The following is a 56,400-nucleotide window of genomic DNA, read 5'->3' on the forward strand; positions in this document are numbered from 1 at the left end:
AAGATCAAAGTTGAATTAGAAGTAAACCCTGCAGCTTAAAACCTTTGGACATTATGCTGGATGACATGAAAATCCAGCATAATGTAAAGGAGTTGGAAAAATGGAAAAGCCAAGAGAAGAGTTAAAAGCAGTAACCGTTATTATTCGTGCGGCGCAGGCTATTCACGATGTGATCAGGAAAGACGCAGCGCAGCATGGATTGAATCCTACGGAATTTTCCGTGATGGAGCTGCTTTATCACCGAGGAGAGCAGCCTACCCAAATGATTGGAAAAAAGGTGCTGATTTCGAGCGGCAGCATTACCTATGTCATTGACAAGCTCGTGGAGAAAAAATATGTGAGACGACGGGGATGCCCCGAAGATCGCCGCGTCACTTATGCGGTTTTGACTGATGAAGGAAAAGAGCTGATGGATAATATTTTCCCTCAGCATGAAATGGAAATGAGCAGGATTTTTGCTGATTTGGATGCCGATGAAGTCAATCAGACGATCTGTTTATTAAAGCGAATCGGCTATCGGGCAAAAGACTTATAGATGAATTTTTTTACTCATATATCTCGAATTCAAGATAATAATCTAGGAGGAGTATAATAATGATGGATTTAGGTTTGTTAATCATACGATTGGTAATTGGCATTTTATTTATTGGCCATGGTGCACAAAAGCTGTTTGGCTGGTTTGGGGGCTATGGTTTGAAGGGAACGGGCGGCTGGTTTGAATCGATCGGCATGAAGCCTGGAGTGACGATGGCACTTTTCGCAGGGTTAGCAGAGCTTGTCGGGGGAATATTATTGGCAGCAGGGCTTTTGACGCCACTCGCAGCTTTAATGATTGCTGGTACCATGCTGATGGCCATTGTAAAAGTGCATGGCGCAAATGGCTTGTGGTCCACTTCAAATGGCTATGAATATAACTTGACGTTGGTTGCTGTCACGATTGGATTAGCACTGATTGGCCCTGGCCGATACGCTATAGATGCTATTTTATTCTAAATTATATTAGATTATAAATGGGAGTGTTATTAATGACCAAAAAAACAATGGGCATTCACCATATTACCGCAATCGTGGGCCATCCGCAGGAAAACGTTGATTTTTACAGTGGCGTATTGGGGCTGCGATTGGTAAAGAAAACCGTCAATTTCGATGACCCGGAAACGTATCATCTTTATTTTGGGGATGAAGGCGGCAAGACGGGAACGATCATCACTTTCTTTCCATGGGCAGGCGCTCGCCAGGGAGTCATTGGCGACGGACAGGTAGGAGTGACTTCCTATGTGGTACCGAAGGGCTCAATGGATTTTTGGAAAAACCGTCTTGAAAAATTCAAGGTTCCATATACAATCATGGAGCGCTTCGGTGAACAATATTTAGAGTTTGATGACCCTCATGGTCTTCACCTGGAGATTGTGGAAAGAGAAGAAGGGGAAATCAATGAATGGAGCTTCGGAGAGGTAACGCCTGATGTTGCGGTCAAAGGATTTGGCGGAGCGACACTGTTATCGACCCAGCCGGAAAAAACAGCAGATCTTTTGGAAAAAGTGATGGGGCTTGAGCTTGTCGGTAAAGAGGGAGACTTCATCCGCTTCCGTTCTTCTGCAGACATCGGAAATGTGATCGACCTGAAATTGACACCTATTGGCCGCGGGGAAATGGGTGTAGGAACGGTTCACCACATTGCGTGGAGGGCTGTCGATGATGAGGACCAGCTGGATTGGCAGCAGTACGTGTCAGCTAATGGCTATGGTGTAACCCCTGTTAGGGACAGAAACTACTTCAATGCGATCTATTTTAGGGAGCATGGAGAAATTCTGTTCGAAATTGCGACTGACCCACCGGGATTCGCACATGATGAATCACAGGAAACAATGGGTGAAAAGTTGATGCTGCCGGAGCAATATGAACAGTATCGCGGGCAGCTTGAGAGAAGGCTCATCCCGATTGAAGTGAGAGAGTTGGATTGATGGCAGTAAGCAGGCTAGTCGGAGGAATTTTTGAAATCGAAAGGCACAAGTAGTTTCCGATGGGAGAAAGGGTGAAAAGGAATGCAAAAGACAACAGGTATCCACCATATTACCGCCATGGTCAATGATGCGCAGCGGAATATTGACTTTTACGCAGGCGTGTTAGGGCTCAGGCTTGTGAAAAAGACGATTAACTTTGACCGGCCAGAAGTGTATCATCTTTATTTTGGCAACGAAGCCGGGGATCCTGGAACCGTCATCACCTTCTTCCCATGGGAAAACCAGATGAAAGGGCGGATTGGCACCGGACAGGTCGGTGTGACCAGCTATGTCATTCCCGCCGGATCCATGCCTTTTTGGAAGGATCGATTGAAGCGGTTTGGAGTCAGGTTCATTCAGAATGTCCGTTATGGCGAAACCTATTTGCAGTTCCAGGATCCTGACGGGCTTGAAATTGAACTGGTCGAACGACATGATGGGGCAATGAATCCCTGGAGCTATGGAGGCGTTTCATCTGATGTGGCAATCAAAGGGTTTGGCGGAGCGACCTTGATTTCAGCTCAGCCGCATAAAACCGCAGAGGTACTTGAAGATATTCTTGGTCTTGAGCCTGTTGGCCAGGAGGAAAGCTTCCTCAGGTTCAAATCAGAGGTTGGCAACACGATTGACATCAAGCTCACTCCTTCAGTGCGCGGATTGATGGGAGCAGGGACTGTCCATCATATCGCCTGGAGAGCAAGAGATGAAGAGGACCATAAAAGGTGGAGAGAGCAACTGGAAGAGAAGGGATTTTACCCAACAGAGATTCTCGACCGCAACTACTTTAAGGCCTTGTATTTTCACGAGGGCGGGGGCATTCTTTTTGAGATTGCGACCGATGCACCAGGCTTCGCGGTGGATGAACCAGCGGATGCACTTGGAAAAAAACTGATGCTGCCGTCATGGCTCGAGTCAAAAAGGGAAGAATTAGAGCACAAGCTTCCACAGGTGGAGGCACGTGTTTTGGAGGGAGATAAATAATGAAACATATATTCAACAAGGGTAAGGTATCAACAAAACCAACATTATTAATGCTTCACGGCACAGGAGGCAATGAATTGGACCTGCTGCCTCTGGCCGGAATGATCGATGATGAAGCCTCTGTCTTAAGTGTCCGCGGAAACGTATTGGAAAACGGAATGCCAAGATTTTTCAAAAGGCTGGCAGAAGGCGTGTTTGACGAAGAGGATCTCATTTTCCGAACAAAGGAATTGAATGAATTCCTTGCTGAAGCAGCTGAAAAATATGGCTTTGACCGTAACAATGTGGTTGCAGTCGGTTATTCAAACGGAGCGAATATCGCAGCAAGCCTGATGTTCCACTATCAAAATGCCTTGAAGGGAGCAATCCTCCACCATCCAATGGTACCGAGAAAAGGCATTGAATTGCCTGACCTGACAGGAACGCCGGTATTCATTGCGGCAGGAACGAATGATCCAATCTGCCCGCCGAGTGAATCTGAAGAACTGCAATCCCTGCTGGAGAAAGCTGGTGCTGATGTGGAACTTCATTGGGAGAATAGAGGCCATCAGTTGACCCGTGAGGAAGTCGAAGCGGCGGCACAGTGGTACGGGGGACGCGAGAAATAAGATTAAAAAGTAACTTTGGGGACGGGAGAACCGTCCCCATTTTGCATTCTTTAACTGATCAGTCCAGATATCTTCCTCAAATCCACGTTCCCACCGGAAATGACGGTCACCACTTTTTTATCCATAAAAGGCAATTTGTTATGCATGGCAGCTGCGACTGTTGTTGCGCTGGATGGTTCGATCAGCTGTTTCATTCGTTCCAAAACAAAGCTGAAGGCATGGCGGATTTCTTCTTCACTGACCAGGACAAGGTCATCGAGGTATTTCATCAGGACAGGGAAGGTCAGGTCCCCGGGCTGGCTGCTCCTCAGGCCATCAGCGATCGTTGAGGTGGCTGGGATCGAGGTGATTTCCTTGTTTTTAAGGGACAGATAAGTATCATTGGCAATCTCGGGTTCTACACCGATTACCTTGATCTTTGGGTTGGTCTCTTTTATGGCAGTGAGTATTCCCGATAGAAGGCCGCCACCGCCGACAGGGACAATCACCGCATCAACATCCAGGATCTGATCAAGAATCTCCAATCCCACCGTTCCTTGACCAGCTATGATATATGGGTCATCATACGGGGGAATGAATACGCCATTTTCTTGCTCAGCGATTTCTTTGGCTCTTGGTAGCCGCTCCGCAGAAGTCGTGCCGCACATTTCAATCTTGCCATTATATGCTTGAATGGCGTTCATTTTACATTGGCTGATATCCTCCGGAACGACGATGGTTGCGGGCACTCCATATTTATTCGCCACATAGGACACTGCCTGGCCATGATTACCCGAGGAGGCTGCCGTTACATACTTTGCACCATTTTCGACAGCTTGTTTGACTTTATTGCTGGCGCCGCGGATTTTGAATGAGCCAGTCTTTTGCAAGTGCTCTGATTTGAAAAAAAACTGGTTGCCGCATATCCTCGATAGTTGCTCAGATTTTAGGATAGGTGTTACATGAATGATGTCGCTAATTCGTTCCCGTGCTTCCTTCACTTCATTTAATGAGATCATATGTAATTCCCCCTTTATTTTCACAACCATAAAACTGCCGACGAGTCTTATTCTTTCTATCTCTATTCAATACCAACTTTGATTATCCTTCTAAACGGGGTACGTGAGTTAGAATTAGTAGTGAATCGTAACTTGATCACGCCAATTCCATAAAATATCCATTAAAAAACGCCCGGAGCAATTAGCTCTGAGCATCGGTTAGTATGATTTATTATCTCATCGGAAATGTTGGATTACTGTGCCTGTTCCATCTTTTGTTTCTATTTCTGCATATGCACCGTTTATAAAAGTAATTTGAGGTGGAACGTGGCCGCAATCGATGTCGTAGATGATTGGGATTTGCAGCTCTTCTGAAATTTCCTTATATACATCTTCAGCTGTATATTCATTGACAGGCGTGTTAGCTGGGCTTCTGCCGAACATAATCCCTGAGCAATGATCGAACCAACCAGCCAATTTCATCTGAATTAGAGACCGGCGTAAATCGGTTGTGGATAACTCGCAATTTTCAAGAAACCAAATGACTGGTTCCTCTTGAATATACTTTTTCCTGAAGGTAGCTACATCTCCATATGGTGTTCCGATTACATGCCTGATCACATCAATACACCCACCAAGTAAACGTCCTTGAATCTTTACTTCAGTGTTTGATATGGTCTTCCAATAGGTTTGTTCGGTTAAATTGAAAACATAGGGAGTAGGCTGGTCATGCTGCCATTCTTTTTGGTATTTTTCTGATGAATGTTGTTGGGTTGACTCGCCTTTTTTAGTGGATAAAACAGACTGCCACATCGCTGTTGTGTCGTCTGAGTAGTCTCCCCTTAAGTCTACTAAGTTTGTTCCGTGTGCAGTAGCAATTCCTGTTTTTAAAGTAATAGCAAATAATAATAAACTGATATCAGAATAGCCTAATATCCACTTGTTTTGTATTTTTCCGAAGTCAATATATTCAAGCATCTCAACCAGGAGTTCGCCGCCCCATGGAGGGATAATAAGGTGAATGTCTTCATCCTGCATCATTTTATTAAACTCCTCGGCCCGAAGTTTAGCTGGCGCAGATCTTACTTTGTTTTGAGTCCAGACTGTATTGCCGCAAACAACATCAAAACCCTTTGATTTCAAACGGTTAGAGGCAGCTTCCACAAGTCCGTGCAATTCTTTTGGCACACCTGATGAGGGTGCGGTCACGCCTATTGTTGCCCCTTCTTCTAAAAACGGATATTTGATCATAAAAAGTCCCCCTTATGGCTTTGCACTATTTTACCATTTTTGAAGAATACTTTGTCTGACACATCGAAGGTTTTATTTTAAAAAATTTCATTCTATATGAGATGATAGTTTAAGATTTTGTTAAATAAACTGAGAGGTGAATGAATTGGATAGGAAAGAGCTGAAAATTTTCACGAACATGGCATTCTTTATCGCTATAGCTGTGATTATTGTGATCCCTCTATCCATTTTCACCTCTATACCAAGAGAGCTAGGAGCATTGGCATTTATCCTTACCTTGGTTGGCATTCCTTTCAGCATCATTTCAATGTTCAGCAAAGAGAGTTTATTGAAAAGGATTTTTGTATTGATTGTCAATCTTGTGCCTATTAGTCTTTTCAGCTATGCCATCATCATGGATTTTATAGATGAATTTTTACGATCAGCACCCTAGCAGGTACTTATGTGCTTCTGGCAACGAAGGCTGGTGCCTTAATGTATCAACGCTTCCTGAACAGTCCGAATAAAATCGTCATTAGAATAATGGCAGATAATACATAGGAAGTGGTGCTTATCACCGGATGGTCTGCAGCGTTTTTAACACCGATTCCGATAAACGCCCAGATAAAAACCAGGGGATAGATGCGATCCTCATTTTTATATTGAAAATAAATCGCCAGAAGTGTTGCGATCACAAGCATGATCAGTGTCCAGACAACATCGGATAGACCAAAGCCGTTCCAGTCGATATATTTCAAGTAGTAGCTGATATTCGCGATAGTGGCGACGCTGATCCAGCCGAGGTAGACAGAAAAAGGGAGCAGGTCCCAAAAAGAATGGTCTTCATTTCTGATAAGCTGATAAAGCCTGATGAGAGTCAGCAGCAAACCAATCATCACAAACACCGTCAATAGGAAAAACTCGTAATGCCATAAAAGAATCCAGGCGATATTGAGGACAGAGCTTAGCACATAAAGCGGGGTGGACTTTTGGTAGACTGGCAAATTCCTTCGTGAAGCAGGAAACTGCCTGATTGTCCAAATAAACAATAAAACATAAATCAATCCCCAGATGCCAAAAACATATCCTGCCGGAGTAAACAATACATCCAGTCTATTTGATATTTCCCCGGTGGTCTGCCCGTTGATCGGCAGGATATTCGCAAACGCATTGACCGCAACCACGAGTAACGTGGCAATCAGATTCAAGAAAAACCGTCCCATCCTCATCCCAGCTTTCAGTTTAGTTTTTTTCATACTATTCCACTTTGATTAGGTGCATAACTACTTTTAGCCTCCAGGGGAGGGAATAAAACTTATTCTTTTCGCTAGGCGAAACGACGTACCAATACCATTTTTACAAGACGATGTTTGGCTTGATTGGCAAACGGCTTGATGACCAATCGATCACCTTGGTTGTACAGGGAACGGAACATCCAGGTTTGGATGCGGAAGGAATTCTTGGTATGGACAGGGCTGAATGGGTGACGGAAAGCACGATCCGTTTTCCTGCCTGGAAGGGAATGAAGGAAGTTCATCTTGGACAGTCCAAGCCGGGGCATAGTGTAGCTGATATCACTGGTGATATCGAGTCTTTCATGAAGAAAGCCGAGATGAAAGAGAATGGCCATACCATTGTCGTCAATGGAACCCGGCTGACGTCGCGTTATGACGAAGCAACCGGTGAGAGTTGGATTGATGTAACAAGCGAAGGCGAAACGGGGCCCATTCCAAGACAGCAGTGCACCCGCATTGTGCCGAATGAAGAGCGAGGCTATTATATGCTGGAAGAGTGTACGCATCAGTGGGAATATCCTTTATTGCCTTTGAATGGTGAATGATTGATTATGTTATAATGGGATAGCTTGGATGAATAATTTATGGGTCTTTTTTATCATTAACTATATTACAATATGATAACATTTCCCTTAAAACCTCCTATTCATTTGAGAAATATGATAGTATGACGGACATGTTGGGTGAAAGGGGAGTTTGTTTATGATGAAGCGAATTTTTACTGGCGTTCTTTTGTTGAGCATCGCCGTCCTTGTTCTTGGCGCATGCAGCAAAGATAGCTCAAAAGGGAATGCTGAGAAAGAAAATAAAGAAGATGTGGTTGCAACAGTTGATGGAAAAGATATTTCAAAAAAAGAATATAACAAAGAACTGGATGCCATGAAAGCAACTTACGAACAGCAGGGCATGCCGGCGGACCAGATGGATAAAAAGATGAAGGAACAGCTTGAAAAGTCTGTTCTGGACCAAATGATCAATGCGGAGCTGCTTCTCCAGACAGCTGAGAAAGACGGCATCTCCATTGAACAAAAAGAAATTGATGCAGAGTTGGAAAAAATCAAAACCAATTTCGAAGATGAAAAACAGTATGAAGAAGCATTGAAAAAGAACAAATTGACCGAGAAAGAACTGAAGGCCCAGCTGAAAAAGCAAATGACCGTCACACAATATCTGGACAGCAAGATCGGTAAGGTAGAAGCATCCGATGAAGAAATCCAGGCATTGTATGATCAATACAAGCAACAAGCTGAAGGCCAAAAGCAAAAGCCGGAAGAACTGGATAAAATCAAACCACAGCTTGAGCAGCAAGTTCTTGCACAAAAGAAAGATGAAAAAGTCACCAAGATTGTGGAAAAGATCCGCAAAGACAATGAAGATAAAGTGAAAATCCGTAAGGCGTAAGACGGTTCCCGCCTCGGATTTTTAAATGGGGGATAGACATTTGTCTATCCTCTTTTTAATGGATATAGGGACGGTTCTGCAGCCTTAGTCGAACTGAGCAACTAAAGCATTGGGACGCCTGAGGTAAAAGCAAGAGAACTCCCCTTTGCTGGATAATGGGTTCTCTTTAGGAGTGCAAAACGTGAAAAAACAACACAAAAGGCATGCTAATAAGGATAAAATTAAAGTAAAAAAAAGTATAATTTTGGTTTTATCCAGTCTAATTGCCCTTTAGTAAAAAAAGAAAGAAGGTTTTTTTATGAAATCTATATTATTAATTGGACAATCAAATATGGCAGGCAGAGGATTTATTGAGGAGGTATCTCCGATTTATAATGAGCACATATATATGTTGCGAAACGGTAGATGGCAAATGATGGCGGAGCCGCTTAATTTTGATCGTCACATATCTGGTGTTGGACCTGCAGCATCTTTTGCTCATGCTTGGACAGAGGATCATCCGGGTGAGTCCATTGGGGTCATACCATGTGCCGAGGGAGGGAGCTCTATTGATGATTGGGCAATTGATGGACTTTTAACAAGACATGCGATTTCTGAAGCGAAATTTGCGATGGAATCAAGTGAACTAATAGGAATTCTGTGGCATCAAGGTGAAAGTGACAGTTACGGAGAACGTTATAAGATGTATGAAGATAAATTACTTTCATTATTGAAACACTTGAGAATAGAATTGAATGCACCAGATATCCCGATTATTATCGGTGAGTTGGGACATTACCTTGGTGAGGTTGGATTTGGAAAAAGCGCTGTAGAATATAAACATATAAACAAGATTTTATCTAAAGTTGCTCACACCGAAAAAGATACCTATTTTGCAACATCAAAAGGCTTAACTGCAAATCCAGATGGCATACATATTGATGCTATGTCCCAGAGAAAATTTGGATTAAGATACTATGAAGCTTTTTCAAAACAAAGGCATGTTTTAGATGTTTTAGATTTAGAGCATGAGTGGATTGAAAAGGCAGCAAAACGTGAACTAACTAAAAATGAACGTATATTTGTCCAAAGTACAAAGTTTGCTTTAGGGCAATTGAGTTTTGAGGAGTTTTCTATTAATATCTCCACTATTAATGAAAGTAAGTAATACTTAATTGTTAAACAACCGGGATGCGTTTGTGGAACAAGGAGTTGTCGATGCGGCAGCTCCTGTTGTGTAAAAGAGCAGGTTTGTGAAACAAAGACTTATACAGTCACGCTTAACTTGCTTTAAATACAAAAGGTCGATACCTTAGATTAAGGAATCGACTAAATAGCTGTTCAAAACTGGCTGCAATTGTTGCGTAATCCTTACTGATTGTTCAAAGGAAAGTAAAGAACCGCATTAATTTGTTGATCTGCAGAATAAAGACCTAATATATAATTCATTCTATCTTGAGGTGTTACTGAATGTCTTCTCTGTTCCACAGTTCTGTCTCCTTCTTTAGACTATTTTTAGTTATAACCACGTTCTCCAAATGGTTGTAACTTTTCTAGCCATTTTTCTTCAAGAGCGAGTAGTGCCTCTTTTTCGTTAAAATATGGGTCATCCTTCTTTTCCATTTTTTCTAGTATGTCAATCATAAAAGCGGCTTTTCCGTACTGGTTCCATTCCTTTTGCAGTTCTTTGTTAGTTGTATATCCATTCGTTTCGAGCATGAACTTTATTCCGTTTAGAGTTTTAAAGTTTTTGGTGCTTCCAACCAGTATTTTATTGTTAATCGTATTTTTAATCTGATAAACGCCTGCTTCAACAGATGTTTCCTTATATTGTTGTTTCAACTCTTTTTTGCGATCCATGTTTTTTCACCTACTGTTATCCATTTATTTTTTTAACCAATAACTGCTCCCGTCAGATGTCCGTTGTAAAAATCCGTAATCCACTAAATATCTTCTGACTAAAACATAATCCTCATATAACTCTTTTAAAATCTGATTTAATTCTTTTTCATCATAATGGTAATCCGTTTTTAAATGTTTCGAAATTTCCCTCAGGACAACGAGTCTTTGTTTTTCTTTATTGGGAAACTTAGTCAATACTCCTTGAGAGAAGTATTTATGAATCAATAGCTCCTGTTCCTCTTGAGTAATGTTGTATCTTTCATCTACCATTGTGGCTGTTTTATGCACGGGTACGAAAGCTGGTGCATGTTCATCTTTTTCTTTCAGTAATTCCATAATTGCTAAAAAAGTCTTTGCCTGACGTTCCTTTTCTTTTAATGCAAAACGATGATGACGAATAGTAGAGGCGCTTCCAATGCCAAGTTCTTTTTGAATTTCTTTATCATTTTTCCCCTGATAAAAAAGAGATAATAGTTTCTTTTGATGTTCAGTAAGGCCCGTGAGCTTCTTGTCCATGGCAAGTAAATAATCAAATACGGAAAGGTGGGTACTCTCAATATGAATACGCATATACCTTTCGGCTTCGTAAAGTCGATTTTCGTAAGGATAAACAATCCCTTTTTCTACTCTCTCTCCACATAAAAGACAAGTAATAAAATCACTGTCTTGAATATATCCACTTTTCAATTCTTCCAAAGAGGCACTCCAAAAAACATTTGATATTTCCATTGTTATAAACACTTCCTATCATTTTCTGAGGAAAAACAAACGTATGATAATTTCGTTTGCGTATTTGTAAACATTTTATATTAAAGTTTAAATGAAGTCAAATATAAATAAACATTTTATAGATATATTTGTTTATTAACAAACAATCATACATTATGTTTAAGAATATTGAAGTTAAATTGTAAGTGATTCCTTTTTGGATGTGAGTATACTGAATGTACCTATTTCACTTAACTTAGGGTCTGAGTAACAGATTGCTACTGGATGCGATATTGAACAGATGGAGAAAAATAAATTTTCATATTAAACATAGGGTGCGTTGATCCAGGAAGGATTAAGCACCTTTCTTGTTGAATTCCTTATTAAACAAACGACGCAGTTTAGTGGAGGAACATTTCTGTTAAACTCCTTTCAATGTTCGACCTTACATCAAGGGAAGTTCTATTTTGTGAAATTCACCATATCTTAACTAATATCAAAAGTTCCTTCAAGAGGAGTTATAAGCATGCTGCGGGTTAAATTTATGATTAAACAATTCCTAAAAGAGCCTTTATGGTTTAAAATCCTAATCTCTATAACTTTGCTTATTTCAATAATTTTTAGCAGTGCATCTTTTGCAAATAATGCTTATTATCAAAGTTTCTCCAAATTGGCCGCCGCTATCTTTTTTTGTGCATATGGAATTAAATTTAGGAGTAACCGTTTAACTTCTGTCATCTTATTATCTTCATCAGTTCTATGTATATATCTTTCCATTCTGGCTATATCTTAGTGAGATTCTATTCTGTAGTTCAACTTACGAGTGCTTTGATCCAGGAAGGATTAAAGCTCTTTTTTGTTGAACTTCTTATCGAAGTAAAGAAGCAGTTATGTTCAATAAGCAAAAATTGATTATTAGATTGAAGTATTAAAAGTAAGATTTTAAAAAAGGGACAATAGATAGGGAGAGATTATGGAATCTAAGCTAATTATCTTACGAGGCAATTCGGGAAGTGGAAAAACTACGACTGCAAAAAGCCTTCAAAATCATTTAGGTCACGGAACGCTTTTGGTTTCACAGGATGTCGTTCGTCGTGATATGTTGAAGGTTAACGATAGAGATGGAAATCCTTCTATTGGTTTGATTCGCCAAATTGCAGAATATGGTAGAGGTAAGTGTGGAGTTGTTATTGTGGAGGGAATCTTAAATAAAAGCCGTTATGGTGAAATGCTGAAAGACTTAATCCAATTCTATAACCAAGAGGCATATACTTATTATTTTGATTTATCCTTTGAGGAAACAGTCATACGTCATAACACTCGTGCCCAAAAGATGGAATTTGGAGAAAGCTCTTTGCGTGCCTGGTGGAATTCAAACGATTACCTTGGAGTGCAGGGAGAAACACTATTTACTAATGATATGTCGCAAAATGATGTATTGAAACAGATTTTAAACCAACTGCAAAAGTGATTATTCCTTTTGTTTTCTTCAACAAACGGGTGCTATACTTTAAAAAGAATACAAAAGTAAGGAGCTAGGATTTTTCGGATCTAGCTCCTTCTTTATTGCTAAATAATATGCGATTTGGTTTGCTAATTCATATATGAAACGCTTTGTTATTTGCTTTGCTTTTTTCTATTTTGAAATCGGCTCGGCATTAAATAGCTTTACTTCTGTTGGTGCGGCCATGAATTGTGGTGCTTTGGCCATGAAGGCGGTGAAATGGTCTGCCTGGTTATGGGTCTGAACGGCCTCCATGTCTTTCCATAATTCAACCATTGTGTAGGCTCCGGCTTTTTCGGTGTCTTTTAAAAGGTCATAGGAGACATTGCCTTTTTCGGCTCTTGATGCTTCGATTAATGGCTTTATTTCTTTTAAAAATTCCTGTTCTACGTCTGTTTTTACTTGAAAACCGGCATGAATGATAATCATAAGTCATTTCTCCTTTTTTATATTATTTCCACTGTGCGATGACATCTACAGGCAAGCGAACTGATTGGTAGCCTTGGTCGGCGGCTTTCCCGATTGAAACGAGCATGACAGGGTAAAAACGATCCTTGTCCAGATCAAATGCTTCTGCGATTTGGCCTTTTTCGTATCCGCCGATTGGGTTTGTATCATAGCCATGCGCGCGAGCGGCGAGCATCAGCTGCATGGAAACGAGTCCAGCATCGATAAGGAACATTTCTTTCTTTTGCTCGGTTGTCATAGTTTCTACGAGTCCTGCGATTGCAGGAACCTGTTGGTCTCTGACTTCAGCAGGCATGAACCCTTTTTCCACTGCAGTATTATAAATTGTTTCCAGGTACTCTTCACTCTTCATGTCGACAAACACTGCGATCATAGCTGCTGAGGATGCGACTTGTCTCTGATTGAATTTAGCTAACGGTGCTAGGGTTTCTTTTCCTTCCTTCGAATCAATCACGACAAAACGCCATGGCTGCAGGTTCACGGAGGATGGAGCAAGAGTCGCTTCCTCAAGGATTTGCGCCATTTCTTCTTTGCTGATTTTCACCTCAGGATCATAGTTCCTGATGGAGCGGCGTCCTGTGATAATTTCTTTGAAGTCGTTCTGCTTAAGTGTGGTCATGTTGCACTCTCCTTATGTTTGTCTTGGTGTAAGGTTAAATCTCTTCTATATTCTTTTGGAGGCGTGTAAGCATTTGGAGAAGAGCTTCAGTTTCCTCGTCTGTAAAACCTTTGAGGAAGCTGGAAATGAACCGCTGTTTTTCTTCGCAGTAGGCGCTCACTTTCCGTTTTCCCTCTTCAGATAGCTGGACATAAGTAAAACGTTGATCTTCAGGGTTTTTCCTGCGGACGACCATCCCATTTTCTTCAAGCTGCTTCAGATGTCTGGTGACCGCCGCATGATCAATATTGACCTTTTTCTGAAGTGCTCTCTGAGTGATTTCCTCTGATTCATAAATTTCACGCAGAATCTCAAGCCGAGATGGGCTAATGCCAGCACAGCGCTCAAACTTCGCCATCGCCCTTTTGTTAATCTCGGACAACCTTTGGATGATGAGTTCATTGTCCATGCTGCCGTTCTCCATATGCAACCACCGCCTTTATTAATTGATAGCTCAATTATTGATACGTCAACTAATATAGTACGAAATAAAGATGAAGTCAAACGATTAATCCTGGAAAAAGAATGATTTAAATAGATGAGCCAATTCACTTATATCTTAAAACAAAGGGATGAATCATATGCTTCTGTTTTTTAGGAGGGGATAGAAGAGGGGGCGTCCTCACGGAAGAAATAAGCTAAGAACTGTTAACAAGTTTATAAAGCCTCGCCATGCTTGAATTATGTAAGCATAGCGAGGTTTTTAATTATTGAACATTTCACCTTAACAACTACTTGACGCCTAGTACTGCAACAAAGACGATCGACAGAAATAAACTTAATAGCAAGGACATGATCCAATTAACTCTCTGGGTCATTTTGAAGAGGATATTTAAAACTGCACTGATGATAAAGCATACAAAAAATACAAATATAATCATATATAATTCCATTGGTGATTCCTCCTAATATATTCGTTTCGTTAGCTGGGTTTTAGTTATTAATTTGTATTATATTAAGACTTATAGCTTTAGAGAGAGCTTCTAAACGAGATTCAACATCCAACTTTCTAAATATTTTTGTTAAATGGTATTCAACAGAGCGGACACTTAAAAATAATTCTTCGGAGATTTTCCGATTGTTTTTACCAGCTGCAATACAATGTAGTATTTCCAATTCTTTTTTTGATAAGACGTTATCCTGAATCATGCTATCGGAGCTGGAATCTTGTTTGGCTGTAATTAACTGATTCAGTAATGGCAATGGAAATGAAGCATGTCCATGATTAACAAGACGCAATGTTAATATGAGTTCAGTAATGGATGTTGTTGTTTTTATGAATCCACTTATGCCTGCGCTAACAAGTTGCTTAAGGTGAGAGATATATCGATCATAAAACATTACGATTCGAGCTTTTACATTCATTTCGAAAATTTGCTTTGCCAGTTTAAAGCTAATGGGAGTGGATTCTAATAGGTAAACATCATAAGCGGAAATGATGTTTGTGTTTTTACAGTCCTTGGATAATGGATGTAAAAAGGTAACTTTAAAGTCTGATTCTTTTTCCAATAGCTGTTTTATTCCTAATCCGAAGAGTTCGTTTTCATTAATGATCAATACCCTCGTCATTCTTCACACCCCCTTAATCAAAGTTTTAAGTCCCTTCTCTAATGTTAATTTTATAGGAGTAATTGATTTTCGTGAAATCCGTAAATTCAGACAATTGTCCTCTGTATCTTAAATTCAGACCAAAAAAAATCGTTTTTCACCAAATAGGCAATATAAATATAACTATATTTATATTGTGAATTCATCATAAAGTAGATATTTCCACTTCAAAATATGGCGGGTTTCCTCGATGGAATTACGGTGACAAATTAATAGAATAACCTAGATAATGGTAATGAGCTCAAAACTTAATAAAGGTATACCTTTGAAAAGAAAAGGGAGGAATACTAGTGAAGAAGATTCTGTTTCTCTTGGCATTTGGATTTATATTATTCATTTCTGCCAATGGAGCAAGCGCGGCTGAGAAAGGCCATTATCCAACGGCCAAAGAGATTGATGCTCTGAACTTAGAGCTTAACGAACTGGTAGAAAAAGCAAACGTAAAACTGGCTAATGGTGAAAAAAATTTCGAATTAAAAGGAAAAAACTTAAAAGTGGGATTTAAGGAAAAAAATAGTGCTCCTTCTAGTTTGGAAGAAGGTCAATTACATTATTCCTCAATCGCAATAGCAGCGGTTGGCTCAAAAGAGTATCAAGCTTATGTTGCAAATACCAACGGATGGAATTTTTCTCACGCTGTCGGTGGGACCTTTTCCTGGAATGGTAGTTATTTAACAGCGGTTACCGCCCGTGCAGAAACAACCGGTATTATGTATTCCAGGTCCGAGTCTACTAAAGTGGAAGGATTAGATGGTCTTATCAATGGATCATCAGCCAAAGTGGCGAGAGTTACCAGTAATGGCAAATTCACGGCTCTTAAATACACCCCTATTAGCTATTACACGACATTAGTAGTTGAAGTTAATGCTCCTAATCGAGAGTACAGAATTACAACTGCTAAAATTACCTCTTAATTTACAGTAAGGAGCTGGCATAAATGGTAAAAAAAGTTTATATTAAACTATCTTCTTTGCTTTTAGCAATTTTAGTAATCTTTGCAGTTGTAACTCCAGCATCTGCTAATGTTTTTATTACAAATTTCGGAGGGACTACAACACCAAGTACGACTTCCGTACCTTCCAATTACCATCACTTTTACTCCATGAAAGAGGGTGTAAGTGTAAAATTTAAGGTTGATGAGTTCATTCAAACTGCAGGTAAACAGGGCGTAGTAGTAAAATTACAAAGAGATAATGGGTTGTGGTGGTCAACTAAGGTAAGTAAAACAGTAACCTCTACTTCTCAGGTAACCTTAAACAGCAGTGCAGGAAGTGGTGACTGGAGAATTGTAGTAACAGAAGTTTCGGTGCCGACAGGGTATGATAAGCCACCTCTATACAGAGCGAAATCAACAAGATACTCAGGTACTGTGGAGGGCTATTAGGCACTTCGAATATATTTAGAGAGACAGCAATTCGTTTTGCTGTCTCTTATTATGTATTGAAAATAATAGAATCATAATGGAGCCATTAATAGTTTTGTTTTGGGAGCTGCGAAAGCTTTCTTTCCGTAGCATCAAAAAAATCTTTGTTTTTGGAAATATGAAATGTTTCTTTGGCCCGGGAATAATGATCCAAGGCTTTGATGTGGTTATTTAAAGCCTGATGGTTCTGTCCTGCTTCATAATGCAGTTCTCCTAATAAGTAAAGGAGCTCTTCATTCAAGCAGAGTTTAATCCCTTTATTACAATATAATATGGATTCTTTGAACAAGTTTGATTTAAAAAGGGATTTAGCGATTCCATAATAAAGACGGATGACTACTCTTTTATCCGGTATTTCCGGCATGTTTTTTAAATAATTCAGGGCGTTCTTATAAATTTCCACAGAATGAGTGAAATCGGAAATTTCATTATAGATAATGGCTTGACTGTTTAGGATCTCAATGTCCTGGATGGAAACAGGAAGACTGTTATTCTTACCTTTTCCCACCATAAAGGCTGTTTCTAAAAGGTCTAAAGATTTATTAACATCCTTTCTTATATAGTACTCTACTACTCCCTTATGCCAGAGCATGAATTGATGGTTAATTGGGATCTTAAAAGCTATGTGTCCTTCCTCAGCTTTGATAATATGCTCAACTTCTTCATAATTGCGTTCTCTGATTGCTTTCCTGATTTGAAATATTATTTCTTTTACATAATCAAACCTTGGGTAATAGGCTTGATTAAAAAAGTAGTTAACATCTACACCTAACTTATGAGCGATTTCATATAAGGTCGTGCACAAAGGAATGACTTCACCGCTCTCAATTTTACTTATTTGGGCTTGGGTACCGATTCCCTCAGCCAACTGGCTTTGGGTTATCTGAACTTGATTTCGAAGGTATTTAATTTGTTTTCCGATTATATCTGCTCTGTTCACAAACTACTCCTCCTATGTTATAACTATGATTATATTTTACCAATAAAGTTACAAAATTTGACGTTTTTTCGTTAATATTCGATATTATTCCCTATGAAACTGGAAATTCGGAAACTTTACCAATGATATATGATGGTATTAGAAATTATCAAGGAGTGAAATTCTATGAAAAAGATTGTTAGCATGATTCTTGCAATGGGACTATTGGCTGCTGTAACTATTAATGGGCAAGTAACAATTAAGTCTCACGATATTGAGCCACTTCACGATCTTCCAAACCAGCATTGATTATTCCTGTGTTGTATGTAACAAACATATTGATTGAATAATTAACATATTAATAAGAATTCAACTTAATTTGATCAATGGGAAAAGCCAATATAAAAGGTTGAGATACCTTTTATATTGGCTTTTTTGTGGTTAAAGCAAAGGGATGAATCTTATGCTTCTGTGTTTTAGGGAGGGGATAGCAGACCGTGTGACCACGGTAAAAAGAAGCAAAGTGCTTCGTGAGAGATGAGACTGCCTAATTTTTTAAGTCTTTGGGTACACCCACAAGAAACCCATTAAGGAGAGACCGAAAATGGGTCTTTTCTAAATTCAAAGTCTCCGGAAAAATAAGGAGGTCTTCATTTGCATTTTCTTGCCCTTTTAAATTGGCCACTTCATTATTGATATTCTCCATTTTCAAATCCAGCTCAGCAGCGGAAAGGGCTGCGTCTTTCAGGTCTTTTTTAATTCTTTCCGGTACTTCCTTATCGTACTTATAGTAGATTTTATGTTCCAGACTGGCCCAGAAATCCATGGCAATCGTGCGGATCTGCAATTCAACAAAGACCATTTCGACTCGGTCAGACATGAAAACCGGGATTTTAATGATAAGATGCAGGCTTTGATAACCGTTTGGTTTTGGATTTTTGATATAATCCTTTCGTTCAACCAGCTCGATATCCTGTTGGTTCTCAATCATCTGGCTGATTTTATAAACATCCGTAATGAAGGGACAAATGATCCGGATCCCGGCAATGTCTTTAATATTTTCCCTGATTGAGCCAATGGAAAAATCAAGGTTCTTCCTGTGCAGTTTTTTCATGATGCTCTCGGGTGACTTAATCCTGGAATTGCAATGTTCGATGGGATTGTAGTCATGGATATGGATGAATTCTTCTTTTAAAATATTGATCTTGGTATTCATTTCATCCAGTGCGAATTTATAGATCAAAGAAAACCTCTTAAGTTCGTTTCTCATTTTTTTAGGATTGATTGTATACTGCTGAGTGAATTCTTCCATCTGTACGCTGCTCCTTGAAGTTAAAATTCATTTCTGGAAGCTTACCCTTCCAGAGGGTATAAGTGTTCCATTTTCCATTGCAGCCACTGAAACTTGCGAACCTTCCTCGGAAGGAACTGGCGGATTTCTTCCTCGTTATAACCAACTTGAAGCTTCTTGTTATCCACGATTAGCGGGCTTTTCAACAAACGCGGATGTTGATGGACGATTTCCAGTAACTCAATTAAAGAAAGTTTGTCAAAATCGATATTTAGGGTCCTGTAGGGAAGGGATCTTTTAGAGATAATGTCATCGGTACCATCCGTTGTCATGCGCAGCAGCTCCTGAAGTTCATGAACGGTTAAAGGCTCCTCCATCATATTCCTTTCGACGAAAGGGACTTCGTTGTTTATCATCCATTTTCTTGCTTTCTTTGTGGACCTGCATCCTAATCCATAGATTGTTACAGTCATTTATCCTGCACCTCCGAATTGTAGATTCCGTGTTTTAGCAAATTCATACTAAGTTTGAACGATTCGATAGCCTCTTCATCCGATAAGCCCTTTACTGTTTTTTCAATCAGGTTGTTAAAGGCCAATGCAGAGACGATTTTGAAGATTTGCAGCAACTCTTTTTCTGCATGGATATTCAAAAAATTTCGATCAATCAGTTTCCCGACCTTTTTGAATTCCTCTTTTTCCAGATAGGTATCCCAGATGCTAGTGAAAGAGCTTTCCACTCTATGTGTGGTGTAGAGCAGGGCATTTTTTAAAAATTGCTTCTCTTCTTCATCAGATAATGCATGTAAAAAGTAATTTTGCAGTTCAATCAGAGCTTCGATTAAATCCCCCTGATGTTTTTCCAATAAGGCGCTGAAATAGATTTTGGCCATTTTCAATTTATCTTCTAATAAATAGAAATATAAATCGTCCTTATCCTCGAAATATTGATAAAAGCTGCCCCTCGATATACTCGCAGTTTTTACAATATTCGCGATTGAAGCTTCGAAAAACGGAACCCTTGTGAACTCGATTTCTGCTGCTTTAAGAAGCGTTTTCATTTTCTGCTCTGGCAAATTAAAAAATGTTTGCTTAGGCAAAATGATCACCTCATTTAAGTGATGTGACACTGTGTCATATTATAAGTAAATAGTATATGACATGGTGTCATATGTCAATGTGACATCGTGTCATACTTCCGGGGAAAAGGGAGGGAGTAGGGAAATCGGGTCCAATTTAGAAGGACTCATGTAAATGCGTGAATCCTGTGTTGCATGAGCAGACCTGCACCATTGAATAAAAAGAGAATACGATATTGGGCGAATGATTTTTGGAGGTGCGGAATGGAGAGCTATGCTACCCAAAGTATCATTGTTCTTGGTACGGCGATTCTGGTGATCGGTGCATTTTTGGTCTTTCTCGGTGAGTATAGAAAACTCGGGGAGATCGCAGCTAGTGCTTAAGGCAGACCTTGCGTGAATTGGGGGACAAGGGGAGGGTCTAGGGTTCCAGGAAAATATGCGGACTGAAAAGCCGGCCCTTTGTCTTTAGAATTGACATTAGCCACTTTACTAATTTTCACTATTAAATGCAGCCAGGAGTTCCTGGCTGAAAACTATGTGTTTACCTTAAATACGCATTTTTGCATTTGTTCACAATGGCTTTAACGGTAATACCCAGCACAATATAATACATAAACGAATAGTGATACTTCCACTTTATGTAATACACCAAGTTTAGGTAGTGACTGAGTGGTTCGCCGATAAAAGCAAAGGTGGACGCCATAATGATTAGGCCTTTAATGTAAGTTTTCCAACTGCTGAGATATTGATATAACAGCATAAAGGTAATTCCGACCATGAAAATGTTGAAAGGTGTTGCATTTGGAATGATCGGTATAAATTTAACCGGGTACAGCCCAAATTGAAGGTCATAACCGGCAGAATCCAGGTAAATAGTTGGAATGATGGCTAATGTCCAGACTAAGAGGAGCTCCAACATTCTCCTTCGGTCAACCACTAAAATCCAGACCAGCAGTGGGAGGACGATAAAGCGACTAAAACCCACCAATTCCAGGTGAATAATTCATAGTGTAACCATTGTTTTTTTATGGAATGAAGGCGGGGAATTGGTACAATAATCCAAGTGGACATTCTGTTCAGTTGATGTGTTAAGCTGAAAAAGACCATGACGTTTTAGGGAGGGAGAAACTGTGAACGAGCAAACGGAAATTGATTATCTTCAGAGTATATCGGATAAGATTCTTTTAGAAAAACAAAGGCTCATTGAACATAAAACTCAGCTAGATTCCCACCAAACATCGTTTAAAATTGACTCTCAGCTACAAGAGTGGCGTGAGAATATCATTAATATATATGCACTTTCTGTTACGAGTGATTTAGAAACTTCTTTTCAAGTATTAAAGGAATGGGGGCAGGAAGCAGTTGACACTTTAGTAAACTACAACCTGCCTTTGGAAATCGCTCTTGATGAAGTCAGAGATTATAGAAATCTAATAGGACATATCATCAAGGAAGAAGCTGTAGAGCTTAATCTGCCAATAGCGGAATTTTACGATTTATTATCAGATTTTGATTCCGTGGTTGACCGCGCTGTTCATTGGTTAAGCATCTCTTACACACGAATGTTCTACACTCGAATAATGGTAGCTGAAGCCTCTGCGTTAGAATTGTCCATTCCAGTCATTAAGATATCAAATCAAATTGGGGTACTACCGATCATCGGGGATATAGATACCCAAAGAGCTCAAGAATTAATGAACAAAGCTCTAATGAAAAGCAGTGAATTATCATTGGAACATTTAATCATTGACCTCTCTGGTGTTCCTATTATTGATACGATGGTTGCTGATCGGATCTTTAAAGTAGTAAGGGCGTTGTCGCTCTTAGGGGTTAATACGATCCTCTCAGGTATACGCCCAGAAATCGCGCAAACAATGGTTAACCTAGGCGTTAATGTATCGGACATCCCAGTAACCTCTAGCGTGCATATGGCTATGGAAAGGTTACTGAAAGTGAAAATCGCTTAAGTGAAAAAATAAAGGCTCTCCTTGATCATTTTTGACTAGGAGAGCCTTTTTTTGAGGACGGAGGCTATAACCGCATTTTTAGGGGCAGTTTTTTCGATAAAGATACCCTTTGGAAGTAGTTCGGGTCCTCATAAGGGTATCTTTGGTGGATAAAGATACCCTTTGGGGAGGCTTCCAGGCTACATAAGGGTATCTTTCGGTGATAAAGATACCCTTTGGATAGGGTTCGGCGTCACATAAGGGTATCTTTCAGTGATAAAGATACCCTTTGGGTGGAGTTTGGGGTTACATAAGGGTACCTTTCGGTGATAAAGATACCCTTTGGATGGGGTTCGGGGTTACATAAGGGTACCTTTGGTGGATAAAGATACCCTTTGGGTGGGGTTCGAGGTCACATAAGGGTACCTTTCGCCGATAAAGATACCCTTTGGAAAGAGTTCGGGGTCACATAAGGTTATCTTTGGGTGATAAAGATACCCTTTGGAAAGAGTTCGGGGTCACATAAGGGTATCTTTCGGTGATAAAGATACCCTTTGGTTCGGCATCTAGGAAGACGATTTCTTTTCCGAATTTGCGGTTTTTGGGGAGGGAGGAGACAGGAGAATGGTCCCTTTTGCTCTTTATAAAGATCCCAATTTAGTGGCAGACAGTGCTCCGGCTTTATTGGCAAACTCAGTATACTCCCTTAATTCAGCTTCGTTGTGAGGGATCCCGTTGTCATGGAAGCGGGATAGAATGGCAGCCATGAACGCGTCTCCGGCACCTGTTGTGTCAATCGCTTTTACCGGAATTCCAGGGACATGCACAATCCTATTTTCATGAATGGCATATGCTCCGTCCTTTCCTTTCGTGACAAATAGGAAAGGGATCTCCAGTTTTGCAATCTGATCTAACGCGGATTCTAGAGTTTCTGTTTCTGTTAAAAACTGCATTTCTTCTTCCGTCATTTTTACGATATCGGCCTTCTGCACAAAGGAGAGAATCGTTTCTCTGCACTGGTGCTCACTTTTCCATCGTTTCAACCGGATATTGGTATCGAATGCAATTTGCATATTCTCTTCTCTGGCATTGTGGATAGCTTGTTTAGTTGTTTTTCTGGCAATTGGGTGAAAAAGAGTGCCAGATCCAAAGTAAAACAGCTTGCTTTTCAGGAACGGGCCACGATCAAGTTCCTCCGCAGTGATCCACTCATCAGGAGTTTCGTTTACATACGAATGGAAATACCGTTCTCCCAGCTCATTTAAATGGATGTAAACTGAGCAGATTTGTTTATTCATATTATAAGAACAAAAAGAAAGATCAACCCCTTCCTTCTTTAATTCGCCATCAACAAATTTACTGCTTTCATCCCTTCCCAATTTGCATAAATAATACGATGGAATGCCATGTCTGCTAACCCCGACTGCGACATTGACAGTGGCTCCCCCTAATAATCGCTGAAATGTGGTATTGGAGGAATCGGTTGCAATCAAATCAACGATTACTTCGCCCAGTGATATAATCCCATGCTTTTTCAAAGTGTTGCTCCTTCCGTCCGTAAAAAGGTTTATGTTTAGTTTACCAGCTAATTAAGCTGCTTGGGAAGCGTGTGAGGCATAGGGGGAGGTGAACGGTCCCTGTGTCCACCATCCTAAATCTCATTTAGCAAAAGAGGTTAAAAGACTCAAAATAATATAGATGGGAATCATATTTTAGTTTTCTATAGTGTTAATGTGATATAGTAATTTTAGTAACAGGTCCTATAAGTTAGTTGTAAAAGGTTTTCAGGATTGGATTTCGGTTTTATTAAACAAACTTTATTCGTCATGGAGGGTGTACTTTGCTAACTAACCATTTAGATTTCAGACTTGAACCAAAGGTCAGAGAGTTATATGAAGAACATAAGAAGAGGGCTGAGAAAATAGACTGGGGCTATCATGAATTCCTGCCATGGGATAAGGCGCAGGATTTCAGGCGTGTTCCATGGGACGAAAGCCAGGTGACCCTGCCTGGATCCGTCGTCACCGCTGTTGAAACAGCTCTCTTAACGGAAGTGAATCTCCCGTGGTTTACTTCGTATCTTGATCAGACCTTCAAAGGGTCATTAACGGTCATCAAGGATTTCGTTCATACCTGGACAGCAGAAGAGGATCAGCATTCAAACTTGCTGGAAACGTATCTATTAATTACGCGGAATGTCAATCCAGACCGGCTTCATCAGCTACATAAGCAAACCGTTGAAAATGGCTGGAACCCTGACTTCCATACACCATTTGAGACGATGGTTTATACCTCACTGCAGGAGCTTGCCACCATGGTCTTTTATAACAATGTGGCAAAAGTAGCGGGTCCACACGATCGTGATTTGTCCAGCCTGCTGCGGCGCCTGGCAAAGGACGAGACCTTGCATTATGCTTTTTACCGGGATGTCATAAAATATCATCTGCAATTGGAGCCGAATTACTGCTACTACCTTGGGCATGTGATCATGAATTTCAAAATGCCGGGTGCCGTCATGCCTGACTTTGAAGACCGGATGTCCATCATTGCCAAGGAAGCCAATTACGGCCCGCTGGAGTATTTCGATCAGGTCCTTGATGTCATTGTAGACTACTGGGAAGTTGAAAAACTGCGCCCGATCGCACCAGAAGCTGAAAAAGCAAGGCTTGATATTTTGAAGTATCATGCACGGTTAAAAAGAGTAAGGGACAGGTTTTATAAGACAAAGTGATAGTTAAACCAGCGGGGGAGCTCTGCTGGTTTTTTTTTCGATTAATTATGGGACTAGGGGATGGTTCCGGGGATTTGTGGTCTCATAAGAGCACCTTTCGATACCCCTAGGCACAGCATCGAGGCTTCATAAGGACATCTTTCGTCTAAAAAGATACCCTTATGCACGGTTTCAAGGCTACATAAGGGCATCATTCTCTTAAAAAGATACCCTTATGCGTGGTTTCAAGGCTTCATAAGGGCATCTTTCATCTATAAAGATACCCTTATGCACGGTATCAAGGTCACATAAGGTCATCTTTCGCGTAAAAAGATACCCTTATGCACAGTATCGAGGTCTCATAAGGGCATCATTCTCCTATAAAGATACCCTTATGCACGGCATCGAGGTCACATAAGGTCACCTTTCGCCCATAAAGATACCCTTATGTAGGGTTTCAAGGCCTCATAAGGTCACCTTTCGCGTAAAAAGATACCCTTATGCACAGTAACGAGGTCTCATAAGGGCATCATTCTCCTATAAAGATACCCTTATGCACGGCATCGAGGTCACATAAGGTCACCTTTCGCCCATAAAGATACCCTTATGTAGGGTTTCAAGGCCTCATAAGGTCACCTTTCGCGTAAAAAGACACCCTTATGCACAGTATCGAGGTCTCATAAGGTCATCTTTCGCTCGTAAAGATACCCTTATACACGGCATCGAGGTCACATAAGGGCATCTTTTCCCCATAAAGATACCCTTATGGAGGATGTCAAGCTCACATAAGGGCATCTTTCCCCTATAAAAGGAGACATGGGAGGGGTCCGGCGTCCTATAATTTGTAAGAATCTAACCTCCATAAAATGAGCTTTGTTCCAGCTTCTGTTTTGCCTTATTCTGCGTCTTATTTTTGCGAAATTACCATTTTCCTAGGAATCAGAATTACTTAAGTGTTTTAGTTCCGACTCGTGTACCAGTTCAATACTTCTGCTTTTTAGCTTTCTGATTTCCACATAGCCTGAATCATATTGATGCACAATAATATATTCTTTTCCTTGATAAATGACTAATTCCTCATTTGGCAATTAAGACGCCTCCTGTGATTAAAGTTTTAGATACTTATACCTAAAAAGTGGTTTGTTGAAACTTAATTTTATACTTCCTGATAGATAAAGTTTTCGGTGGGAATGGGGGAATAACAAGGGGGTGGTTCCGGTCCTTGTGAATTTAATGAATCTAGCCAAATAATCTCAGGTACAGTCTGTAATGAGTTATTCTTGGCCAAATTAAAAAATACTTCGGCTCCCGTGTGAGCACAAGAACCGTCTCTGTGTCTCTTGTTGAAGCAGGATTTATGGCTAAAAGTGTTGAACAATGTATCTATAGGCATAGTTGCAGGAGGAATGAGGGTGATGCAGATGAGACCTAAATATGAGGATTTCCCATTAAAGGCATATGACAAGATCAGGTATGCAGATACGGATCGGCAGGGACATGTAAATAACGCATTGTTTTCAACCTTCCTGGAAACGGGAAGAACGGAGCTAATATATGCAAAGGAGCCGCTGCATGCGGATAATGCTTCCTTTGTCATAGCGAATCTAAAGCTGGATTTACTTTCGGAAATACGGTGGCCTGGAACAGTGGAGATTGGCAGTGCCATTACAAGAGTTGGCAATAGTTCCTTTTCATTATTCCAAGGAATCTATCAAAATGGAAAGCTTGCTGCGGTGGCAGAAACCGTCATCGTGCAAATGGACGAGCACACCAGGAAGTCGGCGCCTCTTTTACCAGAAACAAAAGAACGATTGAAGGAATATTTGGTGGAACTAGAATAATAGAAACAAAAGGCTGATCATTAGGAGTGATTTGTTTTGGAATTGAATGATGTGATTCACGGGCACCGGTCTATCCGAGAATATGAAGATAGGGAAATCAGCCAAGAGCTGCTAGACCGAATTTTACAGGCGGGTATTCGTGCTTCATCAAGTGGCAATATGCAAACGTATTCGATCATCGTCACGAAAGACAAGGAGCTGAAGGAAAAGTTATACCATGCTCATATGGAGCAATCGATGGTTGTTGATGCGCCGATCCTTTTAACCTTTTGTGCGGATTTTAATAGGATGAGGAAATGGCTTGTACTCAACGATGCACCTGTACATTTTGATAATTACATGAGCTTTATGATTGGGGCCATTGATGCAGCTTTGGCGGCACAAAACTGCGCTTTAGCAGCTGAAAATGAGGGACTGGGCATTTGCTATATGGGTTCTACGCTTGCAAATTGTGATCAAATTGGTGAATTGCTGAACCTACCGCTAAATGTCGTTCCCATTGTTGGCTATTCATTAGGGTATCCGGCGGAAAACCCTGCCCCGCGGGACCGGCTGCCATTGCATGGACTTGTTCACTACGATCAGTATCACGACTATTCAGATGAGGATATTCAGGAAATCTATAAAGATCGTAATGAAAAAGGCTGGAACCGCTATATGGCTGTCCCAAAACTAAAAGAAATGACAGAGCAATTGGGATTAAAGAACCTTGCCCAAATTTATACGATAGCTAAGTATACGAAGGAATCGCATCAGGAATTTTCACAAACAGTGCTCAACTACTTGGAGAGACAAAACTTTATGAATAATGAATAAGGATGGGAAACCGCAAAACTAGCGGCAGACCAAATCTTTTTTAAGAGGATGTAAAAAATGAATATCTTAATCAAGAACTTACCTGAAATGGAAATAGCCTATATAAGACGGACGGGGAGTTATTTTGAACCCCAGGAACACTGGGTAAAGCTGATCAATTGGGCGGTCAGCAATGGACTATATCCTCCCCAGCAGTCATTCATCGGTGTATCTTTAGATAATCCGGACCAAGTAGAAAGCAAGGATTGCCGTCACGATGCCTGCGTTACAATACCAGAGGGATTTATTAAAGAAAACCATAAAGAGATGGAATTCAGGAAATTGGATGGCGGGCAATATGCTTTGTATTCCTTTTATGAAAAACCTGAAAAACTTCATTCTGCCTATCAATATATGTTTGGCGAATGGCTGCCAAATAGCGATTATGCAGCCGATTACCAAAGATATAATCTGGAATTCAATATGAATAACCCTTCCGAAGATCCTGAAGGGAAGTGCCGGGTTGATTTATTTATACCAGTTGAAAAGAGAAGAGCATAGAACAAAGTGTCCCCGTCATCGGTGACATTTTCCTTTGTGCAAAAGGGAAAGTAGCGGATAGCAATTTGGAGGAGAACCAAAATGATGATCAAGTTCTCAATAAAAAATGATAGAAGCTTTCACTTAAGATCTGCTGCGATTATCAAACAAAATGGAAAGGTCTTATTTCAAAGGCCAGTTAATAGTGAAAATTGGTTTTTACCAGGGGGAAGAGTTGAGCATTTTGAATCAACAGAGGAGACGTTAAAAAGAGAGTTAATAGAAGAGTTCAACTTAAAAGTTGACCATATGAACCTCTGTTGGGTAGTGGAATATTTTTTAGAGACAGAGAATAAAAAAATTCAGGAATTGGGTATGCATTATCTTGTGGAAATTCCGGAAGACCATAAATTAGTTAACTATGAAAATGAGTTCAAAGGTATGGAAGAAGGATATGTTCACAAGTGGATTGAGATCGATGAGCTCGATAAGTACAAGATTGTACCTGAATTTGTTGTTCCTCAGTTGCAAAAGTTGCAGGACAGCAGGGGGATTGAACATACAGTTTTATCGGTAATACGATAGTACCTTTATCATCATGAATAAAATTTTTAGGGGCGTAAATATGAATTCTGCGGCAGAAACAATACAGGAATTAACGGATAAAGAACAATGGTTAGAGGCTTTTCCAATTATGAAGCAGTTACGTACTGAGTTGACCCAAGAGACATACCTGGAGTTACTAGAGGAAATGAGGAAAGATGGATATACTTTATATGCTTTATATAGAGATAATCGGATTGTATCCTTAGCTGGTTTAAGCTGGAGAGTGAACTTCTATAATAAACGACACGTTTTTATCTATGATCTGGTAACGGATCCTGCTTATCGATCATCTGGGTTTGGAGAGAAATTATTAAGCTATATACATAATTGGGCAAAAGAAAATGGAGCTGAATATGTGGCATTAGAATCGGGAATTCAGCGAGACAAAGCTCATCGTTTTTATGAAGAGAAATTAGATTATGATAAATGGTGCTATTCATTTAGAAAAACTTTATAAAATAAGATTACTGTTTCGACTAGATAGAATTAAGTATTATTAGATAGTCCAGATCAGGTGAAAGAAGGGTGTCGTCACGACGCCCATAGAAATGCGGGAGGAATTTAGATGAAAACAGAACAACAGTATTTCGAAGAGGGAAAATCAATACAAACTTATATGAATGAAATGAGCATGTTAAAAGAGGAAAGCTTTGCTGTGTATGAACAATTCCAGCTTCCAGCAGATGGATTTGCTGAAGAGTTGAAACAACATCAACTTCATTTCCTGACGATTACCGAGGATTGGTGTGGAGATGCGATGATGATTAATCCCATTATTCGCAAACTAGCAGAAGCTGCAGATATTGAAGTGCGCGTGGCATTACGGGATGCAGATACAGATTTGATTGATCGTCACTTAACAAACGGCGGACGGGCAATTCCTATGATTTTAATCTTGGATAATCAAGGACAATTACTTGGAAAGTGGGGACCTCGTGCACCCAAATCTCAGCAAATCGTAGATGAAGTCCGTGCGTCGTTGCCGCCAAAAGAGGATCCTTCCTTTGCGGAAAAACAAAAAGAAGCCTTTGGTTCGTTAAGAAAAAGGTATACGGAGGAAACAGCACTTTGGTCTGATGTCTATGATAGTTTTAAGGAGACGGTGTTAGCTATTTTGAAGTAGCTTGAAAAAGTGGATTCAGGTGGTTCCCGCGCGAGACGCTAGAACCACGCCTGTCCACTAATATCTATGATTCTTGTATCTGTTAATCAAACGTTTGATTAAAATCGTCGAATGCCCGGTGACTCCGCAGTCTATGTGTCTCTCGCACTTCAGTTTAAGCAATTATTTCCCCCAGCGAAGGGTGATGGCTCCCCAGCCGAGACCTGCTCCGTACCCGACTAAAACTACCAAATCTCCTTCCTTGATCTTTCCTTGCTTCACTTCCTCATGAAGGCCAAGTGCAACTGTTGGTGCTGATGAATTCCCGTAATATTGGATGGTTTTTGTATGTACTTTTTCCATTGGATATCCCAGAGTCTCAACTCCTTTTTCGATAATTCGCAGATTTGATTGGTGCGGGACGATGAAATCGACATCCGATAGATTCAGTCCTGAAATTTCCAATACACTGTGAACCGCCTCCGGAAACTTGTTGACAGCGAATTCGAAGACTGCCCTTCCGTCCATCTTGATATTCTTATTTTCATCAAGATGAAGGTATTTTCCTCCGCTTCCGTCCATCTGCATATTGATTCCCAGGATCCCTTTGTTTTCTCCAACTTGCCCGACAACGACAGCTGCAGCACCATCAGAAAATAGCAGCGCAGTCTTTTTATCCATGGGATTCAAGAGGGAAGAGCATTTATCGACGGCAATGACCAGCACGTTTTTGTATAATCCGGTCTGGACAAACTGGGCTCCTGTTGCCAATGCGGTAATAAAGCTGGAACATCCAGAATGCAGGTCCAGGCCTGCGCATTGGACAGCCCCAATTCTGTCTTGTACCAGTGCAGCTGTGATATGGGTGTCATGAGTGTTGGTTCCAATAATGACCATGTCGATGTCCGTTGGATCAATTCCGGCATCTTTGATAGCCCGTATTCCAGCAACTTCACACATGTCCGCAAGCGAAGCATCGGTAGATTCATAGCGTCTTTCCAAAATGCCTGTCTTCCTGTAAATCTCTTCTTCCGTAATACCAAACCTTTTGGCGATCACTTCGTTTGTAATGACTGTTTCCGGAATGTTTGCTCCGATCCCTAGTATACCTGCATTGTACATTACCTAACTCTCCTTTAAAGTTAATATTTTCCAATACATTTTATCACAATATTAGACAATATTTGTAATTTTCTAAAGGGGTATGCTTAAGTTACTGAAACAAATAGATGAATAGAAATGTGTGGAAGGATTTTATATGTCGAAATCGAATACTATTAATAATGTAATAAAATGTAAAATTCGGGGTTGTTGGGGCTATTATAGAAAGCTCTCTTTGAAACTAGCAAAAAGATTTAATAATATTCCTGGAATGCTCGAAATCTCCAGGTGTAAAACGGGGGAGAACAAGTGGAGAAACAAAATTCAGTTGCTAAAGTGTTACGAGTCATTGGGATTGCGATCATGATCGGCGGTTTTTTCTTTGCGATCATCATTGGTTCCAGTGCACCCGAGGGTGGTCTATTTTGGAGCAGCGCCTTGACTGTTCTGTTTTCCGGTTTTACCACAGGGATGCTTTTCGTTGGGTTTTCTGAAGTCATTGCTTTGCTTCAAAAAATCTATAATCGACTCCATCAGGACAGGTTCGAGACATCCGCTTCATCATCAAGCAACGTCCCAAAGGGTGGAGAACAAAAGAATTGGCACCCATCGCCTCAGGATCTTGAAGCCATTCTAGAACTCTATCAAGACAAAAATGTCAGGGAAATTAAGGCTTCCCCCTATGAAGATTATTGCGTCGTGCAGATTGAAGGGGAAGAGCATATTGAAGTGGTGGAGTTGGGAGGGTTCAAGCCCAAAAAAGTTTCTGCTGAATCCGAACCTGAGCTTGTGAACAACTTGCAAAAATGGTTCAATAATTATTCTTCATCCTAAAAAGGAGTCGGTTAAAAGCAATGTGGAATGAAAGACAGCAATTTTATGATGGCCGTTAATTTCGTGATCAGTGACAAAATTGATCATTCATCACTTCTTTAGACAAGTCTTTCAACAACAATCGAAACATTGATCCAGGCTCAGCAAGCAGGGTATAGGGAAACAAAGGGTACGTCCCTTTGCGCCTGAAAAGGTAAAGCTTACTTTAATAAGAAAGACAAGGTGGCCAATATGGAAGGTTCTATTAATATAGAAAAAATGCGTTCAGATGATTGGGAAGCGGTACGAGCAATCTACCTTGACGGGATTGCTACTGGCCATGCAACTTTCCAAAAGGAGGCACCCTCCTGGGAGGAATGGGATCTCGGTCATGATGCGGAATGTCGGATTGTTGCGCATTTAGAGGGAGAAGTCGCGGGTTGGGCCGCGTTAAGTCCTGTATCGAGCAGGAGAGTATACGCAGGTGTCGGAGAAGTGAGTGTGTATGTCAGTCAAAAGCATAATGGAAAAGGGATTGGCAGCTTGCTTTTAAAATCCTTGATTGAATTAAGTGAGCAGAATGGCTTTTGGACCTTGCAATCTAGCATTTTTCCTGAAAACGCAGGCAGTATCAGATTACATAAAAAGCATGGCTTCAGAGAAATGGGCCGGCGGGAGCGCATAGGTAAAATGGATGGGGTATGGCGTGATACGATCATATTGGAAAGAAGAAGCAGGGTAGTGGGGAATCAATAAAAGCAGATCTCGTTGAACCGTTTGGAGCATATTTCTCCCTAATGAATTTTTAGAGATTTTTGATCGTATAAAATAGATAATGTACCCTGGCCTTCTCTATTAATTATTCAACTTGCGGATGAGCCACAAGTACCGATCCTGAGCATCCAAAAAAATAAAAGGAGTAACCTACTCCTTTTTGGATGGTAGTTGTCAGCCACCTTCGACACAGGTTGCGGAAGAGCTTCCTACAATATTATTTAGTTCTTTGATAAGTGAATCCAGAATATCTCCATCAACTACTTTTTCTAAAGGGGATTCTGAAATTGTCATGTTGTGCTTTTTAAAGACATCTTTGGTGCTGTCCCAAGTATCAATGATAGATTTTGAGGACATATTTGGCTGAATGACCATAATAGTAGTCTCCTAATATATAATGTTTTTATAAGTATATCATTTATCTTCCAATGGGTAATTATAACAAAGCTCGACGCCTACCCAGATTATAGAGAGCGAGTGAGATGATTTCTTTTCCAAATTTGCGGTTTTTTGGGGCGGTAGGAGAGAGTGAGCTGTGTTTATTCGGAAAAAGACACTAATTTAATTTCGATTACCGAATGGAACGCGAAAACCGTTCTGGTGTCCCACTAAAAAATCGCCTGGAAGAAACTCCAGACGATTTTTTTGTATTATCGTTTTAAATATTGTTCCAAGAAATCCAGGACGGCCTGATAGCCTTTTATCCTGTTTTCTTTTTTCATAAAGCCGTGTCCCTCATCAGGGAAGACGATATATTCCACCGGTACGTTGTTCTTTTCTAATGCGGCCACGATTTCGTCGGACTCGACCTTCAGGACACGCGGGTCGTTTGCTCCCTGTAAAACAATCATCGGCTTGTTGATTTTGTCAGCATGGAACAATGGAGAGATGCTCCGGATGTATTCGGTCTGCGTAAATGGGTTGCCGATTTTTTTGTAGAGGGCATCTCGGAAGCTCTCCCACCAGGCAGGAATGCTTTTCAGCGTGCGTTCCCAATTCGAGACTCCAAAGATATCCACTCCGACATTGAACTCATCAGGTCTGAAAGCGAGCGCGGCAAGAACCATATAGCCGCCGTAGCTTCCGCCAATGATGCCGATCTTTTCTCCATCAATATCAGCCTGCCCCTGCAAAAACTTCTTCGCCTGGATGCAATCCTCAAGGTCAATTTCCCCGTGCTTGAGATCAGCTGCGCTAAAGAACGTTTTACCGTATCCTGAACTGCCGCGGTTATTGACTGCCAAAACAGCATAGCCATTATTGGCCAGGTATTGCAAAAGCGGATTGTAATCCGTTCTTGACTGCCCGCCGGGACCTCCATGGACAAAGACAAGTGCTGGAGCCTTTTCGTCTGCCTTCACATTTGGATGGTAATAAATTGCCGGGATCTCCAAGCCATCAAAGGAAGGGTAGCGGATGACTTCCGCGTCGGCCAAGTCAACCTGGCTGATCTCTGGGTTAAGGGTATGTGTGAGCTGTTTTAATTGAGATGTCCCAAGCTCGTAGCTATATAAGTTCGTAGGCGAATTCGGGCCATTAAACAAGAAGGTCATTAGACTCTCATCCGCTGAAAATTTCAAGTCCAAAATTTGTCCTTCCGGAAGTTGCGGCAGGTCCAGATAATCCCCACTGCCCATATGAAGGACCTTAACGACAGTACTGGCATCCTGATTAACCCCATAAACCATATAGGTATTCTGTTTGGAGAAGCGCGTGAACATGATATCCCAATTTTCCTTCACAATATCCTCTGTTACACCCGTAGCGATATGATACTTTTTCAGATAGAGGAATTCCTCATTTTCATCCGTAAGGAAATAAAGGTTCTCGGAATTCTTGCAGAATGCCTGCGGGATGTTCTGGATATTCCCTTCATGCGGTGTGGCATGCTTAAGCTTCTCCGGTTGCCGGTCAAAAATGTAAACATTGGAATCATTGGAGTTGTTCACTTTTCCTAGGGAAATAAATCGCTTATCCGGAGAGATGGACCCAAATTCATATCCTTCATCGTTCGTAAAAATACATGTAGGTTCAAAAGTAGCAATATCCATTTCATAGACGTCCATGTAACTAGGATTCCGCTTATTGGATCCGTAGAAAAAGCTTTTCCCGTCCTGGCTCCAGCCGTAAAATTCCGCACGCTCATGCTCCCCTGGAGTGAGGTCAACCTCTTCGCCATTCTCATTTTTCACATAAATATGTAGGATTTCATTCCCGCCCTTATCGCTTAAAAATAAAAAGCGGTGATCATCGGGAAAGTAGCCCGAAACAAGAACTGCATTATCCTCAGAATGCGTCAGCTGTGTCCTCACACCGTCTTCAACCGACACACAATACGCGTTGTAAATCCCCGTCTTGTCTCCTGAAAACAAAACTTTCTTTCCGTCAGCCGAAATCGAGTTACCTGTAATCGACTCTGACCCATAAAACTGCTGTATTGTGTACCGCTTCACTTCCGTAGCCTTACTGTCTTTAACCATACCTTTTTCCATCTCCTTTCCATTAGATTAAGAATTCGCTAAATGCCTGTAAAAACCTTTTTAATTATTGCTGAGACAAGGGTGCACGGGGACGTACCTTGATTAGTTATGGGAGCAAAAGGTACGTCCTGTGCTTCTTCAAAACCTCAGCCAAAAGTTGTAGATACGTTACACCGTTCTTCCGAAGAGTTCGTTTAATGGTTTACTTATAATTAAGATAAGAAAAATCATAGGAAGGTGTTCAAGATGAACCATTATATATGCAATACTTGCGGTGTCCAATATTCCGATTCTGCTCATGCTCCTGAAAGCTGCTTGATTTGCGCTGACGAAAGGCAGTACGTCCATCCAGATGGACAGTCATGGACAACGCTTCAACAGCTTGTAGACTCAGGGGAATATAAAAATGCCATTGTTCAAGAAGAGGAAGGACTGTACAGCCTTACCACTGCCCCTTCGTTTGCTATTGGGCAGACAGCTTATTTAGTTCGGAATGAAGGGTTCAACTTGTTATGGGACTGCATCACCTACCTGGACGAAAAAACAGAAAAGGAAATACATTCCCTAGGAGGAATCGATGCCATCGCATTATCGCATCCGCATTATTATTCGACACAGGTTGAATGGGCTGAACGATTCGGAGCAAGCATTTATATCCACGAAGCAGACCGGCAGTGGGTCACTAGGCCGAGTGACAGGATCATTTTCTGGTCTGGTGATTCCCTTGAGCTTGATGCGGGTGTAACATTGCATCGTTTGGGTGGTCATTTTAATGGGGGAAGTGTTTTACACTGGGAAAATGATATAAACAAGCAAGGGGTACTTCTTACTGGTGATATTATTCAAATAGTGGCCGATCGACAATGGGTCAGTTTCATGTATAGTTATCCAAACCTTATTCCATTGCCAGCTAACAAGGTTCAAAAGATGGCAGCTAAAGTTAGCGTCCTGAAGTTTGACAGACTATATAATGCATTTCATCGGGTCATTAAGGAAGATGCCCATCAATCTGTTCAAAAATCCGCTAAGAGGTATATTGAGGCTTTGGAGGGGAAGTTCGTTAATATCAGCAATTAAAATGATCATTATGAAGATAACGCCTGGTTGATGAAACCAGGCGTTTAACTGGGAGCAAGAGGAGGTACCCCATGCCCCCATCACCTATGCTCAAGATAGAAGCAAAGGAAACATTCCTTTGCTGGGATCAGTTTTTAATAATTGTGTGATGGTAAAATACTATCTAATGTAATATGCTTATATTTCATTGCTTTTTGGTTTTACCAATGTAAAATGGTTAAGACTATTCAATGAGCGGCACAACAACGTAAAGAATAATGGAGTTGATTCAATGAGTAAAACCAAGGGTAAAAGCGGAACAGGCAGAGGAACAGGCAAGAAAGGTTGGAACCGCTGGCAAGCTAGTGCAAACAAAGCAAAAAGTGCTAAACCTTACAAAAGTAAAGGCGTAAAACACACAGATGGTTCCAAGACGAGTAATGATGATTGATATAGATTTCAGAAAACACCTAGAGTCGATTCTCTAAGTGTTTTTTTTGTTTTGGCTCTGCGCGACAAGAGGACGGTTCCGGCGTCTCGTGAATGGAAAAAATATAACCATGTAATCTCTGGCACAGTCTCGTACGGCATGGACTCAAACAAGAATACTCAAGGCACTTCTATGATTATTTCGGTTCACGATTGAGACGAGAGAACCGTCTCTGTGTCTCTGTGTTTATTTTTTCTGATTTTAAAGAAAAAGTAGTTGACACTGAAAATAAATTTATGATATTATTATAAATTTGCTAAAAATATATATGTGTGTTAAGGTTAAGAAGGTTATCATATATGGAGGTGGATTATTTGTTTTAAATTGACGATACCATTGTTTATCCAATGCACGGAGTAGGTATAATTAAAGCTATAGAAGAAAAGGAAATCTCAGGGAAAAAACAACAGTATTATGTCATTAAAATGTTAATCGGTAATATGCAAGTCATGATTCCTGCGGGTAAAATATCGAGTTCGAATATTCGACCTGTTACTGACATAACTGCATTAAAACACATCATTAACATTTTTCATCATGGAGAATCTGATCGTTTACTGTCGTGGAAACAAAGGTATAAAGTGAACACGGACAAAATAAAAACAGGTAAAATACAAGAATGTACTGAAGTTGTACGTGATTTAATGCGTATAAAGAAAGAAAAGGCACTTAATACAAGCGAAAAGCAAATGTTAGATAACGCACATAAATTTTTGATTAGTGAACTGGGATTAATTAAAGGGATAACTGAAAATCAAATAAACAGTTTCTGTTAAATTTTCTTTAATACATCTCCAGAAAATAACCTTTATTATTAAAATAATCTTTTCAAAGACATTCAACTTCTTCAACTCACCATTAGAGTATTAACCACTTTTGTTTTTTCTACAATCTAATCCATTTCTATTACTTGAATTTCCTATACGAATGTTTAAAGTTTCATCAAATAACTCGATAAAATAGTTGCTTGATTTTTGCAATCCTGATTCACACTGGCACGGACTAGGAGCCGTAAGGATGAAAGAGAGGTAGGGCTTTCATTGTTTTAGGTATACAATATAGTATTTAAGTCATTATTTTAAGCAGAAAAAACAATCAATCTCACCTCTATCTTTAAGGATTTCTTGCATCTACTGAGACGGGGAATAGTAATTGTTTAGCTTCCTTACGTAAAAGAGAAAAACGAATTGGTATCACTATATGGTCCACTACAAAAAGGGTTCCCAGACGAGGAAACCTTTTTTTATTTAAGGCTGTTTTCGTAAGAATTGTTGTTAAAATCCTAAAGCCGATTTTAACGTAATAGACCCCTATTTTGGAGGTCCTTATCAAGTTTGCATGCTCTTTTCTCATAAAAAGTGTCTACTATACGAAGGAATACAGCCAATTCAAACCATTTTGTATTCAAAAGCAACAAAGTTTGAGAAAAGAGCCTTATTTAAATAACAATAACAATACGACAAGGGAACGGTTCCGGCGTCTCGTTAATGAAAGGATCTAACCATTTAATTAGGGTCCAGTCTGAAATGAGGTTTGTCTTACTTCTTTTTTATCTGGTACGGCATAGATTCAGCCAAGATTAATTAGGGTTTTCTTAACTAGTTTGATTCCAGACTGAGACGTCAGGACCGTCCCGGTGTCTCAAAATTTCACTTCTTAAGAAATCATCCTATCAAAATATACTTATTGACATCTAGCAGACTTTTTGTAATACTAAGAACAATTAAATACTGGTACCTTTAATTCAGTCCCGTGAGGCTGACAAGGACAGCGGATGTAATGATGGCCATTGGGTGAGGTATGCCCATGCTCTTTGGTTCATCATGGCGAAAATGGCTACTTGTCGGAAAACGGCAAGTGGCCTTTTTTCGTTTCCAAATGTCTAAAATCGAAGATCTCTTCGGTACCAGAAACAAAACATTAGACATTGGAGGAATTGAAATGAAAAAAGTAGATTTAGATTTTCCGTTACAGGCCGTGCCACAAGGCAACCGAAGTGGATTCTGGAAAATGCTTGTTGTGATGCTGGGGCTTACTTTCTTCTCAGCTAGTATGTGGTCTGGAGGAACATTAGGAACTGGTTTGACATTTATCCAGTTCATCGGAATTGTCCTGGCTGGAAACTTGATTCTTGGGGCTTATACAGGAGCCCTTGCTTATATCGCAGCAAAAACTGGGTTATCAACACACTTGCTTGCACGCTACGCTTTTGGGGAAAAAGGCTCCTATCTTTCCTCGTTTTTACTGGCAGCTACACAGGTAGGCTGGTTTGGAGTTGGGGTAGCGATGTTCGCTCTTCCGGTCCAAAAAGTGACTGGAATGGATACTACTTTGCTCATAGCAGTGGCAGGTATTTTAATGACAGCCACCGCATTCTTCGGAATGAAGGCACTCGCAATTCTTAGTTTCATAGCCGTGCCGCTAATCACTGTATTAGGTAGCTTCTCGGTTTTCAAAGCAACCGAAACAGTTGGCGGTTTGGAAGGATTAATGCAATATCAGCCAACAGAAGCGATTGGACTGGCGGCAGCGTTAACCATTACTGTCGGATCATTCATCAGTGCAGGTACATTGACACCAGACTTTGCCCGCTTTGCCCATACGAAAAAGTCAGCAGTCATCACAACAGTCGTGGCCTTCTTTATCGGAAATTCCCTCATGTTCGTGTTTGGAGCAATCGGTGCGATTGCGACAGGACAGTCTGATATCTCAGAGGTTATGTTCCTTCAAAAATTGATCATCCCAGCAATCATCGTGCTTGGCTTAAATATCTGGACAACAAATGATAATGCATTATACGCATCAGGTCTTGGGTTTTCCAATATTACTAAAATCGCGAAAAGCAAGGTCGTCATCTTCAACGGAATTGTCGGTACGATTGCAGCAATGTGGCTTTACAATAACTTTGTTGGCTGGCTGACGATTTTAGGTACTGCTCTGCCATCAATCGGAGCGATTATTTTAGCGGATTACTTCATCGTTAATCGCGGAAAATACAAGCGATTTGAAGAAATGGAATTTAAAGCAGTTAACTGGATTGCAATACTTGCATGGGGCGTTGGTATTGCAGGAGCGAACTTTGTTCCAGGCATCGCGCCAATCAATGCTCTATTGGGATCAGTCTTAACATTCGTAATCGTTTCAAAGCTTGCGGATTTAGTGCAGGCAAGAAAGGCTTCTATGACAGAACTGAAGAAGGTGGCTTAAAAAGTGATTATTAAAAATGCAAAACTCAGAGGAAGAGACGGACTTTGGAATATAGCTATAAAAGCAGGGAAGTTCGAAGAAATCACACAGAATGTAATAGATGAAACAGGGCAGGAAGTGCTTGATGCTGAAGGTTCACTTGTGCTGCCTCCTTTCATCGAGCCGCATATCCATCTTGACACCACTTTGACGGCAGGCGAGCCGGAATGGAACCAGAGCGGAACATTGTTTGAAGGCATCCAGAGATGGTCACAGCGAAAAGAAACATTAACAGAGAATGATGTAAAAACAAGAGCTAAAACAGCATTGAAATGGCAAATTGCCCAGGGGATCCAGCATGTCCGTACACATGTAGATGTGACGGACCCGAAGTTGACAGCTTTAAAAGCGCTGCTTGAGGTAAAAGAAGAAATGGCCTCTTATGTAGACTTACAGCTTGTAGCTTTCCCTCAGGAAGGAATCAACTCTTTCCCAAGCGGAGCAGAGCTGCTTGAGGAAGCTTTGAAAATGGGGGCCGATGTCGTCGGCGGAATTCCTCATTTTGAGTTCACAAGGGAATATGGCGTTTCTTCCATGAAAACAGCGTTTGACCTGGCCGAGAAATATGACCGCCTTGTAGATATCCATTGCGATGAAATCGATGATGAACAATCTCGATTCGTTGAAGTAGTGGCGGCCGAGGCTTATGAACGTGGACTGAACAACCGGGTCACAGCCAGCCACACAACAGCAATGGGCTCTTATAATGACGCCTATACGTACAAATTGTTCAGATTATTGAAGATGTCCAACATCAATTTTGTTGCAAACCCGTTAGTGAACATCCATCTTCAAGGCAGATTCGATACGTATCCAAAGCGCAGGGGAATCACACGGGTAAAAGAATTGCTTGAAGCAGGACTGAATGTAAGCTTCGGCCATGATGACATTTTTGATCCGTGGTATCCACTTGGAACAGGCAATATGCTTCAGGTTCTGCATATGGGCATCCATGTTTCCCAATTGATGGGCTATGAGCAAATCATGAACTCGATCGATTTAATCACAACAAACAGCGCCAAAACCTTGAACATCGAGGAGAACTATGGAATCGAAACAGGCAAACCTGCCAATTTCATTGTACTAGCCGCTGAAAACGAATACGAAGCAATCCGTAAGCAGGCAGCAGTAAGGTACTCGATTCGTGAAGGGAAAATAATTGCCGAGACTAAACCGAGTGAAGCATCCATTCGAATAGGTGAGTCAGAGGAGAACATTCTTTTTAATAAATAGTGATATCACCCTAAAAGCAGAGGGATTCAGTTTTTGAATCCGCTGCTTCTTTTATTGTTTAGGAAATTATAAATTACCCTGATTGTTGATAACTATATATGGTTTTCTTAATCCAGCTCCAGCGCCTAGCCCCTCGAGACGCTTCGGTCCGCCCAATGAAGTCAAAGAACGACTTCACCGGTCGGCCCTCCAGCGCTTGTCGGGGCTGACCAAGGCGCTTGCGCTTTTTGTTCTTGTGATCGAATTTCATCGCAGTTGAACCGTAACATTCTCATCCTACTAAAGTCCCTTGCAATTTTTCCTAATTCTTGTTATTCTTAGGTAGAATTATTTTTGTTCGGTGTAAAGTTCGACTCTTCGTTCTAATGATCACTTTGGGCAAGGATAGTAATACAATGTGCATTAGCACTAGGAGGCAACAAACATGGAACAAGGTACAGTTAAATGGTTTAACGCAGAAAAAGGTTTCGGATTCATCGAGCGCGAAGGTGGAGAAGATGTATTCGTTCATTTCTCTGCAATCCAATCTGAAGGCTTCAAATCATTAGACGAAGGTCAAAAAGTTACTTTCGACGTTGAGCAAGGTGCACGTGGACCTCAAGCTGCTAACGTTCAAAAAGCTTAATTTTGATATAGCATACCGAAACAGACTCCAAAAGGGTCTGTTTTTTTTATTTTCCAAAAATAACAGCAATAAAAAACCCTACTCAACGAACGAGTAGGGGCATGGAACCGGTAAAGTAAAAAATTTAAAGCAAAAGGTTATTTACATTATAACACAACAATCTCATAGTGAACCTCACCACCCAAATCAGAGATTATAGATGGTGCTTCCCTTATCTTAAATACAGTACAAACCGAGCTTAAGCCACCTTCGGTGCCCCTAGTGCCTGGGTAAGACTAATTAATGAAGACAAGGTTTGATATGCTCTTTTTGCCAACACAGGGACCTTTGCCTGCAAGGACAACCACGACTTTTCAGACATGGATTTTTGGTAAGCTCGAATGAAATATCGAGCAGCTATATTGTAACTGGCCGAAAGATCAGCGTGATACACCTTGCCCGTTGTAAATGTGGCAAGGTCTTTTTTGTAGTTACGCTCTACTTCGCCTGAACCATCATAAGCTAAGGCGCTTGTGTTACGAGCATTGATTCTTGAAATTCGCATTCCGGCATAGTGGGCCATTTCTGTTACTTTGTTTTGGATGGCTGTTTTACGCCAATAGCGCAATTTGAAACGAAGTTTCTTTGCGCCCCAAAAACCCTTTGGTACCTTCATTTTATCGAGGTATTCAAAGACAACAACATCACAGTTATGTTCTTTTGCGAATTTCACAATCTCATGTGAGGTAATATGAACAATGTGTTTCTGTAGACCATTAATTTGTCGCCAATAGTTAGGCGCAGACACCCAGCCGGATACTCGCTGAACTTTCCGTAGTTTGTTCGTCATGCGATACAATCGGTCTTTTTCTTTTGGCTGATTGATAAATTTCCGTGCCAAGACAGTTCCTTTCGCATCCATGACAGAACAAACTGCAGAGTTGGTGATCCCCAGGTCTATAGCGCACACTTTCTGATCTTTTATTTTTGTCTCACTAAGTTTAACTTTGTGAGTGTAAGTGAAATTAAGGAAATATTTCTTTCCGACTTTAACAAGCTTAGGATTATGTTCTTTCCAATCCCAAACATCACGTTTGTATAGATTTTGTTCTTTGAACTCGATATCCATCCACACCCAATCGTTGTTATGGAAGACTTTGATTTGGGCAGACGTTGCCCATGTACGCTCGAACATATTGCTTTTATAGAAAACAGGAAACTCCTTGTGTTCGAGTTGCAACCTCGGAGGATTCTTATTGAACTTCTTACCTTCGGCAAGAGCGACCTCCTTCTCATTTAACCAGTTTTGATAATTGGAGCGATAGCTTTTCACTTTACCGAAAGCAGCATTAATGGCTCCTCTTCTGAAATAAGAAGGGAACTTGTAAAGGCGTTGATTAAACTCCTTGTACTTTGGAGAAGGGTTTGATTTCGTTATATGTATTAGCTTTTCAACTGAAGGCACAACAAACTTCGTGGATAGGTGGCTGAGATGGTCATATTCTTGTTCAATAACGTCAATCACAAAAGATAAAGCCTCGTTATACACAGCAACCGTAGCTTCAAAGATGCTAGAATGATTTGTAACCTTGCACCTTAAAGTTTTAGCAATCTTCACGAATAACCCTCCCTTGCCAAACGTGTGTTCTGTAATATAGTATAGCATACACGGTATTAGTCGTAAAACAGAAAGGTATGATTAAACAATGCAATTTAAAAGGAATAGACATGCGGTTTATAACCTTCAATATCATTTAGTTGTAGTGACTCGGAAAAAGTGCATTAATAAAGACATATTAATCCGCCATAGAGATTGCACACAATTTGTTCGAAAAGTGGGGTTGCGAGGTAATTGAAATAAGCGGAGAGTCGGATCCTATTCATATCTTGTTCGAGGCTCACCCGCAGATAGAGCTCTCTAAAGCAATAAATAACTTTAAAACTGTCAGCTCCCGTTATATTCGAAAAGAGTTCGAAGAACATTTAAAACCATACTATTGGAAACCCTATTTCTGGAATCGCAGCTACTCTATTATCAGCACTGGAGGGGCTACAGTTGAAATAATAAAGCAGTATATAGAAGAACAAGCCAACCGGAAGCGTAAAAAGAGGGGCTATCTCCACCTAAATCGTAGATTCAATATGGAATTTGCGCCCCTAATTTTTTTTGATCAAATGATTAGCAGAAATTTAGCAAGTGCATGATAATGACAACATAGAAGGCATACAAATGGAGGAATGGATGATGAAATTTCCAAACGACGCGGATGGAGAAGCATTGCGCAGTTTGTTTAATGAAGGTGTCAGTTTTAAAAAGCCGCAGCCAGTCGAGTTTTTTATAGCTGTGCCGGATAAGGCAACTGGCGAGAAGCTTCTACCAGTATTGAAGGAAGAAGGCTTTCATGGCTTACTCGATCAGGATGATGAGACAGATGAGTGGGCTTGCTGCTGCTCGAAAAGGATGCTCCTTAACCATAGTGAATTAAAAAAAGTGCAGGAAAAGCTGGATAAAATAAGCAGGCCTTACGGCGGCCATTCTGATGGCTGGGGCGTATTTATAGAATAAAATGAAGGTGATGACATGCTTCATACTTTTTTGGGTGAAACAATCGGGTATGATGTGATTTTTAAAAATCGGAAAACAATCGGCATTTTTATGGATTTGTACGGCCATGTCGAAGTCCACGCTCCTAAGGGGACCTCAGATGCAAGTGTGCTTCAAACCCTAGAAGGCCAATGGGACTTGATCCTGCAAAGGGCGAAGGAAATGAAAGAGCGGGCCTCAGCCGGTAGGGAAAAAGAGTACGGACCAGGCGGACAATTTCTATATTTGGGCAGCCTTTATCACATTCTAATTTCCCAGGATGAAGATATCAAAAAAGACAATGCCGTGTTCGAGGCTGACAAGCTCCACGTATACGTGAAAGAGCAAAATGAAGAGAGCATCAAACAGGCTTTGAAGCGATTTTACTATCAGCAGTGCAAGGCATTAGTCGAAAAACGGGTTAAATTTTATCAAAGCGAATTCAAAATAAAGCCGCGCTCGATTCGAATCACGGACAGTAAGACGAACTGGGGAACGTGTGATTCGATGAGGAATTTGACATTCAATTGGAAGCTGTCCATGGCACCAATGGAAGTGATTGATTATGTTGTCGTCCATGAAATGTGCCATATGGTCCATATGAATCACGACCGTTCATTTTGGCGGCTTGTCGGAAAAATCATGCCTGAATATGAACGGTATGAGCGCTGGCTCGCGGTGTCGGGGTGGAGGATGGAGGTTTAGTGTAGCGGGGGTCACATCCTCTCAGCGGAGCAAAAAACTTCAATAATTCTATCCTTATCCTAAAAAGGGATAGATGAGCATTCTTTTCTGTTGGAATCGGTAAGTTACCTCATCCCCTTCCTCCTGTATAGGATTGATTAAATGAAGAGGCGAATTCTGTGAAAATCCCTATAATTTTTATAACACTTAAGAAAGTTCATAAAATGTTCACAACACAATGAATCTATGTTAAAATTAAAAGGATTTGTAGAGAATGGAAAGTTCATTGATGTAGGTTAATGAGATTGACTGTACATCCTGTTTCTCCATTGTTTATTGCGGGAAGGATTGCTAGTATAAGAAAATGCTCAGCTGTCAGCCCACTGTAAAACGGTACATGTATTAGCATGTGAACCGGTTTATAGTGGGCTTTTTTGCGTTCTTTTTCTTCCGCGAATTTCTACTCACATCTAATTCTAAAACTAGGATCAAAGAGGTGGATTATAGTCCTTATGTTATGAGGAACACTACAAAATCAATTTTTGGAGGAGATGAATATGGCGTTTCACAGTTCTCAGCAAATCGCGGAATTAGCGGTTGAAGCTGGATTCAAGAAGGCCACAATGCGGCCTGCTCATACACTATTATTAGGGTTTTTAGGTGGAGCCTTTATATCATTTGGTTTCTTATTAGACATTCGAGTTATTGCAGACTTACCACAGGAATGGGGTTCCTTCAGCTCACTTTTAGGTGGAGCAGTTTTTCCGGTGGGTCTAATGTTAATCATTATTGCGGGTGGAGAATTGTTAACGGGAAATATGATGGCACTTCCGATAACTGTTCTGGCTAAGCGTGCCACACTAACGCAACTGGGTAAAAATTGGCTGTTAGTTTTAGTAAGTAATTTTATTGGAGCAATCTTTGTTGCTTATTTTTTTGGACACATAGTTGGATTAACGGAAACAGGAGTATTCCTTACCAAAACCGTTGAGATAGCAGAAGCAAAAGTCGATGAAACATTTATTAAAACCTTAATTTCCGCTATTGGCTGTAACTGGCTCGTTTGTTTAGGCATTTGGCTGGCTTTTGGTGCCGATGATATCGGCGGGAAAATACTTGCTATTTGGTTCCCGATTATGGCGTTTGTAGCGATTGGTTTTCAGCACGTTGTGGCTAATATGTTTGTCATCCCTGCAGCAATCTTTGCGGGGCACTTGACATGGGGTGATTATGTAGCTAACTTTGTTCCTGTTTTAATTGGCAATGTGATTGGCGGCGGTGTTTTTGTAGCTTTAATCTATTGGATGGTTCACAAGGATTCCCTTCAATCACTTTCAAAAGCAAACTCAAGGATTAAGAAAGCAAGTTAACTATTAGAAAATAGTAATAATTTTTTTGAAGTACGATAGATTTCTTTGTTTTTTACTAAGGAGGATTTACTGTGAAGGAAAAAGTGAGTGTTCTTATTAACGGAACAGCACACCAAGTGGAAAAAGGGACTCGTATTATAGATTATTTACTAAAACAAGATATGGAGCATCCGCACATTTGCTATTCTGATGTTCTTGGACCGGTACAGAGCTGTGATACATGTATGTGTGAAGTAAATGGCAGCATTATGCGTGCATGTTCCACTGAAATCGAAGACGGTATGGATATTTTGACTTCATCTGAGCTTGCAAAGAATGCCCAAGAGGAAGCAATGGATCGTATACTGGAAAACCACTTATTATATTGTACGGTATGTGACAATAACAATGGCAATTGTCGTGTACATAATACAGCAGAACTAATGGGGATTGAACACCAGACACGGCCCCATCGTTCTAAGGGCTATGGAGTAGATATCTCTCATCCGTTTTATCGTTACGATCCTGATCAGTGTATCTTGTGCGGGCGATGTGTAGAAACCTGCCAGGATCTTCAAGTGAATGAAACGCTGACCATCGATTGGGAAAGCGGGCAGCCGCGCGTATTATGGGATGGAGGAAAAAGCATTAATGAGTCCTCTTGTGTATCCTGCGGACAATGTGTGACGGTTTGTCCTTGTAACGCATTGATGGAAAAATCGATGCTTGGAAATGCAGGATTCATGACCGGGATTTCCGATGACTTGCTTACTCCAATGATTGACATCGTCAAAGCAGTAGAGCCTGACTACCAAACAATCATGGCCGTTTCAGAAGTAGAAGCAGCCATGCGTGAAACGAAAATAGAGAAAACAAAAACGGTTTGTACGTTCTGCGGTGTTGGCTGTTCCTTTGAAGTTTGGACTAAAGACCGTGAAATCCTTAAAATTGAACCATCTGAAAACGCTCCTGTGAACAGTGTTTCAACCTGTGTAAAAGGAAAATTCGGCTGGGATTTTGTCAATTCTCAAGAACGAATTACATCTCCTTTAATCCGTAAAGGTGATGTGTTTGTAGAAGCAAGCTGGGATGAGGCTCTTTCTTTAGTGGCTGAGAGGCTTGGCGGTATTAAAGAAACATACGGCAGTGATGCCATTGGTTTTATTTCTTCATCCAAAATTACGAACGAGGAAAATTACCTCATCCAAAAGCTGGCACGGCAAGTATTCGGTACGAATAATGTGGACAATTGCTCTCGCTATTGCCAGTCACCTGCTTCATGGGGGCTGCAGCAAACTGGAGGCATTGGCGGGGACTCAGGAACGATTCAGGATATTGCAGGTGCAGGGCTTGTCATGCTCGTGGGATGCGCACCTGCAGAAGGACATCCTGTACTTGCCACGCGGATTAAGCGGGCGCAGAAACTTCACGGTCAGAAATTAATCACCGTGGATGTGCGCAGACATGAAATGGGTGACCGTGCTGACTTGTTCGTTCGTCCAAAACAAGGAACGGACTATGTATGGCTTTCTGCTATAACGAAGTATATGATTGACCAAGGCTGGCATGATGAGAAATTCATCAGAGAACATGTGAATCAATATGATGAATTTTTGGAAATGATGGAGCCTTATAGTTTGGAAGAGGCTGAGAATGTCACTGGAATTCCGGTGGAAACCCTGATGCAAATGGCAGAAATGATCCGTGATGCGGATGGAACCGTGATTTGCTGGGGAATGGGTGTAACACAAAATATCGCGGGATCACACACTTCTGTGGCCATTGCGAATTTGCTTCTTGCAACAGGAAACATGATGCGACCAAACGCTGGTGCTTACCCATTACGCGGACATAATAATGTCCAGGGTGCCGCAGACATGGGAACAATGCCAAATATCTTCCCAGGCTATCAATCCGTAACAAATGTTGAATTACGTGAAAAATTTGAAAAGGCTTATGGAGTGAAAATTCCTGAAAATCCTGGGCTTGATAATATCGAAATGCTCGGTGCTGTCGATAAAGACGAGATGAAGGCGATGTTCATAGCTGGTGAGGATATGGCATGGGTCGATGCGGACTCGAACCATACACAGGCGATGCTTGCGAAGTTAGATTTCCTTGTTGTTCAAGAAATCTTCTTAACGACAACCGCTCGATTTGCAGATGTTATCTTGCCAGGTGCTCCGTCTCTTGAAAAGGATGGAACGTTTACCAATACCGAGCGCCGTGTGCAGCGTTTATACCAAGCATTACAGCCTCTAGGCAATAGTAAACCAGACTGGTGGATTTTGACACAGCTGGCTAAAAAGATGGGCTTTGAATGGAACTATTCACATCCGAGTGAGATTTTTGAAGAAATGGCAAGTTTAACTCCTTTCTTCAGCCAGTGTAATTATGATGTTCTAGAAGGGTGGAACAGTTTCCACTGGGGTTCACTTGATGGATCCGACACGCCGCTCCTTTTCAAAGACGGCTTCAATTTTCCAGATAAAAAAGCACGTTTCGGTTTGTTTGATTATATTCCGCCAATGGAGTTCCCACAGGAATTCGATCTCGCGTTAGATAATGGACGATTGTTGGAGCACTTCCATGAAGGAAACTTAACTCAGAAATCAGAAGGACTTAACTACAAATTCCCAAAAGTGTTCGTGGAAACATCGCCGGAACTGGCGAATGAACGCGGCATAAAAGACGGTTCACTCGTTCGTCTTGTCTCACCGTATGGAGCAATTAAGCTGCCAGTTCTCGTAACGGATCGTGTGGAAGGAAAAACGGTCTATGTTCCAATGCACTCCTCAAGCCACGAGAGTGCGGTTAACCTTCTAACCGGCGGGGCAGTGGATGTCGTGACACATACACCAGCATACAAACAAACGAAAGTGCGGATGGAAATCCTTACACTCAACGGAGAAAATCCGCTGCCAAGGTACAATCCGCGCTATGCCACTCGTACTCCGCAAAAGGGGCTGGAAATATACCGCAAGTGGGAACGCGGTGATTACGTTCCGATTGCTAGTATCAATGAGCATGTCGAGCCTGGTGTCTATGACAGGAGGAATGTGTAATGGCAAAGCCGATAAAGGTCGTTCAAAAGACAGAACTGACAGAAGAACAAAAGAAGACGCAATCCCTGGAGAATCTTCTCTCCGGGGTTGCCGATAATAAGGATTCTCTGCTCGAGACGTTAGCTTTGCTGCAGGAATTACACGATAGCGGGATTATGGATGCTATAGGAAGTCTGTTAAAATCAAAAGAGAAGGCAGCAACAATTGCTGTCGGGCAGCTTTCACGCCAGCCAGTCACTAACATGATCAATAATGCGATGGCTGCAGGCGGTATACTGACTGAACTGGACCCTGAAACAACGGGTAAGCTCGCTAAAGGCTTGACGAATGGATTGCAAAAGGCCCAGCAGGGGTTAGATGAAGATGCCAAGGTTGGACTTTTTGACCTAATGAAGGCTTTAAAGGATCCTGATATAAATCGTGCGATAGGATTTGGGTTTAATCTTTTAAAAGGTATGGGCGAAGGTTTAAAATAGTAAATACAAAGACAAAATGCAAACCCATTCGTTCACGTAATGAATGGGTTTCCTCTTTAGAATCAAAATAAGTGGATAAGGAGGATCATGAAATGGCAAAAAATATGGAGCATCAATTTAGTATGCTTGTTCGCGAAATTAGAAAAGAATATGTAGGAAATGGCCCAAAAGAAATCACCACCAAAATTATCGGTTCCTGGGCGGTCACTGAAATGAAAGGAAACCTCACAAATGTGGAGAAGTTCATGCTTACTTCAAGCCATGGTGAAGAAATGGTCCATGAAACGAGAACAAGATTTGTGAAGGAAATATACAAAAAGCCAGAAGTCCTTTTAAGATTTGAAAACTTAATAGGGGCAAAAGTACTGCGGTTGTTTTCTGATATTAATATTAAAGAAGATATTGCAATGACTGTATTCGTTTTTGACAAGACCATTGAAGGAACTGGGAATGAAGTGCGAAACAGCCAATGAAATTGGAAAGCATCATTAAGTGATATGAAGAGGAGCATAAACAAAATAACGGATTGCATTTTCACTGAATATCCAATGAACATTGTTCTAAATGGGCTAAAATAAATGCAAACCGCCGATTAAAAATTGCGGTGAACTTTTAAAAAAATGGCTGTGTTAAAGGTGAATGTTGATTTTTAACCCTGTTGATTGTAGTGGAAGACGCGTAGACTCCTTCGGGATGAAGCGGTCAGGTGAGACCCAGGTAGAAATGGCCCAAGAAGGAGGGGCCATTTTACCCCGTAGGAGCAAAGCGACGAGGAGGCCCACCGCACGCCCCGAGAAGAACTGCTCTTGGAAACGTGGGGACGGTTCTTCCGTTTCAGTGGATAGCAAATATTAACAATTTATGAAACGCCAGAACCGTCCCGGTGTTTCTTTGAACGGTATGAGCGCTGGCTCGCGGTGTCGGGGTGGAGGATGGAGGTTTAGTGTAGCGGAGGTGACAGATCCTCTCTGCGGAGCAAAAAACTTTAAAAATATTATCCTTATACTAAGAATCGGTAAGTTACATCATCCTCTTCCTCATGTTTATATTCATGGGGGCAAAGGGACGGACCTTTTGCTTCCTAATTTTTTTCGGAAGCAAAAGTACTCCCCAAAAACTATTATTTTGCTGTGTTTAGAGTATAGAGTTTAAGCTCCTCATCGTCTTGAGGAAGGGTCACGTATCCTTCAAAAGCCATACCAAGCTTTTCAAGGAGTTTCGAGGAGGAAGCATTGTCTTTGGTTGTAATGGCAACGATCCGGTCCAAACCTAGTTTGCGGGCATATTCCAATGTTCCTTTTGCAGATTCAAAGGCATATCCTCTTGATCGATATTCGGCGAGAAAGGCATATCCAATATCGACGTCCTCCAGCCCATCCCGTTTAATCAAACCGCATAAACCAACCGGCAGTTGGCTCTCTTTTAGTTCAACCACAAAAAGCCCGAACCCCACTCGTTCGTACATCTTTCTTGGCCCTGTCAAAATATAATTCTTAGCATCCTCAAGGTACCGAATGCCTTTATCTCCTATATATTTCAGCCATCCTGGTTCATTAAGTAATTTAAAAATAAACCCTTGATCACTGACTTCTAGCCAGCGGACATTTAAACGTTCTGTCTCGAATACAAGCAAGTTCCATACCCCATTTCAAAAAAAGTTCTGTTTAGCACCATCTTATCATGGTTTAAATATTCTTGTTTCTCCATCCTATTTTTACAAGCCAGATAAATTATATAATTAGTAAAGTGAAGAAGGTGTATTGAAAGTACTGATTCGTCCTAGCGATGGAATCAACAAAACTAAAAAGCCCGAATATTTACTTCGGCAGTGCGTTGGAAAGTAGGACACCCAATTTGTAGCTTTATAGGTGAGTAGGATTTAAAGACTATTCCCGCCACACTTACAAGCACTCCTTTGACAACAGTGGACCTCCAATGTCCTTGAATATTTAAAAACAGCCTGTGGAAATTTTTTGAAATTGGTGAAATAGTTGTTTATAATCTTCCTATACTTATTTTTAGGAGATACATCTGAAAAAAACTTTATGTTAATTGCTTTTACTCTGGTTATTCTGTCTCTAACAGGCTGTTCAGTGAGTGACCAGGATCTTAAGGATTATATTTATAAGTACAATTTTAAAGTCAAGATTATTTCAAGATCACTGATTAACGAAAACAATGGAGGGAGGAGCAGTTTCAAGGTCTAGAGGGCAGATCTGCCAAAGAGTTAGAGTTTTCCGTGTGGCGATGCGGTTGATTTCCTTATGCTTGAGGAGATACATGAAATAAAAGATATACAGGTTCTAGATGCGGTACTCGACGAGCAGTTGCCGGGAGAAGAGTAGTGACGATCGGGTATAACATAAAATTCGACTTTGTTAGGGGAAAAAGAATGTGAAGAGGATTCCTGAACAACAACTGCAGAAAGTGAGAGACGTCGGATTCAACCGCTTGAGTCCGGATGGTCTCCGCACCTTCTTGGTTGTATCATTTATCCTAAGTTTATGGTTTACATTGATTCCTTTTTTTGCAGATAAGACGAACAACTTCCAAGTACCCTGGATCACCGCTTTTTTGACAATTCTTTTTATCCTCTGGGTACTGCAAGGAATCACGATTATTGTATTCATGTCAATTGAAAGGGCGTATCGATATCAGAATTGGCTAGTGATACTGGTTAACATCTTTTATGTGAAGTTGATTGTGGAAGGGTTTGGCGGTTATTTTCTCAGTGTAAAAGGAGAGCATCCCTATTTAATAGGACTTGGCATTGCTTACATCTCTTTCACGATTGCCTTTCTACTATGGTCCATTCAGAGAGCTAAAATAAACATTGAAAAAGGAGAAGGGACTATTGAGGGGAAGGGCATCCTTTATTCGGGCCACTTTAAGTTATGGCCATGGCTTCCTGTACTGATGTATGTCCTCCTTCTAGCAGTACTGACATTGTTTTTCTTTGGAGGGATCGGAAATGGCTGGTATTTGGCGATAGTCATGCCGATGGTTCTCGGCCTGAGCTACGCCTATCCGGAATTTTTCTTCCTTGCGTATGGGAAGTGGAAGTTTCCTTCTTTTTTCGATGCAAACATGCCAAGTACAAAGAAGACACCAGCACCAAAAGTGAATAAGGGGAGAAAAGTAAGATAATGACCAAACCTTTAATTTTTATAAAATATTTCTTTCTGCTATTCAGTATATTAGGGTTACTCATTACATTATCATCAACCTTTGCCAGTGATAATTATTCTTTACAACAAAAACTACTGATGGCTATTATATTTTTAGTCTTTTTTACAGCAGGCCCATTCTTAATGTATAAGCTTTTCTCATTCCTTTTTAGGCAATAGGAAGCTTACGAGAACAAGAGACCGATAGAACCAAAAGGGCTTGTCACTAATTCTGGATATAGAGCTGGTGACAAGCCCTTTTTCATATGGAGTCACATGAAACTCTTCTAACTCAACTTTTACTTACAGGGAGTCACACCATCGCCCCTGTGACCCGTTTCCCTCCTGTTTCTAAAGCTTTGTCGAACAAAATGCAGCATTTTTGGTGCTTTCGTAGGATTACCTAAAAACCAAATATTGGTATTGTATGATGTGATTAATGTCGGATTGGGAGGAGATATAGTGGAGTTAAAGTTGGTTGAGGAGCTTGAACGCAAAGCGAAAAGGCAAAAGCTGCTGATGCAGGTTCATGTACTGGAGGGATACAGGCGAAATATCCGTCAGGCAATCGAGCGGCTGGAGGATGCCAAAAGCCTTTATAGATCAGCTCATGGGTGCTATGTCCCTTCCTGGCAAGGAGAGACACGACAGGCCTATGAACACATTGCAGGAGAGTTGAATGCTGCGGGTAACAAATCCTATACTGTAGGTAATGACTTAATGAATGCCATCACCCGGGAGATTCGCAGACTCCAGGACCAGGCGGAGGCACTCAGATGAGCCGCACACAGATTAAGGTCAATGAACTGGAGGCGTTTGCCCGGCAAATTGGAAAGGCGGAACAGGAATGCGACCAGGCCTTGGATGCAATCAACTGGCATTTCAACTCCCTGCTCGCCAATTTTCCCGGTGCTGTGCCTGGCCATATACATAACCTCGAGGCAGACTTCAAGTATTCGATCAAACGGTATAAAAGCAAACTTGACGATGCCCAGCGCCTGGTCAAGCTGACAGCAGCGAAGATGGAAGAGGCAGACAGGAAGATGTCCGGGAAAGTCGGCAACTTCCTGCTAGAGCTGGTTGGCTGGTACGATCTCCAGCGACTTGCCGGAGAATACGACCCGGTGACAGGTGAGAAACTCTCAGCCGGGGACAAGGCTCTCGCCGCAATCATGCTAGGTCTGTCGATTTTCCCACCAGCAAAAGCAGTCGGGATAGGCGGGAAAGTAGCCGTCGCAGGAGCCAAAGCAGGTAAGGCAGGGGCCAGGGTTGATTTCCTGATGTTCGCAAAGGACCCGAAAATATTCACATCGATCAGGAACGTTCTCGACACAGGGAACGTACTGCAGGCGTTCAAGAAGGTATACAACGATGTCGTCGTCGGCCCACTAGCAGCAACCAAGGTTTGGTTCGACAGTGTCATCAAGAAATTAGGTGACCTGCCAATCCCAATGAATCTGCAAGTCCAGCTCGCTGGAGTCGGAGCCTACCAAAAGACAGTCCGCGAAGCATTCCAGGAAGCGAAGGAACAGATTTCGAGGATTGTGGTTGGGAAGGGGGATGGGGTTGTTAGAGGCCCAGATAAAATTGTCTCGCAAGGTGCCAGATACGGCGAAAGGAAAATTTCCGATGAGACATATGCTAAATTAAGAAGAGCTTCCCCATCTTCTAAAATACAAAGAGAAATTAATAAAAATATTGATGATATTATTGGAACTGAAGATTTTGCTTTACCTGGAAAAATAATTGATAAAAAACTGCATGCAGACCATATTGTTCCTCTAGATAAAATAGCTCGGTTGGAAGGTTTTGAGAAGTTAACTTACTATCAACAAAAGGAAATTGCGAATTTTATAGAGAACTTTATAGGTTTAAGTGAAGCAGCAAATACTTCTAAAGGATCAAAATCATTTGCAGATTGGTACATCTATAAAAAAGAAAATATTCCGGTAAATCCTATATTTAGAGAAAAAATGATATTAAAGGAAAAAGAACTAGAAATTGAGATACAAAAAATTATAGATGGATATAATGGGATAAATAAAAAGGAGAGATTATCGGGTGGATAAATTATCTTTTTTAAAACAATACAGAAGAAATATCGAGTTTGTACCATACAAAGACTTACTTAGTATGGACAATGAAAAAATACCTGGCCAATGGATAGAGATTTTTAAAGAGACGGATAAAACGAGAAGGAAAGAGAAATTAATAGGCTTATGGAATAGTGTGTGCGGAAAGGAATTAAGTAATACTATTTCATACTTAATAGAGAATTTAGTAAAAATTGAATTAATAATAGATAATGGACAATATGCAGTACTGTACAGCATAAAAAGTGAAAATGACGAAATTCTTTATTATGAAGGTGGTATACCGGACAAATCTATTTATATTTCAGAAATGCAACAAGAGTGGTCAACTGTTCCCCATTCTATCAAGGAATTTTATGAAAAGCTACACAATGGGTTTTATTATCTGCCAAGTAGAGCTATGGGGCTTGTACCCGTGGAAACTATTACACACTTTGAGGAGCTTGAATGGGGAGTACTTGAAGAATTAGATGAACCATTAGGAATTAATATGGCTACAACTTATGGTTTCTTTGAAAATGGTATGGGAGGGTATGTAGCTATAGATTTAAACAACTGTTTCCATGGTATAGCAACATTATGGTTTTCGAATGATAAGCCTGAATACAATGTGGATTTTTGGGATATTGTAGATGAATGGATTGTTATAGGGCTACAAGACATATAAATATTAGGCATTTAATCAGGAGTAATAGAAGCATGGGCACACACCTTTGCTTCTTTTTTAAATGGACCATATATTCAATATTAATTCCGATTTTCCGGATTCTTAACCAAGCCATAATTAATCCTTAAGGCAGACTTCTAGTATATAAAAGTTAATTCTAATTCCATAAGGGGACTGATCCATGAATGAAAAACTTTTAGAAATGATTAATGAATATCTTGAAAATGGAGATTTTATAGGAGAAGTTTCAAATGAGGCCATAACAAAGGCTGAGAACACATTAGAAGTTGCTTTTCCCCTACAATATAAGGAGTTTGTTAAAAATTATGGCTCAGGAGGAATTTGTGGAGTTGACATTTTAGGTGTTGAAGGAGAAGAATATGCATCTGTAGTGGAAGGTACGGAGCGATATAGGAAATTAGGATTACCAAAAAAATATATCGTTTTAGAGAATGTGGATGAGTTTGTGTATTGCTTAAACACGGTAGAAGGCTATAACGTTGTTCGATGGGATGATTTAAGTAAAAGAGAAGTTGTTAGATATACTAGCTTTGATGAATTTTTACTTGATAATTTCCAAGAGGCTGTTGATAACTGGAACTAAGGTTTCCGAATAAGGAGCGAGAACCGTGCCTGGTGTGTTTTATAGACGATAAAGAAAATATACAGATATACTAATAGATAATCTAGGAGGTCTCTGACATGGAGACTAAAAAGATGGAACAAATTTATCAGCAAATAGCAAATACGTTAGTGAACCTAATTCAAGAAGATTGGGTAAAAATATTTTTATACGCTGAATATAGAGAAGGCTATAGAAAGGTTTTTTTCTACTACTATCCTCAAGAGGGAGCAAAACCGGTATATAGCCTGGATATACCAGATTTATATAATATAGATGAAGATGCATTTGATGAATTAGATAATGAACTGTATGATCAT

General features: G+C 40.7%; 65 protein-coding genes and 1 pseudogene (2 of these 66 running past the window's edge). 43 read left to right on the forward strand and 23 right to left on the reverse strand.

The annotated features are described in order from the left end of the window. The 6 genes from J7E38_RS15780 to J7E38_RS15805 all read left to right on the forward strand — a co-directional run. Positions 1 to 39: the end of a YceI family protein gene (locus tag J7E38_RS15780; RefSeq protein WP_214706787.1), read on the forward strand. Its footprint begins 489 nt before the window's first position; 39 of the gene's 528 nt are visible here — the last part of the coding sequence; its start codon lies off the left edge, out of view; its stop codon occupies positions 37 to 39. Positions 40 to 100: 61 nt separating this feature from the next. Next, positions 101 to 535 carry a MarR family winged helix-turn-helix transcriptional regulator gene (locus tag J7E38_RS15785; protein WP_214706786.1) on the forward strand — a complete coding sequence of 145 codons (435 nt, stop codon included), beginning with the start codon at positions 101 to 103 and terminating at the stop codon, positions 533 to 535. Between the two features lie 59 nt (positions 536 to 594). Continuing rightward, positions 595 to 993, forward strand: a complete 399-nt coding sequence (locus tag J7E38_RS15790; RefSeq protein WP_214706785.1) for a DoxX family protein — start codon at positions 595 to 597, stop codon at positions 991 to 993. Positions 994 to 1,025: 32 nt separating this feature from the next. Then, a complete protein-coding gene (locus tag J7E38_RS15795; RefSeq protein WP_214706784.1) occupies positions 1,026 to 1,964 on the forward strand; it encodes a ring-cleaving dioxygenase in 939 nt (312 codons plus the stop codon). Positions 1,965 to 2,045: 81 nt separating this feature from the next. Next, complete coding sequence (locus J7E38_RS15800; RefSeq protein ID WP_214706782.1) at positions 2,046 to 2,984, forward strand: ring-cleaving dioxygenase; 939 nt, start codon at positions 2,046 to 2,048, stop codon at positions 2,982 to 2,984. Continuing rightward, entirely contained in the window at positions 2,984 to 3,592 is a 609-nt protein-coding gene (locus tag J7E38_RS15805) for an alpha/beta hydrolase (protein WP_214706780.1), read from the forward strand. The genes J7E38_RS15800 and J7E38_RS15805 overlap by 1 nt, the downstream gene beginning before the upstream one ends. Before the next feature lie 50 nt (positions 3,593 to 3,642). On the opposite strand, the gene J7E38_RS15810 is transcribed toward J7E38_RS15805, so the two are convergent. Both J7E38_RS15810 and J7E38_RS15815 read right to left on the reverse strand, forming a co-directional pair. Next, positions 3,643 to 4,590 (reverse strand): threonine ammonia-lyase, encoded by a 948-nt coding sequence (locus J7E38_RS15810; protein ID WP_214706778.1) that lies wholly within the window; start codon positions 4,588 to 4,590, stop codon positions 3,643 to 3,645. A 216-nt stretch (positions 4,591 to 4,806) separates the two neighbouring features. Continuing rightward, positions 4,807 to 5,820, reverse strand: coding sequence for a S66 family peptidase (locus J7E38_RS15815; protein WP_214706777.1), 1,014 nt, complete (start codon positions 5,818 to 5,820; stop codon positions 4,807 to 4,809). Positions 5,821 to 5,965: 145 nt separating this feature from the next. Between J7E38_RS15815 and J7E38_RS15820 the strand changes: the two genes are divergently transcribed. Further along, positions 5,966 to 6,253 carry a hypothetical protein gene (locus tag J7E38_RS15820; protein WP_214706776.1) on the forward strand — a complete coding sequence of 96 codons (288 nt, stop codon included), beginning with the start codon at positions 5,966 to 5,968 and terminating at the stop codon, positions 6,251 to 6,253. 46 nt (positions 6,254 to 6,299) lie between these two features. On the opposite strand, the gene J7E38_RS15825 is transcribed toward J7E38_RS15820, so the two are convergent. After that, the gene (locus J7E38_RS15825) at positions 6,300 to 7,022 is read right to left on the reverse strand and encodes a TspO/MBR family protein (RefSeq protein ID WP_215038715.1); all 723 of its coding nucleotides are present in this window, start codon (positions 7,020 to 7,022) and stop codon (positions 6,300 to 6,302) included. A 152-nt stretch (positions 7,023 to 7,174) separates the two neighbouring features. Between J7E38_RS15825 and J7E38_RS15830 the strand changes: the two genes are divergently transcribed. The 3 genes from J7E38_RS15830 to J7E38_RS15840 all read left to right on the forward strand — a co-directional run bounded on the left by J7E38_RS15830 (position 7,175) and on the right by J7E38_RS15840 (position 9,642). Beyond that, a complete protein-coding gene (locus tag J7E38_RS15830; RefSeq protein WP_214706774.1) occupies positions 7,175 to 7,639 on the forward strand; it encodes a hypothetical protein in 465 nt (154 codons plus the stop codon). Positions 7,640 to 7,796: 157 nt separating this feature from the next. After that, on the forward strand, positions 7,797 to 8,495 hold the full coding sequence (locus J7E38_RS15835; RefSeq protein ID WP_214706772.1) for a SurA N-terminal domain-containing protein: 699 nt from the start codon (positions 7,797 to 7,799) through the stop codon (positions 8,493 to 8,495). Between the two features lie 298 nt (positions 8,496 to 8,793). Beyond that, the gene (locus tag J7E38_RS15840; RefSeq protein ID WP_214706770.1) at positions 8,794 to 9,642 is read left to right on the forward strand and encodes a sialate O-acetylesterase; all 849 of its coding nucleotides are present in this window, start codon (positions 8,794 to 8,796) and stop codon (positions 9,640 to 9,642) included. A 153-nt stretch (positions 9,643 to 9,795) separates the two neighbouring features. On the opposite strand, the pseudogene J7E38_RS24340 reads toward J7E38_RS15840, so the two are convergent. The 3 genes and pseudogenes from J7E38_RS24340 to J7E38_RS15855 all read right to left on the reverse strand — a co-directional run. Continuing rightward, positions 9,796 to 9,962, reverse strand: a pseudogene (locus J7E38_RS24340) (condensation domain-containing protein); the annotation flags it as partial. Between the two features lie 27 nt (positions 9,963 to 9,989). Beyond that, positions 9,990 to 10,334, reverse strand: a complete 345-nt coding sequence (locus J7E38_RS15850) for a GIY-YIG nuclease family protein (protein WP_214706768.1) — start codon at positions 10,332 to 10,334, stop codon at positions 9,990 to 9,992. Between the two features lie 24 nt (positions 10,335 to 10,358). After that, positions 10,359 to 11,105 (reverse strand): DUF2087 domain-containing protein, encoded by a 747-nt coding sequence (locus tag J7E38_RS15855; protein WP_215038686.1) that lies wholly within the window; start codon positions 11,103 to 11,105, stop codon positions 10,359 to 10,361. A 952-nt stretch (positions 11,106 to 12,057) separates the two neighbouring features. On the opposite strand from J7E38_RS15855, the gene J7E38_RS15860 reads away from it, so the two are divergent. Next, positions 12,058 to 12,555: a kinase gene (locus tag J7E38_RS15860; protein WP_214706763.1), complete on the forward strand. Its 498-nt coding sequence runs from the start codon at positions 12,058 to 12,060 to the stop codon at positions 12,553 to 12,555. A gap of 165 nt (positions 12,556 to 12,720) precedes the next feature. On the opposite strand, the gene J7E38_RS15865 is transcribed toward J7E38_RS15860, so the two are convergent. From J7E38_RS15865 to J7E38_RS15885, 5 genes are all read right to left on the reverse strand, one after another. Beyond that, positions 12,721 to 13,017, reverse strand: a complete 297-nt coding sequence (locus J7E38_RS15865) for a putative quinol monooxygenase (protein ID WP_214706761.1) — start codon at positions 13,015 to 13,017, stop codon at positions 12,721 to 12,723. Positions 13,018 to 13,039: 22 nt separating this feature from the next. Continuing rightward, positions 13,040 to 13,675: a nitroreductase family protein gene (locus tag J7E38_RS15870; protein WP_214706759.1), complete on the reverse strand. Its 636-nt coding sequence runs from the start codon at positions 13,673 to 13,675 to the stop codon at positions 13,040 to 13,042. Positions 13,676 to 13,709: 34 nt separating this feature from the next. Beyond that, positions 13,710 to 14,138, reverse strand: coding sequence for a MarR family winged helix-turn-helix transcriptional regulator (locus J7E38_RS15875; protein ID WP_214706757.1), 429 nt, complete (start codon positions 14,136 to 14,138; stop codon positions 13,710 to 13,712). A gap of 307 nt (positions 14,139 to 14,445) precedes the next feature. Continuing rightward, positions 14,446 to 14,607: a hypothetical protein gene (locus tag J7E38_RS15880; RefSeq protein ID WP_214706755.1), complete on the reverse strand. Its 162-nt coding sequence runs from the start codon at positions 14,605 to 14,607 to the stop codon at positions 14,446 to 14,448. 40 nt (positions 14,608 to 14,647) lie between these two features. After that, positions 14,648 to 15,283: a response regulator transcription factor gene (locus J7E38_RS15885; RefSeq protein WP_214706753.1), complete on the reverse strand. Its 636-nt coding sequence runs from the start codon at positions 15,281 to 15,283 to the stop codon at positions 14,648 to 14,650. Positions 15,284 to 15,612: 329 nt separating this feature from the next. Between J7E38_RS15885 and J7E38_RS15890 the strand changes: the two genes are divergently transcribed. Both J7E38_RS15890 and J7E38_RS15895 read left to right on the forward strand, forming a co-directional pair. Continuing rightward, positions 15,613 to 16,236 carry a hypothetical protein gene (locus tag J7E38_RS15890; RefSeq protein ID WP_214706751.1) on the forward strand — a complete coding sequence of 208 codons (624 nt, stop codon included), beginning with the start codon at positions 15,613 to 15,615 and terminating at the stop codon, positions 16,234 to 16,236. Positions 16,237 to 16,259: 23 nt separating this feature from the next. Then, positions 16,260 to 16,706 (forward strand): hypothetical protein, encoded by a 447-nt coding sequence (locus tag J7E38_RS15895; RefSeq protein WP_214706749.1) that lies wholly within the window; start codon positions 16,260 to 16,262, stop codon positions 16,704 to 16,706. Positions 16,707 to 16,791: 85 nt separating this feature from the next. On the opposite strand, the gene J7E38_RS15900 is transcribed toward J7E38_RS15895, so the two are convergent. Continuing rightward, positions 16,792 to 17,685, reverse strand: a complete 894-nt coding sequence (locus tag J7E38_RS15900) for a helix-turn-helix domain-containing protein (RefSeq protein ID WP_214706747.1) — start codon at positions 17,683 to 17,685, stop codon at positions 16,792 to 16,794. A gap of 165 nt (positions 17,686 to 17,850) precedes the next feature. On the opposite strand from J7E38_RS15900, the gene J7E38_RS24175 reads away from it, so the two are divergent. Beyond that, positions 17,851 to 17,973 (forward strand): hypothetical protein, encoded by a 123-nt coding sequence (locus J7E38_RS24175; protein WP_285291748.1) that lies wholly within the window; start codon positions 17,851 to 17,853, stop codon positions 17,971 to 17,973. Between the two features lie 238 nt (positions 17,974 to 18,211). Here the strand turns inward: J7E38_RS24175 and J7E38_RS15905 are convergent, their stop codons facing one another. The 4 genes from J7E38_RS15905 to J7E38_RS24345 all read right to left on the reverse strand — a co-directional run bounded on the left by J7E38_RS15905 (position 18,212) and on the right by J7E38_RS24345 (position 20,955). Beyond that, on the reverse strand, positions 18,212 to 18,976 hold the full coding sequence (locus J7E38_RS15905; RefSeq protein ID WP_214706746.1) for a GTP pyrophosphokinase: 765 nt from the start codon (positions 18,974 to 18,976) through the stop codon (positions 18,212 to 18,214). A 41-nt stretch (positions 18,977 to 19,017) separates the two neighbouring features. Next, the gene (gene spx / locus J7E38_RS15910) at positions 19,018 to 19,428 is read right to left on the reverse strand and encodes a transcriptional regulator Spx (protein WP_214706745.1); all 411 of its coding nucleotides are present in this window, start codon (positions 19,426 to 19,428) and stop codon (positions 19,018 to 19,020) included. Continuing rightward, on the reverse strand, positions 19,425 to 20,054 hold the full coding sequence (locus tag J7E38_RS15915) for a TetR/AcrR family transcriptional regulator (protein WP_214706744.1): 630 nt from the start codon (positions 20,052 to 20,054) through the stop codon (positions 19,425 to 19,427). The genes spx and J7E38_RS15915 overlap by 4 nt, the downstream gene beginning before the upstream one ends. A gap of 523 nt (positions 20,055 to 20,577) precedes the next feature. Next, the gene (locus J7E38_RS24345; RefSeq protein WP_214706743.1) at positions 20,578 to 20,955 is read right to left on the reverse strand and encodes a CBO0543 family protein; all 378 of its coding nucleotides are present in this window, start codon (positions 20,953 to 20,955) and stop codon (positions 20,578 to 20,580) included. A 211-nt stretch (positions 20,956 to 21,166) separates the two neighbouring features. Here J7E38_RS24345 and J7E38_RS24350 point away from each other — a divergent pair, with 211 nt between their 5' ends. Beyond that, the gene (locus tag J7E38_RS24350; RefSeq protein ID WP_214706742.1) at positions 21,167 to 22,003 is read left to right on the forward strand and encodes an STAS domain-containing protein; all 837 of its coding nucleotides are present in this window, start codon (positions 21,167 to 21,169) and stop codon (positions 22,001 to 22,003) included. Positions 22,004 to 22,623: 620 nt separating this feature from the next. Here the strand turns inward: J7E38_RS24350 and J7E38_RS15925 are convergent. Continuing rightward, a complete protein-coding gene (locus tag J7E38_RS15925) occupies positions 22,624 to 23,520 on the reverse strand; it encodes a carbohydrate kinase family protein (RefSeq protein ID WP_214706741.1) in 897 nt (298 codons plus the stop codon). Positions 23,521 to 23,822: 302 nt separating this feature from the next. Here J7E38_RS15925 and J7E38_RS15930 point away from each other — a divergent pair, with 302 nt between their 5' ends. Next, positions 23,823 to 24,713: an acyl-ACP desaturase gene (locus tag J7E38_RS15930; RefSeq protein WP_214706739.1), complete on the forward strand. Its 891-nt coding sequence runs from the start codon at positions 23,823 to 23,825 to the stop codon at positions 24,711 to 24,713. Positions 24,714 to 25,624: 911 nt separating this feature from the next. Here J7E38_RS15930 and J7E38_RS15935 read toward each other — a convergent pair. Beyond that, entirely contained in the window at positions 25,625 to 25,780 is a 156-nt protein-coding gene (locus J7E38_RS15935; RefSeq protein WP_214706738.1) for a hypothetical protein, read from the reverse strand. A 327-nt stretch (positions 25,781 to 26,107) separates the two neighbouring features. Between J7E38_RS15935 and J7E38_RS15940 the strand changes: the two genes are divergently transcribed. The 6 genes from J7E38_RS15940 (at position 26,108) to J7E38_RS15965 (ending at position 29,597) form a co-directional block, all read left to right on the forward strand. Continuing rightward, a complete protein-coding gene (locus J7E38_RS15940) occupies positions 26,108 to 26,533 on the forward strand; it encodes an acyl-CoA thioesterase (protein WP_251030359.1) in 426 nt (141 codons plus the stop codon). 36 nt (positions 26,534 to 26,569) lie between these two features. Continuing rightward, entirely contained in the window at positions 26,570 to 27,349 is a 780-nt protein-coding gene (locus J7E38_RS15945; protein ID WP_214706735.1) for a nitroreductase family protein, read from the forward strand. A 57-nt stretch (positions 27,350 to 27,406) separates the two neighbouring features. Further along, positions 27,407 to 27,889 (forward strand): AraC family transcriptional regulator, encoded by a 483-nt coding sequence (locus tag J7E38_RS15950; protein ID WP_214706734.1) that lies wholly within the window; start codon positions 27,407 to 27,409, stop codon positions 27,887 to 27,889. A gap of 81 nt (positions 27,890 to 27,970) precedes the next feature. Then, entirely contained in the window at positions 27,971 to 28,453 is a 483-nt protein-coding gene (locus tag J7E38_RS15955) for an NUDIX hydrolase (RefSeq protein WP_214706733.1), read from the forward strand. 40 nt (positions 28,454 to 28,493) lie between these two features. Beyond that, entirely contained in the window at positions 28,494 to 28,931 is a 438-nt protein-coding gene (locus tag J7E38_RS15960; RefSeq protein ID WP_214706732.1) for a GNAT family N-acetyltransferase, read from the forward strand. 108 nt (positions 28,932 to 29,039) lie between these two features. After that, on the forward strand, positions 29,040 to 29,597 hold the full coding sequence (locus tag J7E38_RS15965; protein WP_214706731.1) for a thioredoxin family protein: 558 nt from the start codon (positions 29,040 to 29,042) through the stop codon (positions 29,595 to 29,597). A 162-nt stretch (positions 29,598 to 29,759) separates the two neighbouring features. Here the strand turns inward: J7E38_RS15965 and J7E38_RS15970 are convergent, their stop codons facing one another. After that, positions 29,760 to 30,698 carry a 3-oxoacyl-ACP synthase III family protein gene (locus J7E38_RS15970; RefSeq protein ID WP_214706730.1) on the reverse strand — a complete coding sequence of 313 codons (939 nt, stop codon included), beginning with the start codon at positions 30,696 to 30,698 and terminating at the stop codon, positions 29,760 to 29,762. Positions 30,699 to 30,986: 288 nt separating this feature from the next. Between J7E38_RS15970 and J7E38_RS15975 the strand changes: the two genes are divergently transcribed. Beyond that, a complete protein-coding gene (locus tag J7E38_RS15975) occupies positions 30,987 to 31,511 on the forward strand; it encodes a hypothetical protein (protein WP_214706728.1) in 525 nt (174 codons plus the stop codon). A 231-nt stretch (positions 31,512 to 31,742) separates the two neighbouring features. Further along, the gene (locus tag J7E38_RS15980; RefSeq protein WP_214706726.1) at positions 31,743 to 32,246 is read left to right on the forward strand and encodes a GNAT family N-acetyltransferase; all 504 of its coding nucleotides are present in this window, start codon (positions 31,743 to 31,745) and stop codon (positions 32,244 to 32,246) included. Positions 32,247 to 32,438: 192 nt separating this feature from the next. Here the strand turns inward: J7E38_RS15980 and J7E38_RS15985 are convergent, their stop codons facing one another. After that, entirely contained in the window at positions 32,439 to 32,639 is a 201-nt protein-coding gene (locus tag J7E38_RS15985; RefSeq protein WP_214706725.1) for a hypothetical protein, read from the reverse strand. 275 nt (positions 32,640 to 32,914) lie between these two features. Continuing rightward, a complete protein-coding gene (locus J7E38_RS15990) occupies positions 32,915 to 34,744 on the reverse strand; it encodes an alpha/beta hydrolase family protein (protein ID WP_214706724.1) in 1,830 nt (609 codons plus the stop codon). A gap of 246 nt (positions 34,745 to 34,990) precedes the next feature. Here J7E38_RS15990 and J7E38_RS15995 point away from each other — a divergent pair, with 246 nt between their 5' ends. The 6 genes from J7E38_RS15995 to J7E38_RS16020 all read left to right on the forward strand — a co-directional run bounded on the left by J7E38_RS15995 (position 34,991) and on the right by J7E38_RS16020 (position 41,394). Continuing rightward, complete coding sequence (locus J7E38_RS15995; protein WP_214706723.1) at positions 34,991 to 35,821, forward strand: MBL fold metallo-hydrolase; 831 nt, start codon at positions 34,991 to 34,993, stop codon at positions 35,819 to 35,821. 271 nt (positions 35,822 to 36,092) lie between these two features. Further along, complete coding sequence (locus tag J7E38_RS16000; protein ID WP_214706722.1) at positions 36,093 to 36,251, forward strand: DUF3934 domain-containing protein; 159 nt, start codon at positions 36,093 to 36,095, stop codon at positions 36,249 to 36,251. A 362-nt stretch (positions 36,252 to 36,613) separates the two neighbouring features. After that, a complete protein-coding gene (locus tag J7E38_RS16005; RefSeq protein ID WP_353049956.1) occupies positions 36,614 to 37,066 on the forward strand; it encodes a CarD family transcriptional regulator in 453 nt (150 codons plus the stop codon). A gap of 1,165 nt (positions 37,067 to 38,231) precedes the next feature. Then, positions 38,232 to 39,497, forward strand: coding sequence for a cytosine permease (gene codB / locus J7E38_RS16010; protein WP_215038688.1), 1,266 nt, complete (start codon positions 38,232 to 38,234; stop codon positions 39,495 to 39,497). A gap of 3 nt (positions 39,498 to 39,500) precedes the next feature. After that, positions 39,501 to 40,769, forward strand: coding sequence for a cytosine deaminase (locus tag J7E38_RS16015; RefSeq protein ID WP_215038690.1), 1,269 nt, complete (start codon positions 39,501 to 39,503; stop codon positions 40,767 to 40,769). Between the two features lie 424 nt (positions 40,770 to 41,193). Beyond that, a complete protein-coding gene (locus tag J7E38_RS16020) occupies positions 41,194 to 41,394 on the forward strand; it encodes a cold-shock protein (protein WP_026694123.1) in 201 nt (66 codons plus the stop codon). Between the two features lie 238 nt (positions 41,395 to 41,632). Here the strand turns inward: J7E38_RS16020 and J7E38_RS16025 are convergent, their stop codons facing one another. Beyond that, the gene (locus tag J7E38_RS16025; RefSeq protein ID WP_214706720.1) at positions 41,633 to 42,991 is read right to left on the reverse strand and encodes an RNA-guided endonuclease TnpB family protein; all 1,359 of its coding nucleotides are present in this window, start codon (positions 42,989 to 42,991) and stop codon (positions 41,633 to 41,635) included. A 206-nt stretch (positions 42,992 to 43,197) separates the two neighbouring features. On the opposite strand from J7E38_RS16025, the gene tnpA reads away from it, so the two are divergent. The 7 genes from tnpA (at position 43,198) to J7E38_RS16060 (ending at position 50,004) form a co-directional block, all read left to right on the forward strand. After that, positions 43,198 to 43,578 carry an IS200/IS605 family transposase gene (gene tnpA, locus J7E38_RS16030; protein WP_214706719.1) on the forward strand — a complete coding sequence of 127 codons (381 nt, stop codon included), beginning with the start codon at positions 43,198 to 43,200 and terminating at the stop codon, positions 43,576 to 43,578. A 40-nt stretch (positions 43,579 to 43,618) separates the two neighbouring features. Further along, positions 43,619 to 43,939, forward strand: a complete 321-nt coding sequence (locus J7E38_RS16035; protein ID WP_251030346.1) for a ribonuclease E inhibitor RraB — start codon at positions 43,619 to 43,621, stop codon at positions 43,937 to 43,939. A gap of 15 nt (positions 43,940 to 43,954) precedes the next feature. Then, positions 43,955 to 44,662 (forward strand): M48 family metallopeptidase, encoded by a 708-nt coding sequence (locus J7E38_RS16040; RefSeq protein WP_214706717.1) that lies wholly within the window; start codon positions 43,955 to 43,957, stop codon positions 44,660 to 44,662. A 536-nt stretch (positions 44,663 to 45,198) separates the two neighbouring features. Beyond that, positions 45,199 to 46,011 (forward strand): formate/nitrite transporter family protein, encoded by an 813-nt coding sequence (locus J7E38_RS16045; RefSeq protein WP_214706716.1) that lies wholly within the window; start codon positions 45,199 to 45,201, stop codon positions 46,009 to 46,011. A 71-nt stretch (positions 46,012 to 46,082) separates the two neighbouring features. Next, positions 46,083 to 49,055, forward strand: a complete 2,973-nt coding sequence (gene fdhF, locus J7E38_RS16050; RefSeq protein WP_214706715.1) for a formate dehydrogenase subunit alpha — start codon at positions 46,083 to 46,085, stop codon at positions 49,053 to 49,055. Beyond that, a complete protein-coding gene (locus tag J7E38_RS16055) occupies positions 49,055 to 49,531 on the forward strand; it encodes a helical membrane plugin domain-containing protein (protein WP_214706714.1) in 477 nt (158 codons plus the stop codon). The genes fdhF and J7E38_RS16055 overlap by 1 nt, the downstream gene beginning before the upstream one ends. A 92-nt stretch (positions 49,532 to 49,623) precedes the next feature. Then, the gene (locus tag J7E38_RS16060; protein ID WP_214706713.1) at positions 49,624 to 50,004 is read left to right on the forward strand and encodes a Na-translocating system protein MpsC family protein; all 381 of its coding nucleotides are present in this window, start codon (positions 49,624 to 49,626) and stop codon (positions 50,002 to 50,004) included. Positions 50,005 to 50,651: 647 nt separating this feature from the next. Here the strand turns inward: J7E38_RS16060 and J7E38_RS16065 are convergent. Continuing rightward, positions 50,652 to 51,164, reverse strand: coding sequence for a GNAT family N-acetyltransferase (locus J7E38_RS16065; RefSeq protein WP_214706711.1), 513 nt, complete (start codon positions 51,162 to 51,164; stop codon positions 50,652 to 50,654). Positions 51,165 to 51,925: 761 nt separating this feature from the next. On the opposite strand from J7E38_RS16065, the gene J7E38_RS16070 reads away from it, so the two are divergent. The 6 genes from J7E38_RS16070 to J7E38_RS16095 form a co-directional block, all read left to right on the forward strand. After that, on the forward strand, positions 51,926 to 52,678 hold the full coding sequence (locus J7E38_RS16070) for a hypothetical protein (protein ID WP_214706708.1): 753 nt from the start codon (positions 51,926 to 51,928) through the stop codon (positions 52,676 to 52,678). A 482-nt stretch (positions 52,679 to 53,160) separates the two neighbouring features. Next, positions 53,161 to 53,478, forward strand: coding sequence for a hypothetical protein (locus tag J7E38_RS16075; protein WP_214706707.1), 318 nt, complete (start codon positions 53,161 to 53,163; stop codon positions 53,476 to 53,478). Beyond that, positions 53,475 to 54,767, forward strand: coding sequence for a pre-toxin TG domain-containing protein (locus J7E38_RS16080; protein WP_214706705.1), 1,293 nt, complete (start codon positions 53,475 to 53,477; stop codon positions 54,765 to 54,767). Before J7E38_RS16075 ends, J7E38_RS16080 begins: the two co-directional genes overlap by 4 nt. Then, positions 54,760 to 55,458: an SMI1/KNR4 family protein gene (locus J7E38_RS16085; RefSeq protein WP_214706704.1), complete on the forward strand. Its 699-nt coding sequence runs from the start codon at positions 54,760 to 54,762 to the stop codon at positions 55,456 to 55,458. The genes J7E38_RS16080 and J7E38_RS16085 overlap by 8 nt, the downstream gene beginning before the upstream one ends. A 181-nt stretch (positions 55,459 to 55,639) precedes the next feature. Continuing rightward, entirely contained in the window at positions 55,640 to 56,062 is a 423-nt protein-coding gene (locus J7E38_RS16090) for an SMI1/KNR4 family protein (RefSeq protein ID WP_214706703.1), read from the forward strand. A gap of 98 nt (positions 56,063 to 56,160) precedes the next feature. Continuing rightward, positions 56,161 to 56,400 carry the 5' portion of an immunity protein YezG family protein gene (locus tag J7E38_RS16095; RefSeq protein WP_214706702.1) on the forward strand. The gene runs 171 nt beyond the window's last position, so the window shows 240 of its 411 coding nt (coding positions 1-240); the start codon lies at positions 56,161 to 56,163; the stop codon falls past the right edge of the window.

Origin of the sequence: Bacillus sp. ISL-35 (assembly GCF_018613355.1) — a bacterium.
GTDB lineage: Bacteria > Bacillota > Bacilli > Bacillales > Cytobacillaceae > Mesobacillus.

What these genes read in the sequence shown, in the direction of transcription:
- J7E38_RS15870 (WP_214706759.1), bottom strand. Translation starts at nt 13,675, where the DNA reads ATGACCACACTTAAGCAGAACGACTTCAAAGAAATTATCACAGGACGC.
- J7E38_RS15850 (WP_214706768.1), bottom strand. Translation starts at nt 10,334, where the DNA reads ATGGATCGCAAAAAAGAGTTGAAACAACAATATAAGGAAACATCTGTT.
- J7E38_RS15825 (WP_215038715.1), bottom strand. Translation starts at nt 7,022, where the DNA reads ATGGGACGGTTTTTCTTGAATCTGATTGCCACGTTACTCGTGGTTGCG.
- J7E38_RS15980 (WP_214706726.1), top strand. Translation starts at nt 31,743, where the DNA reads ATGGAAGGTTCTATTAATATAGAAAAAATGCGTTCAGATGATTGGGAA.
- J7E38_RS15805 (WP_214706780.1), top strand. Translation starts at nt 2,984, where the DNA reads ATGAAACATATATTCAACAAGGGTAAGGTATCAACAAAACCAACATTA.
- J7E38_RS16060 (WP_214706713.1), top strand. Translation starts at nt 49,624, where the DNA reads ATGGCAAAAAATATGGAGCATCAATTTAGTATGCTTGTTCGCGAAATT.
- J7E38_RS24345 (WP_214706743.1), bottom strand. Translation starts at nt 20,955, where the DNA reads ATGTTGGAGCTCCTCTTAGTCTGGACATTAGCCATCATTCCAACTATT.
- J7E38_RS15965 (WP_214706731.1), top strand. Translation starts at nt 29,040, where the DNA reads ATGAAAACAGAACAACAGTATTTCGAAGAGGGAAAATCAATACAAACT.
- J7E38_RS15800 (WP_214706782.1), top strand. Translation starts at nt 2,046, where the DNA reads ATGCAAAAGACAACAGGTATCCACCATATTACCGCCATGGTCAATGAT.
- J7E38_RS15940 (WP_251030359.1), top strand. Translation starts at nt 26,108, where the DNA reads ATGCAGATGAGACCTAAATATGAGGATTTCCCATTAAAGGCATATGAC.
- codB (WP_215038688.1), top strand. Translation starts at nt 38,232, where the DNA reads ATGAAAAAAGTAGATTTAGATTTTCCGTTACAGGCCGTGCCACAAGGC.
- J7E38_RS16090 (WP_214706703.1), top strand. Translation starts at nt 55,640, where the DNA reads ATGAATGAAAAACTTTTAGAAATGATTAATGAATATCTTGAAAATGGA.
- J7E38_RS15880 (WP_214706755.1), bottom strand. Translation starts at nt 14,607, where the DNA reads ATGGAATTATATATGATTATATTTGTATTTTTTGTATGCTTTATCATC.
- J7E38_RS15895 (WP_214706749.1), top strand. Translation starts at nt 16,260, where the DNA reads ATGGTAAAAAAAGTTTATATTAAACTATCTTCTTTGCTTTTAGCAATT.
- J7E38_RS16000 (WP_214706722.1), top strand. Translation starts at nt 36,093, where the DNA reads ATGAGTAAAACCAAGGGTAAAAGCGGAACAGGCAGAGGAACAGGCAAG.
- J7E38_RS15785 (WP_214706786.1), top strand. Translation starts at nt 101, where the DNA reads ATGGAAAAGCCAAGAGAAGAGTTAAAAGCAGTAACCGTTATTATTCGT.
- J7E38_RS16040 (WP_214706717.1), top strand. Translation starts at nt 43,955, where the DNA reads ATGCTTCATACTTTTTTGGGTGAAACAATCGGGTATGATGTGATTTTT.
- spx (WP_214706745.1), bottom strand. Translation starts at nt 19,428, where the DNA reads ATGACTGTAACAATCTATGGATTAGGATGCAGGTCCACAAAGAAAGCA.
- J7E38_RS15865 (WP_214706761.1), bottom strand. Translation starts at nt 13,017, where the DNA reads ATGATTATCATTCATGCCGGTTTTCAAGTAAAAACAGACGTAGAACAG.
- J7E38_RS15950 (WP_214706734.1), top strand. Translation starts at nt 27,407, where the DNA reads ATGAATATCTTAATCAAGAACTTACCTGAAATGGAAATAGCCTATATA.
- J7E38_RS15985 (WP_214706725.1), bottom strand. Translation starts at nt 32,639, where the DNA reads ATGGTCATTCAGCCAAATATGTCCTCAAAATCTATCATTGATACTTGG.
- J7E38_RS15860 (WP_214706763.1), top strand. Translation starts at nt 12,058, where the DNA reads ATGGAATCTAAGCTAATTATCTTACGAGGCAATTCGGGAAGTGGAAAA.
- J7E38_RS15960 (WP_214706732.1), top strand. Translation starts at nt 28,494, where the DNA reads ATGAATTCTGCGGCAGAAACAATACAGGAATTAACGGATAAAGAACAA.
- J7E38_RS15795 (WP_214706784.1), top strand. Translation starts at nt 1,026, where the DNA reads ATGACCAAAAAAACAATGGGCATTCACCATATTACCGCAATCGTGGGC.
- J7E38_RS15835 (WP_214706772.1), top strand. Translation starts at nt 7,797, where the DNA reads ATGATGAAGCGAATTTTTACTGGCGTTCTTTTGTTGAGCATCGCCGTC.
- J7E38_RS16020 (WP_026694123.1), top strand. Translation starts at nt 41,194, where the DNA reads ATGGAACAAGGTACAGTTAAATGGTTTAACGCAGAAAAAGGTTTCGGA.
- J7E38_RS15970 (WP_214706730.1), bottom strand. Translation starts at nt 30,698, where the DNA reads ATGTACAATGCAGGTATACTAGGGATCGGAGCAAACATTCCGGAAACA.
- J7E38_RS15855 (WP_215038686.1), bottom strand. Translation starts at nt 11,105, where the DNA reads ATGGAAATATCAAATGTTTTTTGGAGTGCCTCTTTGGAAGAATTGAAA.
- J7E38_RS15995 (WP_214706723.1), top strand. Translation starts at nt 34,991, where the DNA reads ATGAACCATTATATATGCAATACTTGCGGTGTCCAATATTCCGATTCT.
- J7E38_RS16080 (WP_214706705.1), top strand. Translation starts at nt 53,475, where the DNA reads ATGAGCCGCACACAGATTAAGGTCAATGAACTGGAGGCGTTTGCCCGG.
- J7E38_RS24175 (WP_285291748.1), top strand. Translation starts at nt 17,851, where the DNA reads ATGAAAAAGATTGTTAGCATGATTCTTGCAATGGGACTATTGGCTGCT.
- J7E38_RS15815 (WP_214706777.1), bottom strand. Translation starts at nt 5,820, where the DNA reads ATGATCAAATATCCGTTTTTAGAAGAAGGGGCAACAATAGGCGTGACC.
- J7E38_RS16045 (WP_214706716.1), top strand. Translation starts at nt 45,199, where the DNA reads ATGGCGTTTCACAGTTCTCAGCAAATCGCGGAATTAGCGGTTGAAGCT.
- J7E38_RS15990 (WP_214706724.1), bottom strand. Translation starts at nt 34,744, where the DNA reads ATGGTTAAAGACAGTAAGGCTACGGAAGTGAAGCGGTACACAATACAG.
- J7E38_RS16035 (WP_251030346.1), top strand. Translation starts at nt 43,619, where the DNA reads ATGAAATTTCCAAACGACGCGGATGGAGAAGCATTGCGCAGTTTGTTT.
- J7E38_RS15810 (WP_214706778.1), bottom strand. Translation starts at nt 4,590, where the DNA reads ATGATCTCATTAAATGAAGTGAAGGAAGCACGGGAACGAATTAGCGAC.
- J7E38_RS15905 (WP_214706746.1), bottom strand. Translation starts at nt 18,976, where the DNA reads ATGGAAGAATTCACTCAGCAGTATACAATCAATCCTAAAAAAATGAGA.
- J7E38_RS15790 (WP_214706785.1), top strand. Translation starts at nt 595, where the DNA reads ATGATGGATTTAGGTTTGTTAATCATACGATTGGTAATTGGCATTTTA.
- J7E38_RS15875 (WP_214706757.1), bottom strand. Translation starts at nt 14,138, where the DNA reads ATGGAGAACGGCAGCATGGACAATGAACTCATCATCCAAAGGTTGTCC.
- J7E38_RS15955 (WP_214706733.1), top strand. Translation starts at nt 27,971, where the DNA reads ATGATGATCAAGTTCTCAATAAAAAATGATAGAAGCTTTCACTTAAGA.
- J7E38_RS15840 (WP_214706770.1), top strand. Translation starts at nt 8,794, where the DNA reads ATGAAATCTATATTATTAATTGGACAATCAAATATGGCAGGCAGAGGA.
- J7E38_RS16055 (WP_214706714.1), top strand. Translation starts at nt 49,055, where the DNA reads ATGGCAAAGCCGATAAAGGTCGTTCAAAAGACAGAACTGACAGAAGAA.
- J7E38_RS15885 (WP_214706753.1), bottom strand. Translation starts at nt 15,283, where the DNA reads ATGACGAGGGTATTGATCATTAATGAAAACGAACTCTTCGGATTAGGA.